Genomic DNA, 55,320 nt, shown 5'->3' with positions numbered 1-55,320 from the left:
TCAGCATTGCTGCGGTGAATACGTTCCCGGGCCTTGTACACACCGCCCGTCACGTCACGAAAGTCGGTAACACCCGAAGCCGGTGGCCCAACCCCTTGTGGGAGGGAGCTGTCGAAGGTGGGACTGGCGATTGGGACGAAGTCGTAACAAGGTAGCCGTACCGGAAGGTGCGGCTGGATCACCTCCTTTCTAAGGAGCACTTCTTACCAACCTCTGGTTGGTCAGAGGCCAGTACATTAGCGAACGTCTGATGCTGGTTGCTCATGGGTGGAACGTTGACTACTCGGCCGGTGTCTGGGCCGGAGGCTGCTAGTACTGCTCGTCAGAGCGTGGAACGCATGATCTCCGGACGGAAGCTGGTCGGGCACGCTGTTGGGTGTCTGAGGGTTCGGCCGTGAGGTCGCCTTCAGTGCCGGCCCCAGTGCACTCGAGCTGTTTGCTCGGGGTGATGGGTGGTTGGTCGTTGTTTGAGAACTGCACAGTGGACGCGAGCATCTGTGGCCAAGTTTTTAAGGGCGCACGGTGGATGCCTTGGCACCAGGAACCGATGAAGGACGTGGGAGGCCACGATAGGCCCCGGGGAGTCGTCAACCAGGCTTTGATCCGGGGGTGTCCGAATGGGGAAACCCGGCAGTCGTCATGGGCTGTCACCCTTGCCTGAACACATAGGGCAAGTGGAGGGAACGCGGGGAAGTGAAACATCTCAGTACCCGCAGGAAGAGAAAACAACCGTGATTCCGGGAGTAGTGGCGAGCGAAACCGGATGAGGCTAAACCGTATACGTGTGAGACCCGGCAGGGGTTGCGTGTACGGGGTTGTGGGATCTCTCTTTCATGGTCTGCCGGCCATGAGACGAGTCAGAAACCGTTGATGTAGGCGAAGGACATGCGAAAGGTCCGGCGTAGAGGGTAAGACCCCCGTAGTCGAAACGTCAGCGGCTCGTTTGAGAGACACCCAAGTAGCACGGGGCCCGAGAAATCCCGTGTGAATCTGGCGGGACCACCCGCTAAGCCTAAATATTCCCTGGTGACCGATAGCGGATAGTACCGTGAGGGAATGGTGAAAAGTACCCCGGGAGGGGAGTGAAATAGTACCTGAAACCGTGTGCCTACAAGCCGTGGGAGCGTCGGGACAAGGCTTGCCTTGTTCTCGTGACTGCGTGCCTTTTGAAGAATGAGCCTGCGAGTTTGCGGTGTGTTGCGAGGTTAACCCGGGTGGGGTAGCCGTAGCGAAAGCGAGTCCGAATAGGGCGTTTTAGTAGCACGCTCAAGACCCGAAGCGGAGTGATCTAGCCATGGGCAGGTTGAAGCGGAGGTAAGACTTCGTGGAGGACCGAACCCACCAGGGTTGAAAACCTGGGGGATGACCTGTGGTTAGGGGTGAAAGGCCAATCAAACTCCGTGATAGCTGGTTCTCCCCGAAATGCATTTAGGTGCAGCGTCGTGTGTTTCTTGCCGGAGGTAGAGCACTGGATAGGCGATGGGCCCTACCGGGTTACTGACCTTAGCCAAACTCCGAATGCCGGTAAGTGAGAGCGCGGCAGTGAGACTGTGGGGGATAAGCTCCATGGTCGAGAGGGAAACAGCCCAGAGCATCGACTAAGGCCCCTAAGCGTACGCTAAGTGGGAAAGGATGTGGAGTCGCAGAGACAACCAGGAGGTTGGCTTAGAAGCAGCCACCCTTGAAAGAGTGCGTAATAGCTCACTGGTCTAGTGATTCCGCGCCGACAATGTAGCGGGGCTCAAGCGTACCGCCGAAGTCGTGTCATTCATACAACAGCCCCAACGGGTGTATGGATGGGTAGGGGAGCGTCGTGTGCCGGGTGAAGCAGCACCGGAAGGTAGTTGTGGACGGTTCACGAGTGAGAATGCAGGCATGAGTAGCGATACAAACGTGAGAAACGTTTGCGCCGATTGACTAAGGGTTCCTGGGTCAAGCTGATCTGCCCAGGGTAAGTCGGGACCTAAGGCGAGGCCGACAGGCGTAGTCGATGGATAACCGGTTGATATTCCGGTACCCGCTGTGAAGCGTCAAACATCGAATCCAGTGATGCTAAGCCCGTGAAGCCGTCGGCTGAGTCTTCGGACGAGGTCGGAGTGGTGGAGCCGGTGACCCGAGCTGGTAGTAGGTGAGTGATGGGGTGACGCAGGAAGGTAGTCCATCCCGGGCGGTGGTTGTCCCGGGGTAAGGGTGTAGGACGTCAGGTAGGTAAATCCGCCTGGCAATAGTCTGAGACCTGATGCCGAGCCGATTGTGGTGAAGTGGATGATCCTATGCTGTCGAGAAAAGCCTCTAGCGAGTTTCATGGCGGCCCGTACCCTAAACCGACTCAGGTGGTCAGGTAGAGAATACCGAGGCGTTCGGGTGAACTATGGTTAAGGAACTCGGCAAAATGCCCCCGTAACTTCGGGAGAAGGGGGGCCATTCCTGGTGATGATCTTTTCGGTCTGAGCTGGGGGTGGCCGCAGAGACCAGCGAGAAGCGACTGTTTACTAAAAACACAGGTCCGTGCGAAGCCGTAAGGCGATGTATACGGACTGACGCCTGCCCGGTGCTGGAACGTTAAGGGGACCGGTTAGCTGGCTTTCGGGCCGGCGAAGCTGAGAACTTAAGCGCCAGTAAACGGCGGTGGTAACTATAACCATCCTAAGGTAGCGAAATTCCTTGTCGGGTAAGTTCCGACCTGCACGAATGGCGTAACGACTTCTCGACTGTCTCAACCATAGGCCCGGTGAAATTGCACTACGAGTAAAGATGCTCGTTTCGCGCAGCAGGACGGAAAGACCCCGGGACCTTTACTACAGTTTGATATTGGTGTTCGGTTCGGCTTGTGTAGGATAGCTGGGAGACTTTGAAGCTCGGACGCCAGTTCGGGTGGAGTCGTCGTTGAAATACCAGTCTGGTCGTGCTGGATGTCTAACCTGGGTCCGTGATCCGGATCAGGGACAGTGTCTGATGGGTAGTTTAACTGGGGCGGTTGCCTCCTAAAGGGTAACGGAGGCGCCCAAAGGTTCCCTCAGCCTGGTTGGCAATCAGGTGTTGAGTGTAAGTGCACAAGGGAGCTTGACTGTGAGACCGACGGGTCGAGCAGGGACGAAAGTCGGGACTAGTGATCCGGCGGTGGCTTGTGGAAGCGCCGTCGCTCAACGGATAAAAGGTACCCCGGGGATAACAGGCTGATCTTCCCCAAGAGTCCATATCGACGGGATGGTTTGGCACCTCGATGTCGGCTCGTCGCATCCTGGGGCTGGAGTCGGTCCCAAGGGTTGGGCTGTTCGCCCATTAAAGCGGTACGCGAGCTGGGTTTAGAACGTCGTGAGACAGTTCGGTCCCTATCCGCTGTGCGCGTAGGAGTCTTGAGAAGGGCTGTCCCTAGTACGAGAGGACCGGGACGGACGAACCTCTGGTGTGCCAGTTGTTCTGCCAAGGGCATGGCTGGTTGGCTACGTTCGGGAGGGATAACCGCTGAAAGCATCTAAGCGGGAAGCCTGCTTCGAGATGAGGACTCCCACCCACTTGATGGGGTAAGGCTCCCAGTAGACGACTGGGTTGATAGGCCGGATATGGAAGCACGGTAACGTGTGGAGTTGACCGGTACTAATAGGCCGAGGGCTTGTCCTCAGTTGCTCGCGTCCACTGTGTTGGTTCTGAAACCACGAACAACCCCATGTGCCACACATGGTGCGGTTGTCAGTTTCATAGTGTTTCGGTGGTCATAGCGTAGGGGAAACGCCCGGTTACATTCCGAACCCGGAAGCTAAGCCTTACAGCGCCGATGGTACTGCAGGGGGGACCCTGTGGGAGAGTAGGACGCCGCCGAACATTTTTTGTGGAAAACCCCGCACCGGGCCGGTGCGGGGTTTTCTGCGTTTAGGGTCGAGGCATGCGCTATGACCTCGTCATCTTCGACAACGACGGAGTGCTCGTCGACAGCGAACCGATTTCGAATCGCCTCCTCGCCGCCTATCTCACCGAGCTGGGCCACCCGACGTCGTACGACGACTCGATTCGCGACTACATGGGCTCCGCAATGCACCGCGTGCACGACCTGGTCGCGGAGCGGACCGGGCGGCGGCTGCCGGCGGACTTCGACGATGTGTTCCACGCCCGGGTCTTCGCCGCGTTCGAGCGGGAGCTGAAGGCGGTCGCCGGGGCCATGGACGTACTCGGGAAACTGGCCGCGGACGAGGTGCCGTACTGCGTGGCGTCGTCGGGGAGCCATGAGCGGATCCGGGTCGGACACCGGACGACAGGGCTCGACCGGTGGTTCGACGACGGGCGGATCTTCAGCTCGCAGGACGTGGGACGGGGCAAGCCAGCACCGGACCTGTTCCTGTACGCGGCCCGGCGGATGGGCGTGGCGCCGGAACGGTGCGTGGTCGTCGAGGACAGCCCGCTCGGCGTGCAGGCGGCGGTCGCCGCCGGCATGGACGTGTACGGGTTCACGGCCATGACCCCCGCCGAGCGACTCAACGGGGCCACACGACTCTTCGACGACATGCGTGAGTTGACCACACTCCTCGCCGGGAACTGAACACAATTCAGCTTTGACCGGATCTACCCACCGGTACCCCCGAGCCCTACGCTCGCCGCCATGACCGATGTGCTGCGGCGCGGCCGGGGCTCGCTGGCGTTCGGCTTCCTCGTGCAGGGCGTCACCTTCGCCCTGCTCGTGACGCGGATCCCGGCCGTCCAGGACCGGTACGGGGTGTCCGACGCGCTGCTGCCCGTGTTCCTCGCCGCCGTCCCCGTGCTGGCCGGCATCGGCAGCGTGACGACGGAGCGACTGGTGCGGCGGATCCCACCGAGCCGGGTGCTGCGCTGGTCGCAGCCGGTGGTGCTGCTGGCGCTGCTCGGCGTCGGCGCCGGGCGGCACATGGCCGTCCTCGCCGTGGCGCTGGCCGCGTTCGGGCTGGCCGTGGGAGCACTGGACGCGTCGATGAACATGCTCGGCGTGAGCCTGCAACGGGCGTACGGGCGCAGCATCATGCTTGGTTTCCATGCCGCGTACAGCCTGGGCGGGATCGTCGGGGCGTCGCTGGCCTGGGCGGGGGCGCGCTGGGAGCAGGCGCTGTGGGTGTCGTATCTGCCGGTGGTGCTGGTGCTGCTGCCGGCCGCGCTGATCGGGAGCCGCTGGTACGTCGACGGGGACGGGGCGACGGCGGTGGACGGCGGCAAGAGCACCGGCGCGGAAGGGGCCGGGCGGGCGGGTGAGAGGGGCGGTGCCGTCGGGTGGCTGCTGCCGCTGTGCCTGGTGATGACGGTGGCGTACATCGGGGACTCGACGGTGTCCAACTGGAGCGCGAAGTACCTCCAGGACGTGCTGGGCAGTTCGGAGCAGCTGGCGACCGTCCCCTACAACGTGTACATGGTCACCACGCTGGTGGGGCGGGCGGTCGGGGACGGCGCGGTGCGGCGGTTCGGGGCCGTGGCGGTGGTGCGGGCCGGGTCGGTGGTCGCGGCGGCGGGGTTCGCGGTGGTGGCCGGGGCGCCCGGCGCGTGGGTGGGGATGCTGGGGTTCACGCTGCTGGGCCTCGGGCTGTGCGTGCTGGTGCCGCAGACCTTCGCGGCGGCCGGACGACGGGCCCACGACAGCGGCCGGCCCGGCGCTGCGGAGGCGGCCGTGGCGCGGCTGAACGTCTTCAACTATGTGGGCTTCCTGGTCGGTTCGCCGTTGGTCGGGGCGCTCGGCGACGCCTGGAGCTACCGCGGGGCCATGCTCGTGCCCATGGTGTTGGTGCTGGTGACGCTCGTGTACGCCAGGTCGTTCGAGAGTGAACCGGACCGATACGGTGGCGTTCATGAGCGGCCGCGCACAGCTGATGTGGGACGAGGCAGTAACGGGCTATGACTTCGGCCGGGACCATCCCATGGACCCGGTCCGGCTCGCCCTGACCCGGAGTCTGGTCGGTGCCCTCGGGCTCGACCGCGAGGTGGAGGTGGTCGCCGCGAAGGCGGCCGGCGAGTCGACGCTGCGGCTCGTCCACCGGGAGGACTACATCGAGGCGGTGAAGGCCGCCTCGGCGGACCCGGCGGCCGCGGACCAGTCGTACGGCCTGGGGACGGTGGACGATCCGGCGTTCGCCGGGATGCACGAGGTGTCCGCGCTGATCGCCGGGCAGTCGGTGGGCGCGGCGGAGGCCGTGTGGCGGGGGGACGCGCTGCACGCCGTGAACTTCGCGGGCGGGCTGCACCACGCGATGCCGGGCGCCGCCTCCGGGTTCTGCGTGTACAACGACGCGTCGCTGGCCATCGCCCGGCTGCTGGAGCTCGGTGCCGAGCGGGTCGCGTACATCGACGTCGACGTGCACCACGGGGACGGGGTGCAGGCGGCGTTCTGGGAGGACCCGCGGGTGCTGACGATCTCGCTGCACGAGCATCCGCGCACCCTGTTCCCGCAGACCGGCTGGCCGGAGGAGACGGGCGCGCCCGGCGCGGAGGGCGGCGCGGTCAACGTGGCCCTGCCGGCCGGGACCGGGGACGCCGGATGGCTGCGGGCGTTCCACTCCGTCGTACCGGAGCTGATCGCGGACTTCCGGCCCCAGGTGCTGGTGACGCAGCACGGCGCCGACACCCACTTCGAGGACCCGCTGGCGCACCTGGCCGTGTCGCTGGACGCGCAGCGGGCGGTGCAGGTGGCCTGTCACGAACTGGCGCACGCGCACGCCGACGGGCGGTGGGTCGCGCTGGGCGGCGGGGGTTACGCGGTGGTGGAGGTCGTCCCGCGGTCCTGGACCCACCTCGTCGGCATCGCGGCCGAGCGGCCGGTGGAGCCCACGACGATGATCCCGGAGGGCTGGCGACAGGAGGTCTACGCCCGGACCCGGCAGCCGGCGCCGCGGCGGATGACCGACGGACGGTGGCCGGTGTCCTGGGCCGCCTGGGACGAGGGCTACGACCCGGCGGACCGGCTGGACCAGGCGATCCTCGCGACCCGGCGCGCGGTGTTCCCGCAGCGGGGACTGCTGCCGTAGCCGCGCGACGGGGCTGTCCGTACGGTCCACGGGAGCGGGTGGGCAGCCTGTACCGCTGACGGCTGACGGCTGACGGCTGACGGCTGACGGCTGACGGCTGACGGTGGACGGCTGGCGGGCGCGGGCGCGGGTGGGCCGTCTGTGTGCCTGTGGGGCCGGGTGCTGGTGGGGCCGCGTGTGCGGTTGTTACGCCGACTGTGCGGTAGTTCCCCGTTCCGGCGGTGGCCCGGCCCGTCGTCGCGTCACCATCGCTTCCGTGCTGACCACCGCCGCCCTCCGCGCGCATCTCCTGACCGCCCGGCTCGCCGGGGTCGTGGGCACCACCCGGGAGGAGAGCCTGCGCAGCTACCGGCTGTTCGCCGCCCGGGACCCCCGCGTCCTGATCGGGCTGGACCCCGAATGGGTATGGGGAGAGCGTAAGTTGATCGCTTTGATGGCGGACAGGTGCGGAGTTTCGGCCGACCCTGGGCATGTCTCCGGCCATGATGTGATCGACCCCGAGCGGACCCTGGCTGCGCTGGACGCCTGTGCGGAGCGGCTGGCGAGTGCCGCCCGGCGTCGGGTGCCGGTCCTCCTCGGCACCGGTCACCCGCACCGGCTGCTCGGTTTCTACGCCGCGCTGGCAGACGCCTTGTCGGCGGCGGGATGTGCCGTACTCACCCCGGCGCATGGTCGCTGTGTCGACATAACGACCCGGTTCGGTCTACGCACGTACAACCTCGACTACGTACGGGGGGTCGGCCTCGTCCGGGATGCCGGGCCGGAACGCTCCGGTGGTGAGCCCGGCGCACACACGCACTCCCCGCTGCCGGTTCGGGTCGCGCTCACCGCCGCGGCCGAGGCCGGCGGGCCGCTTCCCGGGCTGGTGATCGGAGACCACGGCTGGCTCTGCGGTGCAGGTCAGCTGGGGTTCGAGGCGGTCGGGCCGGCCGATGTGAACGACCCCGCCCCGTTTGTCGGCCAGGCCGAGGGCGCGGTGTCCGTCGTCGTTCCGCTTGACGACGGGGTGCGGGCCGGTGACTACCTGCCGCTGACCCGCTACGTACTCAATCGAGCGTGTCTGTCACGGTAGGCCGTTGATGGGTGCACCTCTTCCCCACTCGCATCACCCGCCCCTACATTGGGGAGTGAGCACGCAGCGACGAAGAGTCACCGGAAGGGGAAGCCGGTGGCCGTCGAGTGCGGAAGGTTCAGGTGTGTCATGGCTGCAGCTGGCGAGAGGCCTCTGAACGAGGTTCAGTTCCTTACCGTGGCGGAAGTCGCCTCGGTGATGCGAGTGTCGAAGATGACCGTGTACCGCCTGGTGCACAGCGGTCATCTGCCCGCGATCCGGGTGGGGCGGTCCTTCCGCGTCCCGGAGCAAGCGGTTCACGAGTACCTCCGCGAGAGCTATGTGGGGGTGGAAACCGCCTGACGGCGGCCCGGGGAGACCCGTACAGGGCACTCATGGGCCTCCCCGGGCACCTCGATTACGACCTCAGCGCTCGGGCGGGTAGGCTAGCCCCTCGTAGGTCGTGTGGGCCCATGGCGCCCAAACACCGAGTGATGAGAAGTGAGCGAGGGTAGTCGTGGGCTCTGTTATCAAGAAGCGGCGCAAGCGGATGGCCAAGAAGAAGCACCGCAAGCTGCTCAAGCGCACGCGCGTCCAGCGTCGCAACAAGAAGTAAGCGACAGCGCGAGAGCGTGTCCAGTGGCCCCCCACCGCATTCCGGTGGGGGGCCACTGCCGTGTTCGGGGTGTGCGGGCGGCGCGCGGGGTGACTCGCGTGGAGGGGCCACCGTCGGTCGGTGATGCGCGCCAACGCGGCACGGTCGTCACTTCCCGCAGCGGGTGGATGTCACAGAGCGACGGTGAACCGATAGGTTGGCCGTCGGGACGAGGGCGAGAAGGAAGGCGCTGATCTTGGGAAAGGTCGTGCTCGTGACCGGAGTGGCCCGTCAGCTGGGAGGCCGCTTCGTCCGGCGGATCCAGCGTGATCCCGAGGTGGACCGGGTGGTCGCCGTGGACGCGGTCCCGCCCGAGCACCACCTGGGCGGCGCGGACTTCGTCCAGGCGGACATCCGTCAGCCCACCATCGCCCGCGTGCTCGCCGAGTCCGGCGCCGACACCGTCGTCCACCTCGACGTCACCGGGACGCCGCTCGGCAGCGGCAGCCGGGCCGCGCTCAAGGAGACCAACGTCATCGGCACCATGCAGCTGCTGGGTGCCTGCCAGAAGTCCCCGAACATCAGACGGCTGGTCGTCAAGTCCAGTACGAACGTCTACGGTTCCGCGCCCCGTGACCCCGCGGTGTTCACCGAGACGACGCCGCCCAAGTCCCTGCCCAGCGGCGGCTTCGCGAAGGACACGGTGGAGGTAGAGGGCTATGTGCGCGGGTTCGCGCGGCGCCGCCCGGACGTCGCGGTGTGCGTGCTGCGGTTCGCCAACATCCTGGGCCCGGCGGCGGACAGCCCGCTCGCCTCGTACTTCGCGCTGCCGGTGCTGCCGACCGTGTTCGGCTACGACCCGCGGCTGCAGTTCGTGCACGAGGACGACGTGGTCGAGGTGCTGCGGATCGGCTCGCACGAGCCGCGGCGCGGCACGCTCAACAGCGGCACCTTCAACATCGCGGGCGACGGTGTGCTGCTGCTCTCCCAGTGCTCGCGGCGGCTCGGCCGGCCCACCGTGCCGCTGCTGCTTCCCGCGGTCACCTGGGCGGGGTCGGTGGTGCGTACGCTGGGGATGACGGACTTCTCGCCCGAGCAGATCCGGCTGCTCACTCACGGGCGGGTGGTGGCGACGGACCAGATGCGGGAGACGCTGGGTTTCACCCCGAAGTACACGACTGCCGAAACGTTTGCGGAGTTCGTGCGCAGTCGTGGTCCCGGGCTGCTTCCGCCGGAGACCCTCGAGAGGGCCGTCGACCGGCTCGCCGCGCTGCCCCTGCCGGGCAGCGGTCACCCGACGCACAGCGCCAACTGAGGAGCGCAGCAACGATGGCGGACGCCAAGGTCATTCCGTTCGACGACGACCACCGCTCCCGCGGCGGTGCCGCGCAGCGCCCGGCGCGCCGCCGGGGTGCGGGGGGCCGGCGGCAGGGCGGCGCGCAGCCCGCGGCGGTGGGGGACGTCCAGCCGCTGCCGGGTGTGGCGTCCGCGCGGGAGGACGAGCCGGTGACCGCCGCGGCGGAACAGCCGCGGGAACGGGCCGGTGACGGGCCCGGCGAGGGCTCCGGTGGCGGTGCCGGTTCCGGTGACGGCACGCTGGAGCGGCGGGTCGCGAGCGGTCTGGCGTTTCTGCGCCGCCGGCTCACCGGCGACTACGAGGTCGACGACTTCGGCTACGACGAGGAACTCACCGACCAGGTCCTGATGTCCCTGCTGCGGCCGGTGTACGAGAAGTACTTCCGGGTCGAGGTGAAGGGCATGGAGAACATCCCGTCGGAGGGCGGGGCGCTGATCGTCGCCAACCATTCGGGGACGGTGCCGGTGGACGGCCTGATGATGCAGGTGGCGGTCCACGACCATCATCCGGCCGGGCGTCATCTGCGGCTGCTCGCGGCGGACCTGGTGTTCATGCTGCCGGTCGTCAACGAGCTGGCCCGCAAGCTCGGGCACACCCTGGCCTGCGCGGAGGACGCCGAGCGTCTCCTCGGTCAGGGTGAGCTGGTCGGGGTGATGCCGGAGGGGTTCAAGGGCATCGGGAAGCCGTTCGGCGAGCGGTACAAGCTGCAGCGGTTCGGGCGGGGCGGGTTCGTGTCCACGGCGCTGCGGCAGCGGGCGCCGATCATTCCGTGTTCGATCGTCGGGGCCGAGGAGATCTACCCGATGATCGGCAACGCGAAGACGCTGGCGCGGCTGCTGGGCTTTCCGTACTTCCCGTTGACGCCGACGTTTCCGTGGCTGGGGCCGCTGGGGGCGGTTCCGCTGCCGACGAAGTGGACGATCCAGTTCGGTGAGCCGATCCCGACGGACGGCTATCCGCCGGAGGCGGCGGAGGACCCGATGCTGATGTTCAACCTGACCGACCAGGTCAGGGAGCAGATCCAGCACACGTTGTACAAGCTGCTGGTCCAGCGGCGGTCGGTGTTCTTCTAGCGACCAGCGACCAGCTACCAGCTACCAGCGCTGGTGACCGGCGACCAGCGCTGGTGACTGGTGACTGGCGGCCAGTGTCCGGCGAGGCTGTGGGCGCCCCTTTCGCCGAGGGGCGCCCACAGGTTCTTGTCGCTTTGCCGGTCCTCGCGTCCTACTCCTCTTCCTCGCCGTCGATGCCGAGACCCGGGAGCAGTCCGGGCAGGAGCGGCGGGAGGGTGACGTCGGGCGCGGGGGGCTGGGTGACGGCGCCGGAGGGTGGCGGCGAGGTGTGGGTGCCGTCCTCCTCAGGCGGGTTGAGCAGGCCGCCGGTGTTGCCGCCGAGCAGGCCGTCGTCCGCCTGGTCCGGGTCGGCGGAGCCGGACGGTCCGCTGCTGCTGGTGCTGCTCTCGCCGGAGTGGCCGGTGCCGGGGGACTGGGCGGGGTCGGTGGCGGACGGGTTTCCGGGCGCGGATTCGGCGCCGCTGCCGCCGGTGCCGTCGTCGCCGTCGCGGGCCGGGGGCTGGGGGAGCAGGGACTGCAGCGGGGCGACGTCTTCGTCTATGGCGTCGAACACCGACGAGACCTGCTCGCTCACGTCGCCGAGCTGCACGGGCAGGCTGTCGCGCAGGGAGCCCCAGGTCTGGCGGTGTGCGTGGGAGAAGGACGACAGCGCCTGGATGGGGCCGAGGGAGTCGGGGTCGCGCTCGTACGCCTGGCGCAGCAGGCGGTGGCCCTCGGAGGCGTCGTGCCGCATCCCGGACAGGGCGCGGCGGACCTCGTGGAGGGACTCGTGGTCGAGGGGGCCGCTGCGTCCGCGCTCCATCAGCCGGCGGGCTTCGTTGAGGCGGGTGGAGGCGTTGTCGAGGTAGACCCGGCCCCGCTCGTCGTTGCCGTCGGCGAGGCCGAGTTTGACGTCCTCGATGCCGCGCTTGAGGCCGTAGAGGGAGTCGCCGGGCAGTGCGTCGGTGCTGGCGGCGGCGACTCCGCCGAGGGCGCCGGCGGCGACTCCGACGGTGAGTCCGCCCGCGGTGAGCCCTTTGGCCAGCCGTGAGCGCGGCCGGAGTTTGCTCAGGCGGGTCGCGCGGTGCGCGCCGCGGGCCCGGCGCGAGCGCTGTTCGGGTACGGCCTGATCCATCGCCTCGCCCGCTGCGGTGCCCTCCTGGAGCATGGCCTCGAACGCGGCCACCAGTTGGGCCCGCTGGACGACCTTGACCTCGGGATCCAGTTCCGGCTTGGGCAGCGCGCCGAGGTCGGAGGCCAGCGAGAGCAGCTTGTCCCGCTCGGTCTCCGCGGCGGCCGGGGCCGGTGCCGTTCCTTCGGACTGCTCGGCCGCCGTGCCCCGGTCGGACTGTTCCTCCAGGGCCTGGGCGAAGGCGTTCGCCCGCCGGTGCGCCGATACGTTCGCGATCACTGGCGGCACCTCCTCTCGTCATGACGGTCGACTCCCCAGGGGGTCCTGAGGGTTCCCGTCCTGACCACAGCCACACGATCGAGTGATCGAAGTCGGTCAGGGGGTGACCACAGGGAGCCTGTATCCCGCACAACGACTGGCGCGGCACTTGGGTTACGGACGCCGTATGACCGAATGAGGAAGCCAACCGGGTTTCACGCACCGTGAGTTGGCTGTCGCGGAGCGTGCTGCGATCGGTTGGCGTCTTCGGTCGGGCCGGGCGTTACCGGCTCAGCGGGCGTCTTCGGGGAGGAGCCGGGCGAGGGTGCGGACGGCCCGGTACTGGAGGGTCTTGATGGCGCCCTCGTTCTTGCCCATCACGCGGGCCGTCTCGGCGACGGACAGGCCCTGGAGAAATCGGAGCGTGACGCACTCCTGCTGTTGGGGGTTGAGTCGTCGTACGGCATCGAGGAGGGCTGCGTTGGACAGGGACTCGAGAACGGAATCCTCGGGGGAGCGTTCGACCTCGTTGGCGTCGAGCATTTCCCCGGTGGTGACCTCCAGGCGGAAGCGGCTGGACTTGAAGTGGTCGGCGACGAGGTTGCGGGCGATGGTCACCAGCCAGGCGCCGAAGTCGCGGCCCTGCCAGGTGAAGGTGCCGATACGGCGCAGCGCCCGCAGGAAGGTCTCGCTGGTGAGGTCCTCGGCGGTCGCCTTGCTGCCGACGCGGTAGTAGATGTACCGGTACACGGTGTCGCTGTACTGGTCGTAGAGCCGTCCGAAGGCTTCGGCCTCGCCGGCCTGGGCGCGCTCGACGAGGTCCATCATCCGGGCGCTGTCGCTGTCGGCGGCGGGACGGCGGGCGGCGGTGGCGGCACCGGAGGGGCGCCCTCGTCTGGCGACCGCGGCGGTGCCGTCGGCGAGGGCGTAGCACGGGCCGGCAGGGGCGTGGCACGGGCCGGCGAGGGCGGTGGCGAATGCGGGGACGGTGTGCGCGGCGGGGACGATGCCGCACACCATGTCTCGGGCTGTCGCGACTGCCGCGCGCAGCGTAGCCAGGCCCGAGGCGTCAACCCCGACGTGTGGGTACACGGGACTCCCAGAGGCAGAGCTTCCATCACGTGCAGTGCGGGACCATTCACCCGTCGTAGCGATGGGTGGGTACCGGATTGCGTCTGAGGAGAATAACGCTTCGTACAGGCTCTGCTACACCGAGTTGCTCAAATCACCGGTTACGTCGCTTCTGTAACCGGTTGACGTGCGATCAAGTTGCGTTTGTTGACCGGGTGTTGATCGATAAGTTTCGTATCCGGGTTTGGTCCAGGCCGAGTTGTGGCCGTGTCCAGCCAACGGGACTGGACAGGGGGGTTGCGGGGTAAGGCAGTTGGATTGGGCGTGTTTGCGGGCGGGATGGACGGTTCGGTCCGTGTCGGTCAGCGTGCGGCCGTACGCGTGTGCGCGGCGCCCGTGTTGACCCGTTGACCGGCGCCGGAGCGGCGCCGGAGCGGCGCCGGAGCGGCGCCGAAGCGGGACCGGGGCAGAGCGGGAGCGGAGCCGGAGCGGGGCGGCCGGGCGGAGACGGAGCGGGGCGGCCGGGCGGGGACGGAGCGGCGCCGGGCGCAGCGCCCGTGCCCGGCGCTCGACGGTGTGTGCGCCCCGGCGCTCAGCGGCGTTTGCGGTGGAGGGCGATGGCGGCCGCCGTGCCGCCGGCGACCGCGCCGACGCCCGCCGCCGCGGGGATGCCGACCTTCGCCGCCTTGCGGCCGGTGCGGTAGTCGCGCAGCCGCCAGTCCATGCGGCGTGCGTGCTTGCGGAGCTTGGCGTCCGGGTTGATGGCGTAGGGGTGGCCCACCAGGGACAGCATCGGGATGTCGTTGTGCGAGTCGCTGTAGGCCGCGCAGCGGCCCAGGTCCAGCTCCTCCGCCAGGGCCAGCGCGCGGACCGCCTCCGCCTTCGCGGGGCCGTGCAGCGGCTCGCCCACCAGTTTGCCGGTGTACACGCCGTCGACCGACTCGGCGACCGTGCCCAGCGCTCCGGTCAGCCCCAGCCGGCGGGCGATCACCGTGGCGATCTCCACCGGCGCCGCCGTCACCAGCCACACCCGCTGGCCGGCGTCGAGGTGCGCCTGCGCCAGTGCCCGGGTCCCGGGCCAGATCCGCTCGGCCATGTACTCGTCGTAGATCTCCTCGCCGATGGACTGCAGCTCGGAGACGCGGTGGCCCTGGACGATGGAGAGGGCCGAGTCGCGGGCGTCCTGCATGTGCTCGGGGTCCTCGACGCCGGCCAGCCGGAACCACGCCTGCTGCCAGGCGAAGCGGGCGAGGTCGCGGGTGTCGAAGAACTTCCGCTTGTACAGGCCCCGCCCGAAGTGGAACAGGGCCGCGCCCTGCATCACGGTGTTGTCCAGGTCGAAGAACGCGGCGGCCCGTTCATCGCCCGGTACCGGGAATTCCGGTTCGCGTTCGGGAACGTCCCGGGTGGATTTGCGTGCTGCCTCCGCCGAGGCCTCGCCTGCCAACACGCTCCGCGCCGTGGCGGAACGCCTACGGGGAGTGAGCCATCCTAGAGCGGCCATGGCGTGAGCATAGCCATTCCGTCCGGCCGTTCCGGAGCCGAGAGGTTCGGGCGTCGTGAACTTCACGGGTCCACGCCGTTAAGGCGCGCGACAAGGCGCGCGACAATGGCCGACATGAGCCCTCTCTTCCGTCGCAGCGACCCGCCCGCCTCGCAGGACCGGCTCGTCACCCTGGTGCGCAAGCCCGGCTGCCATCTGTGCGACGACGCGCAGGTGGTGGTGGAGAAGGTGTGCGCGGAGCTCGGGGTCCGGTGGGAGCAGAAGGACATCACCGAGGACCGCGAGCTGTACGAGAAGTACTGGGAGCAGATCCCCGTGGTGCTGGTCGACGGGGCGCAGCACACCTTCTGGCGCGTGAACGAGGACCGCCTCCGCAGGGCCCTCACCGGGTGACTCCGGCCGACTGACCGGCCAGTCCAAAGCGGGCCGAAAGTCGCTTAGGATCGATGGTGGCTTGGTCTCGGGGGCGGGATTCACAGAGGAGAGTGTGCGGTTTTGCCCCCAGAAGACAAGGAACGGTGGCGCGCGTGCCACGGTTCCTCACAACTGCGCCAGGGCCGCGTGACCCCGGTCACGTTGGCCGGGCAAATCGGACACAATCTTTGTGCACGCGTTCACAAAGGCATAGCCTGCATTCGACGGGGCGGTCCGGGGACGTATGACCGCCTGAAGCCCCGCTCTACCCGCAGGAGCACCGTGGCAACTGGCCGAACTCACCGACCGGCGACCCGTAGCCGAGGGATTCCCGAGGCCACCGTCGCCCGTCTTCCGCTGTACCTCCGCGCTCTGACCGCGCTCTCGGAGCGCTCGGTGCCGACGGTCTCCTCGGAGGAGCTGGCGGCCGCCGCCGGGGTCAACTCCGCGAAGCTGCGCAAGGACTTCTCCTACTTGGGCTCCTACGGGACCAGGGGCGTCGGCTACGACGTCGAGTATCTCGTGTACCAGATCTCCCGCGAACTCGGCCTCACCCAGGACTGGCCGGTTGTGATCGTGGGAATCGGTAACCTCGGCGCCGCCCTCGCCAACTACGGCGGGTTCGCCTCCCGTGGGTTCCGGGTCGCCGCGCTGATCGACGCCGATCCGGCGATGGCCGGGAAGCCCGTCGCCGGGATCCCGGTGCAGCACACCGACGAGCTGGAGTCGATCATCCGGGACAACGGCGTGTCGATCGGTGTGATCGCGACGCCCGCCGGTGCCGCCCAGCAGGTCTGCGACCGGCTCGTGGCCGCCGGTGTCACGTCCATCCTGAACTTCGCGCCGACCGTGCTGTCCGTGCCGGACGGCGTCGACGTGCGCAAGGTCGACCTCTCCATCGAGCTGCAGATCCTCGCCTTCCACGAGCAGCGCAAGGCCGGCGAGGAGGCCACGGCCGGTGCCGCGGCCGTGCAGGCCGCCGCCCGTGAGGAGACCTCCACCGACCAGGGACCCGACGGGGACGTGCCCGCCGTGATGCCGGCATGAGTCTCCTCGTCGTCGGACTGAGCCACCGCAGCGCGCCGGTCAGCGTGCTGGAGCGGGCCTCGCTGAGCGCGGACGCGCAGGTCAAGCTGTTGCAGGACACTGTCGCCGCCGAGCCGGCCGACGAGGCCGCGGTCCTCGCCACCTGCAACCGCATCGAGCTGTACGCCGACGTGGACAAGTTCCACGCCGGTGTCGCCGAGCTGTCCACGCTGCTCGCCCAGCACAGCGGCGTCGGCCTGGAGGAGCTCACTCCTTATCTCTACGTGCACTACGAGGACCGGGCCGTCCACCACCTGTTCTCGGTGGCCTGCGGGCTGGACTCGATGGTCGTGGGCGAGGGCCAGATCCTCGGCCAGATCAAGGACTCCCTCGCCCGCGCCCAGGAACTGCACACCGCGGGCCGGCTGCTGAACGACCTGTTCCAGCAGGCGCTCAGGGTCGGCAAGCGCGCCCACTCCGAGACGGGCATCGACCGTGCCGGACAGTCCCTGGTCACCTTCGGCCTGGAGCAGCTGGCCCTCGGTACGCCCGTCGAGGCGTGGGCCAGGGACAAGAAGGCGCTGGTCATAGGCGCCGGATCGATGTCCTCGCTGGCCGCCGCGACACTGGCGCGATCCGGTGTCGCCGAGGTGGTGATCGCCAACCGCACGCAGGAGCGCGCCGAGCGTCTCGCGCAGATACTGAGCGACGGCGACGACACGGACGTGCTGGCCCGCGCGGTACCGATGGGCTCGGTGCCGTTCGAGCTGACACGTGCAGATGTCGTGGTGTCCTGCACCGGCGCGACGGGACTGGTCCTGACGGCCGACGCGATCGCCGCCGGTGTCGAGACGCGGATCGGGCAGCAGCCCGCCGAAGCGCTCGCCGCGCCCGCCCCGGCCACGGAGGCCGCCCCGGCCGCGGGGACCGCCTCGGCGGCGGCGCCCGAGGAGGGCTGCCCGCTGGACCTGTCCGCCGTGCAGCCCGGTTTCTCCGTGATGGGAGAGGCGGCCGTCGCCGGCATGGACGCGGCGACGCTGGAGCAGCACGCCGCGTGGGTCGCGGGCGCGACCACCGACCGCCGGGAGACCGTCCGGACCGGTCCCGAGGCCGACGCGGAACTGATCGGCGCGCTGGCCGCGACCGCGTCCGTGGTCGGCCGGATCCCCGAGCGGCGCCGCCCGGAGCCGGTGGCCGAGCCGCCGCGCCCCGAGCCGGTGCTCTTCCTGCTGGACCTGGCCATGCCGCGCGACATCGACGCGGCCGCGCACCGCCTGGCCGGTGTGCGCCTGGTCGACATCGAGTCGCTCGCGGAGGCGTCCGCGGACGCTCCGATGGCTGCCGATGTGGACCAGGTCAGGCGTATCGTCTCCGACGAGGTGGCCGCTTTCGGGGCGGCGCAGCGGGCGGCACGCATCACGCCGACCGTGGTCGCCCTGCGCACCATGGCGGCCGATGTGGTGGCCGGTGAGATCGCCCGCCTCGAGGGGCGGCTTCCCGGCCTGGACGACAAGCACCGCGCGGAGATCACGCAGACCGTGCGGCGGGTGGTCGACAAGCTGCTGCACGCGCCGACGGTACGGGTCAAGCAGCTCGCGGCCGAGCCCGGCGGCGCCGGGTACGCGGACGCGCTGCGCACCCTGTTCGACCTCGACCCCGAGACGGTGGCCTCCGTCTCCCGAGCCGAGGAAAGCACCGAGAAGAACGCAGAGAACCGAGGGCCGGCATGACTGAGAAGGCACTGAGGCTGGGGACCAGGCGCAGCAAGCTCGCCATGGCCCAGTCCGGGCAGGTGGCGGATGCCGTGAGCCAGGTGACCGGACGGCCCGTCGAGCTCGTCGAGATCACCACGTACGGCGACGTCTCGCGCGAGCATCTGGCTCAGATCGGCGGCACGGGTGTGTTCGTGGCCGCGCTGCGGGAGGCGCTGGCGCGCGGCGAGGTGGACTTCGCGGTGCACTCGCTGAAGGACCTGCCGACCGCGCAGCCCGACGAACTGGTCCTGGCGGCGGTCCCGGTGCGCGAGGACCCGCGCGACGTGATCGTGGCGCGGGACGCGCTGAAGCTGGCCGATCTGCCGCGCGGCGCGCGCATCGGTACGGGTTCGCCGCGCCGCATGGCGCAGCTGAACGCGTACGCGCGCGGCCACGGCCTGGACATCGAGACGGTCCCGATCCGGGGCAACGTCGACACTCGCATCGGGTACGTCACGAAGGGCGAACTGGATGCGGTGGTGCTCGCCGCCGCCGGGCTGAACCGGATCGGACGCAGCGACGAGGTGACCGACTTCCTGTCGGTCGACACGGTCCTGCCCGCCCCCGGCCAGGGGGCACTGGCGATCGAATGCGCCGCGGACAACGCTGCGCTGATCGCGGCGCTCGCCGAGCTCGACGACCCGTTCACGCGGGTCGCCGTGACGGCGGAGCGGTCACTGCTCGCCGCCCTGGAAGCCGGCTGCTCCGCCCCCGTGGGTGCGTTGGCCGACCTTCCCCCACTCTCGGCTCCGCTCGAGCGGGGGGACCCCCAGGCCGACAGGCAGATTGTCAAGGAAATGCGCCTGCGCGGCGTCGTCGGTACGACCGACGGCTCCACGATGGTGCAGCTGTCCACCACCGGTCCCGTGCCCGAGACGCACGAGGCGGCGATGGCACTCGGTCGCGAACTCGCCACCGAGATGCTCGCGCAGGGCGCGGCCGGTCTGATGGGGGAGCGAGCACAGTGAGCCCCACCACCCTTCCCGCCCCTCCGGAACACGGGCACGTCACCTTCCTCGGTGCCGGACCCGGGGATCCGGGACTGCTGACTCTGCGCGCCGTGGAGGCGCTGGCGAACGCGGACGTCCTCGTCGCCGAGCACGAGGTGCTCGACGTGGTGCGCACGCACGCGCGGCAGGGCGTCGCCGAGGTGCACACGGATGCCGATCCGTCGGCTCCGGGCACGGGCACGCCCCAGCTGACGGTCGTTGACGGCGCGTCAACAACCGCCCCTGTCCCCGCGGTGAGGGATGCCGCACATCTTGTCATGGAGGCCGCGCGGGGCGGCAGGCGGGTCGTGCGTGCGGTGTCCGGTGACCCCGGGCTCGACGCGTACGCCGCCGAGGAGATGCTGGCGTGCGCCTCGGCCGGTGTGCCGTTCGAGGTCGTTCCGGGTATCGCGACCGCTGTCGGTGTGCCCGCGTACGCCGGTGTGCCGCTGCGGGACGCGCAGGGCGCGGACGTGCGGTTCGTCGACGCCCGTACCGCATCCGACCGGTGCTGGACGGAGGTCGGTGCGTCGGACGGCACGGTGGTCGTCTCCACCACGCTGGACTCCGTGGCCGCGGCGGCGGGCGAACTGGTGTCCGCCGGTCGCAAGCCCGACACCCCCCTGACGGTGACCGTCGCCGGTACGACGACGCGGCAGCGCACCTGGCAGGCGACGCTCGGCACGATCGCGCAGACGCTGAAGCAGGCGAAGGTGCTGCCGTCCCCGGACGGCGGCCGGCCGGTGATAGCCGTGGTCGGTGAGCGCAGTGCCGCCGCGCAGCGCGACCGGCTGGCGTGGTTCGAGTCCAAGCCGCTGTTCGGCTGGAAGGTCCTCGTTCCGCGGACGAAGGAGCAGGCGGCGTCGCTCTCCGACCAGTTGCGGTCCTACGGTGCCGTGCCGCACGAGGTGCCGACGATCGCCGTGGAGCCGCCGCGCACGCCGCAGCAGATGGAGCGGGCGGTCAAGGGCCTGGTGACGGGCCGCTACGAGTGGATCGCGTTCACCTCGGTCAACGCGGTCAAGGCGGTCCGTGAGAAGTTCGAGGAGTACGGCCTCGACGCGCGTGCCTTCGCCGGCATCAAGGTCGCGGCGGTGGGCGAGCAGACCGCGAACGCGCTGATCGCCTTCGGTGTGAAGCCGGACCTGGTGCCGAGCGGTGAGCAGTCGGCCGCCGGTCTGCTGGAGGACTGGCCGCCGTACGACCCGGTCTTCGACCCGATCGACCGCGTCTTCCTGCCTCGCGCCGACATCGCCACGGAGACGCTGGTCGCCGGGCTGATCGAGCTGGGCTGGGAGGTCGACGACGTGACCGCCTACCGGACGGTGCGTGCGTCGCCGCCTCCGGCGGAGACCCGTGAGGCGATCAAGGGCGGTGGCTTCGACGCGGTGCTGTTCACGTCGTCGTCCACGGTGCGGAACCTGGTCGGCATCGCCGGCAAGCCGCACAACGTCACGGTGATCGCCTGCATCGGCCCGGCGACGGCGAAGACGGCCGAGGAGCACGGCCTGCGCGTCGACGTCATGGCTCCCGAGCCGTCGGTGCACAAGCTGGCGGAGGCGCTGGCCGACTTCGGTATGCGCCGACGGATGGCGGCGCTGGAGGCCGGCGACCCGGTGACGCGGCCGAGCGAGCGGCGGCCGGGCGCGCGGAGACGCCGGTCGACGACCTGAGCCGTCCGGCGGCAACGTGAGGTCGTAGGCGTGAGGTGGTGGCGGGGTGTGCCGTGCGGCGCGTCCCGCCATCACGCGTTGCGGTCCGAGGACGACGACCGCTCCAAACGGGTCGAGACGGAACGCTTCAAGGCGTACACGTACGAGGAGCTGACCGCCCGCGACAAGGCCAACCTCGACATCACCTGGCTGCGCGACCCGAGCCTCGACGACGCGGACAACCTGCCCGCGCCCGAGGTGCTGGCCGCCGAAATCGTCGAGGACCTCCAGGCCGCGCTGGAGGAGTTCGCCGCGATCGCGGAGACCTTGCAGCAGGCTCGGGGGGAGGGCTCGGCGGAGGAGGTGGAGGCCCCGGCCGCCGACTGACACGTACACGTGGCCCGCACCCGTACATCCGGGTGCGGGTCACGTGTATTTGCTGCGTCAGCGCTCGGACGCGTACGGCAGGAAGGTCGCCCATGTGGCGGGGGTGAGGGCGAGGCGGGGGCCGTTCGGGTTCTTGGAGTCGCGGACGAGGATGTGAGCGGGGGCGGTGGCCACCTCGACGCAGTCGGGACCGTCAGACGTGCTGTAGCTGCTCTTTATCCATTCCGGCTTGGTGTCGGTTTCAGGGGAATTGAGCGTCATGTTCTTGTCTCTCCCAGTGCTTTCTCGATCAGGGGCAACGAATCCTGCGGGCTGAGAGCCTGGGCGCGCAGAGCTCCATAGCGGATGTCGAGGGCCGTCGTTTCCTTGGGGTCAGTCGTCGCTCTGCTGCTGAGGGGCGATTCACTGAAAGCGACTGTGGTTCCGCCCTTGAGCTTGAGCAGCCGGAACGAACCGCCGGTCCCGGAGTTCACCTCGCGGTCCAGGGGGAGGACCTGAAGGTCCACGTTGCGCAACCGAGCTACTTCCAACAGCCGTTCGAGCTGCTGGCGCATCACCATTCTGCCTCCCATAGGCCTGCGAAGCGTCGACTCGCACTGCACAAAGCTGAAGACGCGCCGCCCAGTCATGAGATCAAGGATCTCCTGGCGTGCCAAGCGTGCCGTGACCTGCTGCTCAACCTCCTCCTCGGTGAGCACCGGTCGATGTGCGTTGAACACGGCCCGTGCGTAGTCCTCGGTCTGCAACAGCCCATGGACGACGGAGTTGTTGTACGCGCACAGCTCAACAGCCTCCGCCTCCAGGTTCTTCAAGTCCCGTACCTTCTTCGGGTACCGGACCTCCGCCACGTCCTTCTTCATCGCGGAGATCTTGCCGCCCGCGCCCAGGACCTCGTCCGCCGCGTCCAAGTACTCCGGCCGGGGAATCCGCCGCCCCCGCTCCACGCAGGAGACCAGCTCCTCCCCGTACCCGATGGCTGCCCCGAACTCCGCCTGCGTAAGGCCGGCCGCCTCCCGCCACAGCTTCAACTGCCGGGTGACCGTACGCATCACGGCCCCGGCCTCTTCGTCGTCCAGCCCCGCTTCCCACTCGCCCATGTTCGCCGCCTCCCGTCGCGCGCCCTTCCCCGGACCAACTCCGGCCACCCGCGCCCGGTCACCCCGGGCAGGGCGGGCAGAAACCGGGCAGCCGGCGTACAGCCGTCGGCCGTACGAGCTGCACGTATGCACAGTGTGCACACGTGCGAGCACACTGAGTGGCGAGAATCTGGAACTCCGCATCGTGGACAGAGAAGGGACCCCCATGACAACACTCGCCCCCGAGGCCCCCTGGGCGCTGCGCCTGGTCACCGACCGGCTGCCGGTCGGGCCGCCGGCTCGACCCCGTCACGCAGATCGCCCGCTACGCCGATGCCACCGGGCGGCCGGTCGAGATGGGCAAGCACGGGACGTCGAGGACGACCGGTACCGCCTCCGTGTCCGGAGGCGGTGACGGGAACGGCCCGCAGCCCCAGACACAGGACGACAGCACCACCGACTGCGAATCGGACTGACTGATGGCCTCCACCGTCCTGGTCGTCACCGCGCTGGAGGACGTCACCGCGGACCTGGTCGTCGCTGCGCTGAACGCGCGAGAGGTGCCCGTCGTCCGAGTCGACCCCGCCGACATCGGGCCCGCCCTGACGTTCGGCTTCCGTATCGACGCGGACCGTCCGGCGTGGAGTGGGCGGCTGCGTACGGCGAGCCGGGAGGTGGAGCCGGGGGAGGTGGCGGCGGTGTACTACCGCCGCCCCACTCCGTACGGCACCCGGTTCGCGCATCTGCCCCGGCAGCAGGCGGATTTCGCCGCCTCCGAGGCGCGGCACGGGCTCGGCGGCGTCCTGAACGCCCTGTCCGGCGCCCGGTACGTCAACCATCCGGCCGCGGTGGCCCGCGCGGAGTCCAAGCCCGCCCAGCTCCGCAGGCTCGCCCGACTCGGGCTGAGGATTCCTCCGACGCTGATCACCAACGACCGTAAGACGGCACGGGAGTTCGCCGCCGTCCACGGTCCCGTCGTCTGCAAGACGTTCCGCGGCCTGCCCGCCGCCGACGACGGACAGGCCGGAGCGATCTGGACCCAGCGGGTCGACCCGGAGACCTTCGACGACACACTCACCGTGACCGCCCACCTGTTCCAGGCCGAGATCCCCAAGACCGGTGACGTACGCGTCACCGTGGTCGGCCGTCGTGTCTTCGCCCGGCAGATCGCCGCACCGGACGGCGCGCTGGACTGGCGCCGGGGCGACTGGGGCGCCCTGCTCCACGCGCCCATCACCGTGCCGCCGCCCGTCAAGGCGGCGCTGCACTCCTACCTGGCCTCGTTCGGGCTGGTCTTCGGCTGCTTCGACTTCGCGCTCACCGGTGACGGGGACGACCCGCAACACTGGACGGCGATCGAGTGCAACCCGAACGGCCAGTGGGGCTGGCTTCCCGACGCCTACGACATCACCGAGGCGTTCGCCGATCTCCTCACCGTGGAAAGGAAGGGCCGTTCATGACGCTGCCCGTCGACCTGGAAACCGATGCCGCGCGGCTGCGCGCCCTCATGGCGGAGGACCTCGCCGTACGCGGGGTGTTGGACGATCCGGCCTGGCGGGCGGCGGTGGAGTCGGTGCCCCGGCACCGGTTCGTGCCCGGCTTCTATCTGCCCGCCGACGAGCGAAACGGGCAAGGGCTGACCGTGTGGCAGCCGGTCACCGCCGCGCTCGACCACGGGCGCTGGCTGGCCGCCGCGTACTCCGACACCACGCTCATCACACAGTTCGACGGCGACGAACCCGACTGGGAACACCCGGCCGAACGCCACGGAGGGGCCCCGACCTCGTCCTCGACCCTGCCGTCGCTCGTGGTGCGGATGTGGGCCGACGCCGACGTCCGGGAGGGGCACACGGTGCTGGAGATCGGCACGGGAACGGGGTACTCGACCGCGCTCGCCTGCGAACGCCTCGGATCGGCCGGTGTGACGAGCATCGAGGTGGACCCGCACCGGCTGGAGCGGGCGGCGAGCGCGCTGCACGGCTGCGGTTACGCACCCACCCTCGCGGTCGCGGACGGGCTGTACGGGTGCTGGCCCGAGGCCCCGTTCGACCGGATCGTCGCCGCCTGCTCCTTCCGCGCCGTGCCCCAGACCCTGGTCGCCCAGACCCGGCCGGGCGGCAAGATCCTGCTGACGCTCTCCGGTTGGCTCTACGGGTACGCCCGCGTCCTGCTCACCGTCGCCGGGGACGGCACCGCCGAGGGGCGGCTGCTGGGCGGCACGGTCTCCTTCATGCCGGCGCGTACGCACGCGGCGCCGGCCTTCGGCAACCCCGCCCACTGGGCGGCGGAGCTGCCGGGGAAGGCACGGGTCGCCCGGCACGGTCCCGAGCGGATCACCGCCGCGACCGAGGAAGCCTTCCGCCTGCGCTTCCTCGTGCAGAGCGCCGTGCCCGACGCGCAACTGACCGCCGTCGGCGACGTCGTGCACCTGGTCGACGTGGTCACCGGGTCGGCCGCCATGCTGGCCCCGGACGGCGACGGCGGCTGGTGGGTGCGGGAGGGCGGGCAGGTGCGGCTGTGGGAGAACGTCGAGCGCCTCATCGACGTCTACGACGCGGCCGGACGGCCAGGACCGGAGACCTTCACCCTGTGCGTCCACGACGGCGGACAGCATCTGCGGCAACCGCAGGTGCCCTGCCTGCCGCTGCCGGCGCCCTGAGAGGACGAGACCCTGTGCCGCCTGACGCACCCGGGCAGCCCGGACGGGACCGGACACGCCACGGACACCCGGCGGTCGCACGACTCACCCGTCTTCACAGCGGAAACGCGACCCAACACGCTGGGTGACGTGAACCACGAAATCACTGTGCCGCGCAGTCCGCTCCACCAGTTCGCCGTGCCGCTGTCCGCCACCCGCCGGGGTGCCCGGCTGGCCCGGTTGCTCGCCGCCGAGCAACTGCGTGCGTGGCGGCTGCCGTTGGACCCGGCGCGGCTGATCGTCGCCGAACTGGCCGCGAACGCGGTGCTGCACGGCCGCGTACCGGGCCGGGACTTCCGGCTGGCCCTCATGGTCACCGCGCCCGGTGTGCTGCGGATCGAGGTGACCGATGCCAGGGGCGAGAGCGTGCCCGTGGCCGGGTGTGCGGCGCCGGAGCCCGGGGAGTCGGGCTACGGGCTGCTGCTGGTCGAGGAGTTGGCCGACCGTTGGGGTGTGGTGCGGGGCCCGGTGCCGTGCAAGACGGTGTGGGCGGAGGTGGCAATCCGGTGCGGGCTTCGGTGATGACGGTGCGGGTCAGCCGCCCTGGCCGGCGCTGCCGATCGGGCCGACCTTCACCGGGGTGCCGGAGCCGTCCGTGACGGGCAGCGTGGCGGCGCCCGGCCAGTCGAGGGAGACCGACTTCGTCTCGTCCGGCGGGGTCACCACCAGGCCCGTGATGCGGACGCCGGAGCCGCCCGAGTCGTTGACCGGGTACGTGATGCCGAAGGCGACCGACTCGCCGTCCTTCAGGACCGTTGAGGTCGCCTGCTGGCCGGTGCGCTTCGCGGACAGCGACCCCGCGCTGGTCTTCAGGTCGACACCCGCGTAACCCGAGATCGAGCAGTCCCGGCCGCCGCCGTTCGTGAACGTCACCGCGACGGTGCCGTCCGGGTCGCCGTCGATGGTGTTGTCCGTGGCCGTGACCTCCAGCTCGTCGGTGCGGCACTTGCCGACCTTGCCGTTGTTGTCGGAGCCGGTTCCGGTGGCCGTGCCCTGCTCTTCGCCCGAGCCCTTACCGGCGTTGGTCTCCGCGGCGCCCTGGCCCGAGTCGCTCGCACCCTCGCTGGTGGAGGGAGTGGTGGACGCGGCGGACGAGCTGCTCGGGCCCGCGGTGTCCTCGTCGTTCTGGCAGGCGGTGAGCGAGAGGCCCGCGACGACGGCCAGGGCGGCGATGGTGAGCTTGTTGATGCGCATGGTGTCTTCCTCCGTATGGGGCGGGGTGCCGGCCCGTCGGTACGAGCAAGCGCTTCCGAGCATCAAGAGCCGCCCGGCCCATCCGCCGTTTCGCCCAACAACCCGCTGCTACAGCCCTGTTACACAGTGCGCGGCACGGCCGTCGGCCAGTGGCACCGGAGCCGGGAGAACCGGGACACGGCGGCCCGGACGCCGGTGCCGCAGGCGGTAAAAGACCTAATAACTCCGGGGGAAAACCAAACCAACCAACCAAACCTCGCGTTCGTCACCTGGCCGGGTGAAAGTGGTGATCGGCAATCACCTCGCCCAGCACCGCGAGTTGTCGCTGACGACGATCGGGCTGGCGACGCACATCCTGTCGGTGCCCGAGGGCACGCCCGTCGACATCCGCAGCCTCGCCGAGCGCTTTCCCGAGGGGCGGGACCGGATCGCGTCCGCGCTGCGGGAGCTGGAGGACCGCATGCGCAGCCTGACCCCCCACCCGCCGGCCCCGGCGGCCCCGTTCCTCTAGAGGCCCCGGCCCGTCTCGCGGGCCGTCGCTGTGCGGAGGTCGTTCGGCGGGTGGCCGGTGAGGCGGTGGACGGTGTCGGTGGTGCGGTTCTCGGCGCCTTCGGCGATGGCGTGGTCCATGTCGGCCAGCAGCGCGGCGAACTGCGGCGGGATGCCCGCCGACTCGGTGAGGCGGTGGCGGACCTCCGCCACGGTCAGGCGGTGGTGGGTGACGGGGCGGCCGGTGACCTCGGTGAGGATCGTGGCGACGTCGTCGTGGGTGAGGGCCTCGGGGCCGGTCAGAACGAGGTCGGTGTTCGGGGCGTCGGTGTCGGTCAGGGCGTGCAGGGCCACGGCGGCGATGTCGTCGGCGTCGACGTAGGCGACGCGGCCGTCGCCGGTGGCCGTCGCGAACGTGCCGGTCGCGCGGATCGTCGTGGCGTGGAGGTGCGCGCCGGTGAAGTTCTGCATGAACCAGGAGGGGCGCAGCACCGCCCACTCGTCGAAGAGGGACGGGAGCACCTGGTGCACCTGGCCGACCGCCGGGCCGCCCGCCGGGACGGCGGAGGAGCTGAGGAGCACCGCACGGCGTACGCCCAGCGCCCGCGCGCGTTCCAGGAAGGGCAGCATGACCGCCGCCGGGTCCGGGTCGCCGACGGGCGGGACCAGGTGGACGCGGTCGGTGCCGGTGAGCGCGGCGTCGTGGGTGGCGGGGTCGTACCAGTCGAAGCGGACCGGCTGCGCGCCGGGAAGCGCGGCGCCGCGGCGGCCGGCCGCGCGGACGCGGTGGCCGGCGGCGACGAGGCGCGCGGCGGTACGGCTGCCGGTGGTGCCGGTGGCGCCGGTGACGAGGACGGTACCGGCGGAGGTCATCGAGTGCTCCCGGTGAAGTCGACGCCGGGCTCCAGCACGGCGAGGGGGTTCCAGTAGTCGCGGTAGCCGGTGATGAGGCCGTCCCGGAAGGTCACGACGGCGATGTACGTCATGTCGTACGGGGCGCCGGTGGCGACGACGCGGCCCACGCCGCGCATCTCGACGACCAGCGTGTCCGGGTCGGTGGTGCGGTGGATGCGCAGGTCGGGGATGTCGTGGAGGTCGATGTGGTCGGGGTAGTCGCGCATGTACGCGGCGACCGCCTCCTTGCCCTCCAGGCGCCGGGGCCAGCCCTCGGGTGCGAAGGGGAACTCCATGACGCCGTCCTCGGCCCACAGGTCGACCCAGGCGGGGACGTCCTTGGCCAGCAGCAGGCGCAGGCCCCGGCGGTAGACCGCCTCCGGTGACGAAGGGGCGGACGAGGGGGCGGACGAGGGAGTGGGGGCGTGGGGGTGTTCGGGCATGAGAGGGCTCCGTCCCGTAGGATGCGGACCGGCGGTCCGCTTTCAAGGACGAAGATACGGACCGGCGGTCCGTTTTGCAATGCGGGAAGGTGGCGGGAGTGCGGGAAGGCGGCGGCAGGTGACGGTGGAGCGGAAGGTGACCGTGGAGACGGAAGCGGGCGGCGGCGCGCACGCGCGCAAGCCCCGCAAGGACGCGGCGCGCAACCGGGCGGCGCTGCTCGCCGCGGCGGACGACCTCTTCGCCCGCTGCGCGAGCCCCGAGGACGTCACCATGTCCGACGTCGCGGCGGCGGCCGGTGTCGGCAAGGGCACGCTGTTCCGCGCGTTCGGCGACCGCACGGCACTGATCCGCGCGCTGTACGCGGCACGGCTCGAACCGCTGGAGCGCGCGGTGGCCGAAGGGCCGCCGCCGCTCGGCCCCGGCACGCCGCCGCTGGAACGGGTGCCCGCGCTGCTCGACGCCGTCCTCTGCTTCAAGTTCGACCACCGCCACCTTGCGCTGGCGCTGGAGGGAACGGGCGGCGACAGCCCCTACCGGGCGGAGCACTACGAGCGGTGGCACGCCCTGCTGCGCTCCGCCCTGGCCGACCTCCTCGACCCGCCCGACGCCGACTTCACCGCACACGCCCTGCTCGCCGCCGTACGCGCCGACCTGGTCGAGTACGTCGCGGGAACGCACGGAACCGGACGGGAGGAACTGCGCGCCCGGCTCGGCGAGTTCGTGCGGCGGGTGCTGGGGACGACCGGCGGGACGTGAGGCGTACGGGGGTCCGCCGTGTGCCGGTGTGCACGCGGGGTACGCCGCCGCGCCCGGGGTGCGGACGGGCGCACCGGCCGGCCGCGTGAATCGGCCCGCCGGTTGAGGAGCTGACGACCCGTCAAGGCTCTTGGTGTACGGGGCTTTTCGGCCCACGACCGAGAGACGAGGAGTCACTCGTGCCTGACCTGATCACGGCGCTGCCCATCGGCGCGGTGGGCATGTCCCACCACGTCACCGGGACGTACTTCATGTGCAACGACTGGCATGACGGCGTCAACAACCACGTGCAGACCTGGGCCGAGTTCCCGTTCCGGAAGAACACCACCGGCCACATGTGGTACCTCGTGGAGAACGGGGACGGGACCGCACGGATCGAGTCGTACGCCAACCGCCGCTGCCTGACCGTCGGCGCCAAGCACTCCGACATCGTCACCCTTCAGGAACGCACCGACAGCCTCCACCAGAACTGGCGGCTGGTCCGCCAGGACGTCAGCTCCGACAGCTACGTCATCGTCTCCGTCGTGCACCCGCGCTTCGCGCTCGCCATCGCCGACCACCACCAGCTCAACGACAAACTGCTGGGCCTGACCCGCCTGTGGGGCGGCGGCGTGCACCTGGCCCAGGTGTGGCGGGTGTTCCCCGCCAGTGAGTTCTGACCCCTGCCCGTCACGGTCCCGCCGCCCCGGCGACGCGCTCCGCAGGCGTCAGCCGAGGCGGCGGACCGGGGAGCCGTCGAGCCAGGCCGTGATGTCCTCGACGGCCTGCGTGTAGTACGTGCGGTAGTTGGCCCGGGACACGTAACCGAGGTGCGGCGTGGCCAGCAGACGGGGCGCGGTGCGCATCGGATGGTCGGCCGGCAGCGGCTCGGTGTCGAAGACGTCGACACCGGCGCCCGCGATCCGGCCCTCCCGCAGCGCCGCCAGCAGCGCCTCCTGGTCGACCAGCGCCGCGCGGGAGGTGTTCACCAGGTACGCGGTCGGCTTCAGCAGGGCCAGTTCGGCGGCGCCCAGCAGGCCCCGGGTGCTCTCGCCCAGCACCAGGTGCAGCGACACGAAGTCGCTGGTGCGCAGCAACTCCTCCTTGGAGGACGCCAGTTCCACGCCCACCTCGTCCGTGCGCTCCCTGGTGAGGTGCGGGCTCCACGCCGTGACCTCCATGCCGAACGCGAGCCCCACCGCCGCGACCCGGCTGCCGATCCTGCCCAGGCCGATCAGGCCGAGGCGGCTGCCGTGCAGGTCCGCGCCGACCGTCGACTGCCACGGGCCGCCCGTGCGCAGCGCGTGGTGCTCGGTGACGAGGCCGCGGGCCAGTCCCAGCAGCAGCGCCCAGGTCAGCTCCACCGGCGGCACGGCGGAACTCTGCGTGCCGCAGACGGTGACGCCGTTGCGTCCGGCCGCCGCGTAGTCGATGACCGAGTTGCGCATGCCGGAGGCGACGAGCAGCTTCAGCCGGGGCAGCCGGTCGAGCAGCGACGCCGGGAACGGCACGCGTTCCCGCAGCGTCACCGCGATGTCGAAGTCCGCGAGCGCGGTGGCCAGTTCGTCCTCGGTGGCGAAGTGCCCGGTGAAGGAGGTGACCTCCACCCGGTCCCGGACGGGGCTCCAGTCGGCGATCGTGGTGGCGATGTCCTGGAAGTCGTCGAGCACGGCACAGCGCAGCCGCATGGTGTTCCTCTCCGTGGAAAAGGCGGACGGACAGGCCCTACCCGAGGTCCGGGGCGTTCAGGTCGGCGAGGAGGGTGTCCAGGGTCCGCCGGCTGGTGCCCCAGTCGATGAGCTGGCCGGGGATCTCCGCCTTCGCGCGCACCGACGTCGTGCCCGGGGCGGCACGGGTGACGCACACCTCCAGCACCCCGCCGAAGGTCCTCGCGTCGGAGGGGATGTCCGCGGTCAGGGTGCAGCCGTCCTCGTGCTGCGCCACCGCGCGCACCTCCTGCGCGCGCAGCGCCAGCGAGCACAGGACGGCGGCGAGGACCCGGCCCACGGGCACCGGCAGTTCGGCCTCGCGGGTCCTGCCGGTCCGCAGCCGCAGCGCGAGCCCGAGGCGCCGGCCGCGCTCGGCCCCGCCGAGCATCGGCGCGCCCACCAGCGGCGTCAGCGAGGCGGCCCGGGACAGGAACTCCTGCGCGCTCATCGGCCGGCGGGCCCGGGCGGCGTTGCGCCGGACCGCCTCGTGGACGGCGGGCGTGGCCAGCAGCACGTCGTAGCGGTGCTCGTGGGCCCAGCCGCCGTCCGTGGCGGTCCCGCCGGTGCCGTGCTCCATCGTGCGTCCCCCTCGTCCTCGCGCCGCCGACACGGACGCGGAGCCGTAGTCAAACACGCCGCACGGCCCGCGGGCATCACACGGTGTGGCCGAAGCGCAGCAGGTTCGCCGGGTCGTAGGTCCGCTTGGCGCGGCGCAGCCGCTCGAGCACCTGAGGGGTCCAGGCCCGCGCGCGGTCCGCGGCGTCGCCCGGAGTGCCGTGGATGTTGACCATGGTGCGGCCCGTGCCGTACGGGGCCATCGCGGAGTGCAGGGCGGTCGTGGCGCGTTCGACCGCCTCGGCGTCGGGCGGGGCGGGGATGACGGCGACGGCCTCCAGCAGGTGGCCCGCGTCACGGGCGCAGATCGCGTCCTCCGTCCGCGCGGGACGGGACAGCGCGCCGCCCATGTGCCGGATCTGCGCGGCCAGCAGAGGACAGTCGGGGACGGCGGGACCCACCTGGTCCAGGAAGGCGCGCACCGCCTCCGGCGTCAGCTCGCGCAGCAGCGAGCACGACTCACGGGCCGGCAGCGGATCCTGCGGTTCCATGTGGATGCCGTCCACCTCCGTGTACGGCATCTCCCGCACCAGGTCGACGGCCACCGGCGCGGCGGCCCGGAGCGGTTCCAGCAGCTTCTCGCCGTCGGCCGGGTCACCGGTCCAGGTGACCGCGACGCGCGCCCAGAAGCCGCCGCGCAGTTCCGCGGGCAGCTGCGGGATGGGCGGCAGCCGCAGGACGGCGAACGCGCTGTTCATCTGCTCGGGGACGGTCCTCGTCCAGTCCACCCAGGTGTTCAGCACGGTCTCGGCGTGCTCGCCGGCGTAGTGGAGGCCGCCGCCGAGCACCGTGCTCAGCGGGAGCAGTTCGATGACCATGGACGTCACCACGGCGACGTTGCCCTTGCCGCCGCGCAGCGCCCAGAACAGCTCCGGTTCGTGGTCGGGATCCGTCTCCCGGAGCGGCTCCCCGGGCGTGACGGCCTGGAAGGAGCGGACCAGGTCGGCGGCGTAGCCGTAGGTCCGGCCGAGCACCGGCAGGCCGCCGCCCACCGTGTAGCCGACCGCGCCCGCGTCCGTGGACGTGCCGTTGAGCGGGGCCAGCCCGTGCGACGCGGACGCGGCCAGCACGTCCCGCCACTTCGCGCCCGCGGCCACCGTCGCCGTGCGCCGCCGCGGGTCCACCCGTACGTCGGTCATCCGGGCCGTGCTGATCAGCAGGCCGTGCGGGATGGGGAAGTTGGCGCCGTGGCCGGTGGCCTGGACGGCGACCGGCGTGCCCGTGGCCGACGCCCAGCGCAGCGCGGTCACGACGTCGTCGGCGCCGGTCGCGGCCACGACCACGTCGGGCGTGTGCAGGGCGGCCAGGTTGAAACCGGTGACCTCCTCGGCGTAGCCCTCGTCGCCGGGGCGCAGGACCGGGCCGCGGACCTCCGAGAGGGCGAACAGGTCGGGAGTGTGGTGCGTGGTGGTCATGGCGTCCTCCGCGACGCGCGTACGGAGCGGAGGGACGGCGGCGGACTGCTGGTCGGGCGTCGGCGTGTGGCGGGAGGCGAGCGGTCGTCGGGGTCCGTCCTCGTACGGGGCCGGCCGTGCCGGTCCCTCCCCCCAGCATGGGCCCCCGGCCGGAGGCCCGCACGCGGGGTCCGCCCGCCGACTCCGCGTCGGCAAAGGCACGCGTGGGGCGGGCGTAGCGTAGGTGCCATGACGACGTACGGATCCTTCCCCGGCACGCGACCGCGGCGTCTGCGCACCACCCCCGCGATGCGTCGGATGGTCGCCGAGACCCGGCTCCACCCCGCCGACCTCATCCTGCCCGCCTTCGTCCGCGAGGGCGTGAGCGAACCGGTGCCCATCGCGTCGATGCCGGGCGTCGTGCAGCACACGCGCGACAGCCTGAAGAAGGCGGCGGCGGAGGCCGTCGCGGCCGGGGTCTCCGGGATCATGGTGTTCGGTGTGCCCGAGGAGTCCAAGAAGGACGCCCTCGGCACGCCCGGGACCGACCCGGACGGCATCCTCCAGGTCGCCCTGCGCGACGTGCGGGCCGAGGTCGGCGACGACCTGCTCGTCATGTCCGACCTGTGCCTCGACGAGACGACGGACCACGGGCACTGCGGGGTGCTGGACGAGCAGGGGCGGGTCGACAACGACGCCACGCTCGAACGGTACGCCGAGATGGCGCAGGTACAGGCCGACGCCGGCGCCCATGTGGTCGGCCCCAGCGGGATGATGGACGGGCAGATCGGCGTCGTCCGCGACGCCCTCGACCAGATCGGCCGGGAGGACGTCGCCATCCTCGCCTACACCGCCAAGTACGCCTCGGCCTTCTACGGGCCGTTCCGGGAGGCCGTCGCCTCCTCGCTGCGGGGCGACCGCAAGACGTACCAGCAGGACCCGGCGAACGTCCGCGAGTCGCTGCGCGAGCTGGCGCTCGACCTGGAGGAGGGCGCCGACATGGTGATGGTCAAGCCGGCCGGCCCCTACCTCGACATCCTGGCCCGGGTCGCGGACGCGGTGGACGTGCCGGTGGCGGCGTACCAGATCTCCGGTGAGTACTCGATGATCGAGGCCGCCGCCGAGAAGGGCTGGATCGACCGGGACCGGGCGATCCTGGAGACGCTGACCGGCATCAAGCGGGCCGGCGCGCGGAACGTCCTCACCTACTGGGCCACCGAGGTGGCCCAGAAGCTCGGACGGTAGACCGCTCACCGGGACGGGTGTCCGTCCCGGTGCGACAGACGCGTCGCCCCGGCGGGGCGGCGCGTCGTCCGTTCAGTGGGACAGGGCCTCGTCCATCGACTGCTGCCAGTACGTCACGGCCATGCTGCTGTCGTAGTAGACGCCCTTCGCCGGCAGGGACGGGGTCGCGGACGGGCCGCCGCTGCTGTTCGGGGTACGGCCCTGGAAGCCGACGGTCAGCTTGTGGCCCGTGGTGCCGCCTTCGCCGCTGCCGTCGGCGGAGGCCAGCAGCGCACCCGCGTAGGCCGACTCGCCCGGGGCGATACCGACCACCGACTGCGGCTTCGAGGCCTCGATCGGCTGCGGCACCCACTGCATCTCGTCGAAGCGGAGCACCGGGTAGTAGGTCAGGTCGCAGGGCTTGGAGCCGGTGTTCTTGACGGTGATCAGCATGTGGTTGAGGGGACGGCTGACGGGCTGCACGGTGACGGTGGTGTTGGAGCCGTTGCAGGCGACGCGGGTCTCGGCGTCGCCGGAGCCCGAAGTGGTGCCGGATCCGGCCGACTTGTCGCCGCCCTCGCCGTTGCCCGTGTTGCTGCCGGTGCCCTTGCTTCCGCCGGCCTGGGAGTGGCCCTCGGAGGCGGAGTCGTCCTGTGCGGCGTCCGAGCCGGTGCTGTCCTTCGGGGAGTCCGAGGACGTGTCCGCGGGGGTCGTCGCCGAGGCGGTGGACCCGGACGCGCCCTCGTCCTTCGTGCCCGTGCCGTCCTGGCAGGCCGTCAGGGAGAGCGTGGCGAGGGTGATACCGGCGGCGGCGAGCAGGCGGATACGGGAAGCGCGCATGGTGAATTCCTTGTCCTGGAAGAGTGTTTCGCGCCGCCGCTCGACCGGAACCCCGGGAGCGGCGTGCTTGGATGACCAGAGCTTGCGGCGTGAGTCGTCCCGGCCGCCACACTCGACCGGCGATCCGGGACGCTGGAACGCTCACGCCGCTCTGACCTGGGGAAACAACCGTTCCCTGGAACGGTGGAATGGGACACGGGGGTGGGAGGAACAGTGTCGGGAGACACGTCCGCGGGGGAGTTCGCCGCGCTGCTGCGGGACTTGAAGGAGCGCTCCGGGCTGAGTTACGGGGTGCTCGCCAAACGGCTGCACATGAGTACGTCGACCCTGCACCGGTACTGCAACGGGGACGCGGTGCCGACGGACTACGCGCCGGTGGAACGACTGGCCCGGCTGTGCAAGGCACGCCCTGCGGAACTGGTCGAACTGCACCGGCGGTGGGTCCTGGCGGACGCGACGCGAGGACGCAAGCCGACGGCGGCGGGGGCGGCGGAAGCGGCGGCTACGGGGACGCCGGAGGCGGCGGGCGCGGCGCGTACGGGAGCGGAGACGGACGCCGGGGAAACGGCGGAGGCGGCGGGGACTGCCGCCGCCTCGGCGGCCACCGCTGCCGCGCCGACCACCGGCACCGCGCCGACCGGCGATGCCGCGTCGGCCGGCGATGCCGCACGAACAGTCGGTGCAGCAGGAGCAGCCGGTACAGCGGGAGCAGCCGGTGCAGCCGGATCAGCCGGTGGAGCGGGACCAGCCGGTGCAGCGGCAGCAGCCGGTGGAGCGGGACCAGCCGGTGGAGCAGGATCAACCGGTGGAGCGGGATCAGCCGGTGGAGCGGGAGCCGTTGGTGCCGTGGGGCCAGCCGTCGCTCCGGAGACCGCTGGTGTCGCGGAGACCGCTGACGCCCGCGAGGCCGCCGGAGTCCCGGAGGCCGTCGGAGTCCCGGTGACCGCCGAAGTCCCCGAGATCCCGAGGTCCGACGATCCCGCACCGCGCCCGCGCTCCCGCCGCCGTACCCGTACCGCCGTACTCGCCGGGATCGCGGTGGCCGCCGTGCTCGGCGGGGTCGCGCTGGCCGTGAGCCTGCCGGACGGCGGGGCGGAGGGCGGCGGCCGGAGCGGGCCGGCCGGAGCCGCGAGCGTCGACGGCGGGCGGACCGCGCCCTCGCCGTCCCTCACCGCCACGCCCTCCGCTTCGGCGTCGGCGTCCGCGTCCGGATCCCCGTCCCCGTCCGGCTCCGCACCGGCCGGGAGCGGGGACAAGGACCGGGGCGCGGCGCCCGCACCCCGCGCCTCCTCCCCGGGCGCCCCGGCCGGCGCGGGCGGTGTGCCGCTCACCGTGGGCGTCGAGGCGTACGACTGGCCGGACCCCTGCTCGCAGCGGTACCTGGTCAACCGGCCGCCGAGCCAGGTGTCCCCGCCGCCGACGGAGCAGGACGCGCCGGGCTGGGTCGGCGCGCTCGACGCGGTGTCGTCCGGCGAGCAGTCGGTGCGGCTCACCGTGCAGGGCACCGGCGCGGACACGGTGGTCGTGGACGCGCTCACCGTGCGGATCGCCGGCAAGCGGTCGCCGCTCGCCTGGAACGACTTCGCCATGGGCTATCCCGGCGTCGGCTGCGGCGGCGACGTCCCGAAGCGCGCCTTCAGCGTCGCCCTGGACGCCGCCCGGCCGGCCGTCACGCCGGAGTCCGGCCAACAGGACTTCCCGTTCAAGGTGAGCCAGTCCGACCCCGAGGTCTACTACATCACCGCCGACGCCTCCGCCTACGACGTCAGCTGGTACCTGGAGCTGAAGTGGTCCAGCGGCTCCCGCAGCGGCACGCTCACCGTCGACAACAACGGCCGCCCCTTCCACACCAGCGGCAACAACGGCCGCCCGGCGTACGAGTTCCCGCTGGGCGGCGAGAAGTGGGTTCCGGAGGGCACGACGGAGGTCGAGTAGCGCACGCGGCGACGGGCGGCTGTCCGCATCACGGAAAGGTAGTTGTAGGCGGCATGTAGATGCCTAGGCTTCCGGCATGACCGTGACCCAGCTTCCGCCCGACGCCACCGCTCCCGCCGCCACGCCGCCGCTCGCCGCGCGCATCCGGTCGATCGGCGGCTCGCCCGTACGGGACATCCTCGCCGTCACCGCCCGCCCCGAGGTGATCAACTTCGCGGGCGGGCTGCCGGCCCCGGAGCTGTTCGACGCCGCCGGCATAGCGGCGGCGTACCGGGCCGTCCTCGCCGAGACGCCCGCGCAGGCACTGCAGTACTCCACCACCGAGGGCGAACCCGCGCTGCGGGCCGCGCTCGCCGCCCGCACCTGCGCACACGGCCTGGCCACCGCCCCGGACGACCTGCTGATCACCACCGGCTCCCAGCAGGCACTGTCCCTGCTGGCCACCGCCCTCCTCGAACCCGGCGACACGGTCCTGGTGGAAAGCCCCTGCTACCTGGCGGCACTCCAGGTGTTCGGCATGGCCGGCGCACGCGTCGTCGCCGTTCCCGGTGACGAGCACGGCCTCGACCCGGCCGCGCTGGAGGACCTCGTGGTGCGTGAGCGGCCCACGTTCCTCTACACCGTGCCCACCTTCCAGAACCCCACCGGCCGCACCCTGCCCGCCGCCCGCCGCGCCGCCGTCGCCGAGGTCGCCGCCCGGCGCGGACTGTGGATCGTCGAGGACGACCCGTACGGCGAACTGCGCTTCGAGGGCGAGCGGCAGCCGTGGATCGCCGCCCTGCCCGGCGCCGAGGACCGCACCGTGCTCCTCGGCAGCTTCTCCAAGGTGATGGCGCCCGGACTGCGCCTCGGCTGGCTGCGGGCGCCCGCGGAACTGCGCCGCGCCTGCGTCGTCGCCAAGCAGGCCGCCGACCTGCACACCCCCACCGTCAACCAGCTCGCCGCCGCCCGCTACCTGGCCGACAGCGACCTCGACGCCCACATCCGCCGCGTCGCGGGCGTCTACGCCGCACACCGCGACGCGATGCTCGCCGGCCTGCCCGCCGCCCTGCCCGAGGGATCGACGTGGACCCGCCCCGAGGGCGGCATGTTCCTGTGGGCCCGCCTGCCGGACGGATACGACACCACGGCCCTGCTCCCCGAAGTGGTCCGGCACGACGTCGCCTACGTCCCCGGCGCCCCCTTCCACCCCGGCGAGCCGGACCGGGCCACGCTGCGGCTGTGCTTCGTGACCCAGACCCCGGACGAGATCGCGGAAGGACTGCGCAGGCTGGCCGCGGGCCTGCGGGCCTGACGTCGCGGAGGACCTAGGACCAAGGAACGACGCCGGTTCCGGCTGCGGGGGCGGGCGGGGCGCAGGGCAGTGTTCGTACGGTGAAGGCATGCCCGAGACGGAACGGACGACGACCTTCGACCCCGACGCCTATCTGAAACGGATCGGATGGGACGGCGAGCGCCGGGCCGACCCGGCGACGCTGCGGGGCCTGCACACGGCCCACGCCCGCACCATCCCGTTCGAGAACCTGGACCCCGTGCGGGGCGTGGTCCCCTCCCTCGCGCCGGACGACATCACCGCGAAGCTGGTCCACAGCCGCCGCGGCGGCTACTGCTACGAGCACAACACGCTGTTCGCGGGCGTCCTCGAAACGCTGGGCTTCCGGGTGACGCGGCTGGCCGCGCGGGTCGTCGTCGGCGCCGACCGCTTCGAGAGCCGCCCGCGCACGCACATGACGCTGCTCGTCGAGGTCCCCGGCGACCCGCGGCCCCACCTCGCGGACGTGGGCTACGGCACGATCCGCGCCCTGCTGGAACCGGTGCCGCTGGTCACCGGCGCGGAGTTCCACGCCGAAGGCCGCCGGCACCGGCTGGTGCACGCGCCCGACGCCGGGCCGCTGGAGACGTGGGTGCTGGAGGCGCACGGCCCGGACGGGGCGGACGGAGCGGACGGCTGGGAGGCGCAGTACGCCTTCACCCTGGAGCCCTACGCGCAGTCGGACTTCGAGGTCGCCAACTGGTACGTCGGCGCCCACCCCCGCTCCCCGTTCAGGCGCCGCCCCTACCTGCAGAACCTCACACCGGACCGGCACCTCCTCCTCGACGGCCACCGCCTCACCGAGACCCACACCGACGGAACGGTCACCACACGGGAGCTGACCGACGAGCGGGACGCACGGCGCCTGGTCGAGGAGCGGTTCGAGATCGACGTACCGGACGGCGTGCTGCTCCTGGGCTGACGATCCGGCCGGCCGCACACACGGGTCCGCCGCACACACGGGTCCGCCGCACACACGGGTCCGCCGCACACACGGGCGCGGCCCGTCCTCCCGTCGGGGGAGAGGACGGCCCGCCCCCGCACGTGCCTGCCGCTGCCGCGCGGCTCAGAGCCGCTCGGGCGTCCGGATGCCCAGCAGCGCCATGCCCCGGTGCAGCGTGGCGGCCGTGACGTCGCACAGGAACAGGCGGTTCTCCACCTGCACCGGCGAATCGGCCTTCAGCACCGGGCACTTGTCGTAGAACGACGTGTACAGCGAAGCCAGCTGGTACAGGTACGCCGCCAGCTTGTGCGGGGCGAACTCGCGGGCCGCCTCCGCGACCGTCTCCGCGAAACCGTCCAGGTGCAGGCCCAACGCCCGCTCCGCCTCGGCCAGTTCCAGCTCCGGGTGCGCGACCGGACGCACACCCTCGGGCGCCTTGCGCAGGATCGAGCGGATACGGGCGTAGGCGTACTGGAGGTAGACGGACGTGTCGCCGTTCAGCGAGACCATCTGGTCCAGGTCGAACTTGTAGTCCCGGTTCGCCGACGTCGACAGGTCCGCGTACTTCACCGCGCCGATGCCCACCTGGGCGCCCCGCTCGGCGATCTCCTCCTCGGACAGGTCCTGCGCCTTCTCCCGGACCACGGCCGACGCACGGTCGATCGCCTCGTCCAGCAGGTCCACCAGCCGGACGGTCTCGCCCGCACGCGTCTTGAACGGCTTGCCGTCCTTGCCGAGGACCGTGCCGAACGCCAACTGCACCGCGTGCACGTCGTCGTTGAGCCAGCCCGCCCGGCGCGCGGTCTCGAAGACCATCTTGAAGTGCAGCGCCTGCCGGGCGTCCACCACGTACAGCAGCGTGTTCGCCTTGAGGTTGAAGACGCGGTCCCGGATCGCGGAGAGGTCGGTCGCCGCGTAGCCGTAACCGCCGTCCGACTTCTGCACGATCAGCGGGACCGGCTTGCCGTCCGGGCCCTTGACGTCCTCGAAGAACACGCACAGCGCGCCCTCCGAGCGCACCGCGACGCCCGACTCCTCCAGCAGCCGGCAGGTCTCCGCGAGCATGTCGTTGTAGCCGGACTCGCCGACGATGTCCGCGTCGCGGATCTCCATGTCCAGCTTCTCGAACACGGAGAAGAAGTAGATCTTCGACTCGTCGACGAACTTCTGCCACATGGCGAGCGTCGCCGGGTCCCCGGCCTGGAGGTCGACCACCCGGCGCCGGGCGCGCGTCTTGAACTCCTCGTCGGAGTCGAACAGCTTGCGCGCGGCCTTGTAGAGGCGGTCGAGGTTCGACATCGCCTCCTCACCGGTCACCTCGCCGGCCTTGTGGTCCAGCTCGTGCGGGTGCTCGTCCAGGTACTGGATGAGCATGCCGAACTGGGTGCCCCAGTCGCCGATGTGGTGCCGGCGCACCACGTTCTCGCCGGTGAACTCCAGCAGCTGCACCACCGAGTCACCGATCACCGCGGACCGCAGATGACCGACGTGCATCTCCTTCGCCACGTTCGGCTGCGCGTAGTCGATCACCGTGGTGCCGGGGTTCGCGGCCTGCGGCACACCGAGGCGGCCCGTGTCGTCCGCGTACCGCGCGGCGAGGTTCCCGGTGATCGCCGCGTCCGCGATCGTGATGTTGAGGAAGCCCGGCCCGGACACCTCGACGTCCTTGATCAGATCGCCGGTGGTGATCCGCGCGACGACCTCGCCGGCCAGCTCCCGCGGGTTCGCCTTCGCCTTCTTCGCCAGCGCGAGGATGCCGTTGGCCTGGAAGTCCGCCCGGTCGCTTCGTCGCAGCAGCGGGTCCGCGCCGGCGGCCTCGGGCCGGGTGGCCGAGAGGGCGGACGCGAGATGCTGCTGGACGGAGTCGGTGAGGGACGTGACCGAGGCCATGGAGGCTGCCGTTCTGCTCGGGTTCGTGGACTACTACCGAAGCCGAGTATCCCACGCGGTGAAAAGCGGTTTTCGCGGATGCGGGCCGGACTGGGAGAATGGAGCGGTCAGCCGTGCGACCGTACCGGCTGTTCGAGCAGAAAGAAGGACGTGCCGATCGTGGCTCAGAGCACCGAGACCACCGACTGGGTCTCCCGTTTCGCGGATGAGGTCATCGAGGAGTCGGAGCGTCGGGCCCCGGGCAAACCGGTCGTCGTCGCGTCCGGACTGTCACCGTCCGGCCCGATCCACCTGGGCAACCTCCGCGAGGTCATGACCCCGCACCTCGTCGCCGACGAGATCCGCCGCCGCGGCCACCAGGTCCGGCACCTGATCTCCTGGGACGACTACGACCGGTACCGCAAGGTCCCGGCCGGTGTCGCCGGCGTCGACGAGACGTGGTCCGAGCACATCGGCAAGCCCCTCACCTCCGTCCCGGCCCCCGCCGGCTCGCCGCACCCGAACTGGGCCGAGCACTTCAAGGCCGCGATGATCGAGTCGCTGGCCGAGCTCGGCGTGGAGTTCGACGGGATCAGCCAGACCGAGCAGTACACCTCCGGTGTCTACCGCGAGCAGATCCTGCACGCCATGAAGCACCGCGGCGACATCGACGCCGTCCTCGCCCAGTACCGCACCAAGAAGGCACCGGCGAAGAAGCAGCAGCAGAAGCCGGTCGACGAGGCCGAGCTGGAGGCAGCCGAGGGCTCAGGCGCCGCCGCCGAGGACGACGGCAGCTCCGGCGCCGCCGGATACTTCCCGTACAAGCCGTACTGCGGCAACTGCGAGAAGGACTTCACCACCGTCACCTCCTACGACGACGGCTCCACCGAACTGACCTACGCCTGCTCGGCGTGCGGCTTCCCCGAGACCGTCCGGCTGAACGAGTTCAACCGCGGCAAGCTGGTCTGGAAGGTCGACTGGCCCATGCGGTGGGCCTACGAGGGCGTGATCTTCGAGCCGAGCGGCGTCGACCACTCGTCGCCGGGATCGTCGTTCCAGGTCGGCGGGCAGATCGTCGGCATCTTCGGCGGCAAGCAGCCCATCGGCCCCATGTACGCCTTCGTCGGCATCAGCGGCATGGCCAAGATGTCCTCGTCCAAGGGCGGCGTGCCCACGCCCGCCGACGCGCTGAAGATCATGGAACCTCAGCTGCTGCGCTGGCTCTACGCCCGCCGCCGCCCCAACCAGTCCTTCAAGATCGCCTTCGACCAGGAGATCCAGCGCCTCTACGACGAGTGGGACCGCCTCGACGCCAAGGTCGCCGACGGCTCCGCACTGCCCGCCGACGCCGCCGCGCACTCCCGCGCGGTGCGCACCGCGAGCGGGGACCTGCCGAAGACGCCCAGGCCGCTGCCGTACCGCACGCTCGCCTCCGTGGCCGACATCACCGCCGGCCACGAGGACCAGGCGCTGCGCATCCTCAGCGACCTCGACCCGGCCAACCCGCTCGCCGGGCTCGACGAGGCCCGCCCGCGCTACGACAAGGCCGAGGCGTGGATCAACACCCACGTCCCCGCCGACCAGCGCACCATCGTCCGCGCCGAGCCCGACGCCGAGCTGCTGAAGTCGCTCGACGAGCAGGCGCAGCAGTCCCTGCGGCTGCTGCTCGACGGCCTCGCCGACAACTGGTCCCTCGACGGGCTCACCCACCTCGTCTACGGCGTGCCCAAGGTCCAGGCCGGCTACTCCGCCGACGCCACCGCCAAGGAACTGCCGCCGGAGATCAAGACCGCCCAGCGGTCCTTCTTCGCGCTGCTGTACCACCTGCTGGTCGGCCGCGACACCGGCCCGCGCCTGCCCACACTGCTCCTCGCGGTGGGCCAGGACCGGGTGCGGTCCCTGCTCGGCGCGTAGGCGCACACCACGCAAGGAGGGGCGCCCGGTGACCGCACCGGGCGCCCCTCCTTGCGTGACGAACGAGCCGTGCCCGCGCGTCGACTAGGCGATGTGGTCCTCCTCCAGCTCCGCCGTGTGGCGCTTCTGGAAACGTTCCACCAGGTCCTTCAGGGCACCCGAGCTCAACGTCGTGCCGTAGGTCGCCTGGATGTTGTCGCCGAGGACCCGCGGCGTGGGATAGCTGCCGTCTATCGACTGACGGAACACCTGGTAGAACGATTCCTCGTCCGGATCGGAGGCCGCCGTGCCACCGCCCTCACCCAGCTCACGGGTGCGGCCGCCCGGGACCACCGGAATGGGGAAACTGCCCGTCTCCTCCGGAGCGGGCTCCTGCACCGGAGGTTCCTCCTGGTACTGGTCCTGGTACTGCTCGGCCTGCTGCTGCTCCGCGTACCAGCGGGCGTACTCCTCGTCCGGGTCGTACGTCGGGTCGTAGCCGCCGTGGTACTCCACCGTGTGCGGATCACGGGCGTGCAGCCAGGGATTCTGCTCCGGCGAGGGCTCCTGCACGAACCCGGCACCCTGGTTGCCCTCCAGCTCCAGACGCTGCTCGCCGGCAGGCGCCGCCGCACCCACCCGCCCCGCATGCGAGGCCCGGTCGCCCGCGGCCACCTCCGGAGGCGGCGGGATCAGCGCCGGCTCTATGCCCGCCGCGGCCAGCCCCGCCGGAGCCGTCTCGGCGAGCGGAACGCCGTACTTGGCCAGGCGCAGCGGCATCAGCGCCTCCACCGGTGCCTTGCGGCGCCAGGCGCGGCCGAAGCGGGAGCGCAGCCGGGCCTGGTAGACCAGGCGCTCCTGCTCCAGCTTGATCACCTGCTCGTAGGAGCGCAGCTCCCACAGCTTCATCCGGCGCCACAGCAGGAAGGTGGGCACCGGCGACAGCATCCAGCGGGTGAGGCGGACCCCTTCCATGTGCTTGTCGGCGGTGATGTCGGCGATCCGGCCGATCGCGTGCCGGGCCGCCTCCACCGACACCACGAACAGCACCGGGATCACGCCGTGCATGCCCACGCCCAGCGGGTCGGGCCACGCCGCCGCGCCGTTGAACGCGATCGTCGCCGCCGTCAGCAGCCACGCCGTCTGCCGCAGCAGCGGGAACGGGATACGGATCCAGGTCAGCAGGAGATCGAGGGCGAGCAGGACGCAGATGCCGGCGTCGATGCCGATCGGGAAGACGTAACTGAAGTCCCCGAAGCCCTTCTTCAGGGCGAGTTCACGGACGGCCGCGTAGGAACCCGCGAAGCCGATCCCGGCGATGATGACGGCACCGGTGACGACCACGCCGATGAGAACCCGGTGCATCCGTGTCAGCTGCAGTGGCCCGGCCACCCGTACTCCCCTCCCAGTGCGTGTTGTTGCGCACCACAGGGTGGCACATGTGTGCGGAGAACGGGTGGCCGGTTCTGGTTCTGCGGAGCGATGCCCCCGGATCAGTGGTTCTGCGGCGTGATGCCCCGGATCAGCTCTTCTCGGCGGCCGACTCGGAGGCCGATTCCGAGGCGGACTTCGAGGCGGAAGCCGAGGCGGACTTCGACGCGGAGGCCGAGGCGGACTTCGACGCGGACGCGGACGGCGAACCGCTCGCCGTGGCCGAGCCGTTGGCCTTCGCCACCGAGGCCACCGCCTCCTTCGCGGCCTTCCGCAGGTCCTTCATCAGGTCGTCGGCGTCCGGCGTCTCGTCACCGGCGAGACCGGCACCGTTGTAGTCGAGGGTCACGACCACGTTCTCGACGCGCACCACGACCGTCTGCTGCTTGAAGGTGCCTTCCTTCTTCTTCAGGTCGTAGCGCACCGCCGTCGCCTCGTCACCGGTGTCGGTCACCGGCTCCGTCTCGGTGCCCTTCGCGCCCTCGGCCGCCTGCGCGTCCCGGACCTGCTTGTCGTAGTACTTCCCGGCCAGCTCGTCGCCCGGGCCGCGGGTCGTGTCCGAGTCGAAGCGCAGCAGCGACACGTTCAGCCAACGGAACTGGGAGCCGTCCACCCCGTTGTTCTCCAGGCTGCTCCAGGAGCAGCTGGCACGGCTGGAGATGTCGTCGGAGCTGCCCTCCTTGCCCTTCTTCGCCTTCGGCGCCAGGTCGTCCAGGGTCTTCTCGGACAGCACCTCGCACGCCTCGGGCAGCTTCTTGTACGCCGCCGCCCGCACGGTCGGGGAGGGGCTCGCGGACTGCGACGCGGAGGCGTCGGCCTTCTTGTCCGCACCCTCGTCGGAGCCGGAGTCCGAGGAGCAGCCGGCGGCGATCAGCATCACGGGGACGGCGGACGCGCAGACAAGGGCGCGGGTGAGGCGCTTCGCTCGCCGGTCGCGCGGGTCTCGCGGGTCTCGCTGTGCTCGTCGCTGCATGGTTCCTTCACTCATGACGCTCGTGTTCCCTGTGGTCGGAACGGGGTCCGAGGGGTCACGGTACGCGGTGCGTCACCCGTGTGGACGTCCTTCGCGTGCTCCGCGCAGGGCGTGAAGGGGCCGTGAACGGCGCTCAGTCGCTCAGCGAATCGGCCAGCTCGGACGCCAGTTTCCGGGCCCTGTCCTGCATTTCCTTGCTGTCCGGGACCACGCCGACGGTCATCGGCTGCTCCGCGTACTCGATGGTCACGATCACGTTGGACGTGCGGAACGCCACAGTCACCGTGCGCTGCTTGGCGGTCGAACCGGAGCTGCTCAGCTCGTCGTCGATGAACGCCTCGTCGCCGAGGTCGTCCAGGACGCGGGGCTGGAGGTCGGACGGGGCGGCGGAGGGCGAGGCCGTCCCGTCCGAGGCGGACGCCGACCCCGAAGGCGACCCCGACGCGGACGCCGACGGCGAGCCGGACGGCGACGAACTCGCCTCCGCGGAGGCGTCGGTGTCCGGAGAGCCGGACTCCGTCACCTTCGGCTCGGGCAGTTGTGCCGCCGTCCGCTTCTCCGCGAAGAGCTGCTCGGCCTGCGCGTCGTCGCTGACGGCGTTGTCGTAGGAGACGATCCGCTCGAGGTCGATCAGCAGGTGGTCGGTGGCCTCGGACGACTCCACCTTCCACCGGCAGCCCACCGTGCGGTCGGTGTCGTAGGTGAGCGTCGCCTCGCCCGCGTACGCCTTCTGGCGCCGCGTCTCGTCCGCCAACTCGTCGATGCCGGGCAGGAGTTCGCGCAGCGTGCGGTCCTCGACCACGCCGCAGGGCTCGGGCAGCGTGGCGTACCTGCCGGGCTGGGCCGCCTGGGTCGCCGTACCGGCGCTGCCCGGGTTGGAGTCGTCCGCCCGGCCGGCGTCGTCCGGACTGCCGGTGCAGCCGGCCAGTACGGCCGCCAGGAGCACGGCGACGCCGGGTACGTACGCCTTCCGCTGCACGGTCGGACTCCTCTCGACGGTGGGTGCGGGCCGGTGCCCGCCGGTCGTTCCAGTGTCCCCGCTGGTTAATCGCTTGCCGCAGGGGGGCGCCTCCCGCAGACAATGTGTATCGCACGCACTGCCGTGGACGCCGGTCCGTCATCCCATTTCGTCGACCTTGGCGCCGGTTTTGCGTTTCAGGGCTTCTGCTGTCTTTCCGGGGGAATGAGGACGTTATGTCGTACGTGGAGCTGCCGGGCGCGAAGGTGCCGATCCGGATGTGGACGGACCCGGCGACCGTGGAGGAGGGCGCGCTCCAGCAGCTGCGGAACGTCGCCACCCTGCCGTGGATCAAGGGCCTGGCGGTGATGCCGGACGTGCACTACGGCAAGGGCGCGACGGTCGGCTCGGTCATCGCGATGCGCGGCGCGGTGTGCCCGGCGGCGGTGGGCGTCGACATCGGCTGCGGCATGTCGGCGGTGCGGACGTCACTGACGGCGAACGACCTCCCCGGTGACCTGTCCCGGCTGCGGTCGAAGATCGAGCAGGTGATCCCGGTCGGCCGGGGCATGCACGACGACCCCGTCGACCCGGGTCGGCTGCACGCCTTCCCGACGGGCGGCTGGGACGACTTCTGGTCGCGGTTCGGCGGCGTGGCGGACGCGGTGAAGTTCCGTGAGGAGCGCGCCACGAAGCAGATGGGAACGCTGGGCGGCGGAAATCACTTCGTGGAGGTTTGCGTCGATACGGAGGGATCCGTCTGGCTGATGCTGCACTCCGGTTCCCGCAACATCGGCAAGGAACTCGCCGAGCACCACATCGGCGTCGCCCAGAAGCTCCCGCACAACCAGGGCCTGGTCGACCGCGACCTCGCCGTCTTCGTCGCGGACACCCCGCAGATGGCGGCGTACCGCAACGACCTGTTCTGGGCGCAGGAGTACGCCAAGTACAACCGCTCGATCATGATGGCGCTCCTGAAGGACGTGGTCCGCAAGGAGTTCAAGAAGGCGAAGCCGGTCTTCGAGCCCGAGATCAGCGCCCACCACAACTACGTGGCCGAGGAGCGCTACGACGGCATGGACCTGCTGGTGACCCGCAAGGGCGCGATCCGCGCGGGCTCCGGCGAGTACGGGATCATCCCCGGGTCCATGGGCACGGGCTCGTACATCGTCAAGGGCCTCGGGAACGCCGCGTCGTTCAACTCGGCGTCGCACGGCGCGGGTCGGCGGATGAGCCGCAACGCGGCGAAGCGCCGCTTCTCCACGAAGGACCTGCAGGAGCAGACGCGGGGCGTGGAGTGCCGCAAGGACTCCGGTGTCGTGGACGAGATCCCGGCCGCCTACAAGCCGATCGAGCAGGTGATCGACCAGCAGCGGGACCTCGTCGAGGTCGTCGCCAAGCTGAAGCAGGTCGTCTGCGTCAAGGGCTGACGCGCGGACCGCGGAACCCGGCGGGCCCCTTCCGGGGGGCCCGCTATTTCGCGTGCGTCACCGCGTAGATCATGACGAACGCGACGATGTGGATGCCGAAGAGGAAGTAGGCGAGGTAGTACCAGACGTACCGTTCGCGTTTCTTCTCCAGGGCCAGGCGGTGCTTCTCGCCGTCCGTCATCAGGACTCCCGGTGCACCTTCGTGTTGGACGCCTGGGCGCGCGGGCGGACGACCAGCAGGTCGATGTTGACGTGCGAGGGGCGGGTCACCGCCCAGGTGATGGTGTCGGCGACGTCGTCCGCGGTGAGGGGTTCGGCGACGCCCTGGTACACCTTGGCGGCCTTCTCCTCGTCGCCGCCGAAGCGGGTGAGGGCGAACTCCTCCGTCCTGACCATGCCGGGCGCGATCTCGATGACGCGCACCGGGCGGCCGACGATCTCCAGCCGCAGGGTCTCGGCGAGGACGTGCTCGGCGTGCTTGGCGGCGACGTAGCCCGCGCCGCCCTCGTAGGTGGCGTGGCCGGCGGTGGAGGAGACGACCACGACCGTGCCGTCGCCGCTCGCGTCGAGCTTGGGCAGCAGGGCCTGGGTGACGTTGAGGGTGCCGAGGACGTTCGTCTCGTACATGGTGCGCCACTGCTCCGGGTCGCCGGTGGCGACCGGGTCGGCGCCGAGCGCGCCGCCGGCGTTGTTGACGAGCACGCCGACGGTCCTGAAGGCGGTGGCGAACTCGTCGACGGCGGCCCGGTCGGTCACGTCGAGCGGGTAGGCGGTGGCCGAGTGGCCGGCCGCGGTGAGCTGCTCGGCCAGCGCCTCGATGCGGTCCTTGCGGCGGGCGGTGAGGACGACGCGGTACCCGGCCTCGGCCAGCCGGCGGGCCGTGGCGGCGCCGATGCCGCTGCTCGCACCCGTGACGACGGCGATACGGGCGGCGGCGGACGGTGCGGCGGTGGCCATGGGCTGCTCCTCGGGCGGCGGGACGGGCGGGCGGTGCGAAGCGCTCCGTCGCGTCAGCATAGGCGGGCCCGGCCGGGAGCGGCGGTGGCGGGCGTCAGCCGTTGCGCGGGGCCCACATGATCACGGCCATGCCGGCGAGGCAGACCAGCGCGCCGGTGATGTCCCACCGGTCCGGGCGGTAGCCGTCGGCGACGACGCCCCACAGGATCGAACCGGCGACGAAGATGCCGCCGTAGGCGGCGAGGACGCGGCCGAAGTGGGCGTCCGGCTGGAAGGTGGCGACGAAGCCGTAGGCGCCGAGGGCGAGGACGCCGCCGGCCATCCACATCCAGCCGCGGTGTTCGCGCAGGCCCTGCCAGACCAGCCAGGCGCCGCCGATCTCCAGCAGCGCGGCGAGGACGAACAGGGCGGCGGAGCGGAGGATCAGCATGCCCGCAGCTTCGCACGCGTCTTGGGGCCGCCCGTGCGTCACCTGATGGACGGCGCCTGCCGGCGGGCCGGTCCGGGGAGGGATGGACCGGTGGCGGACGGACGAGGAGGAGGTGCGCCCATGACGGCGAGCACGCGGGAGGCGCTGCTGGCGGAGCTGGCCGTGGTGTCCCGCCGGTACATGGCCTCGTACGCGCTGTTCAACCAGGCCCTCGCCGACCGGCTGGGTCTGCATCCGACCGATCTGCAGTGCCTGAACCTGCTGACGCTGGAGGGCGGGCCGGTCACGACCGGGCGGATCGCCGAGCTGACGGGTCTGACGACCGGTTCGGCGACCCGGCTGGTGGACCGGCTGGAGCGGGCGGGCCATGTGGTGCGGGAGCGCGACCCGGACGACCGGCGCCTGGTGCTGGTGGCGACGGTGCCGGAGAGGGCCGCCGAGTTCACCCGGGTGTGGGACCGCGTCGGCGGCGGCTGGGTCGCGCTCTTCGACGACCTGGACGACTCCCAACACGCGCTGTTCATCGACCACATGAGACAGACCATGGAGTACGGCGCGGAGCAGGCGGCCCGGCTGCGGTCGGGCGCCGTACGGCCGTACTGACGGCCGGGTTCCGGCCCTGGGGTCTGTCGTTTGGATCAGGTCGGCTGGGAGACGCAGCGCTTCTCAGCCCACCCGAGCGGGGCGTGGTGCGTGCAGCTGCAAGGCGGAGGAGGGCGGCGACGCGGAGCGTCGACAACCGACGACAACGCAGCAGATGTGCGTGCCACGCCCCGCGAAACCGACATGATCCAAACGACAGACCCTAGGGTGCGGGGTCCGGTCGGCGGGTGAAGGTGAAGGTGATGCCCGCCTGCCCGGCGAGTTCGCCTCCGGAGCCCAGCAGGGACACCGTGCCCTTGGCGCTGACCTCGGCGCTGAACGACACCTCGTCGAGCTGGAACTCCCCGGCCCGCTGCGGCAGCGAGGCCAGCACGCCGTGCATCGTGGTGACGAAGTCGTGCAGGCGGGAGCGGAGTTCCTCGGCGGGGATCTCCGCGCGGGCGGTCCGCCATTCCTCCGCGCGGCGGAAGGAGAGCCGGTCGGTGCGGCCGCCCTGGCCGGTGTCCTCCAGGCCGAGGACGGAGACCGTGCCGGCGGCCTCCGGGACCGGCTGCGGTTCGGGGGCGTCAGGAGTGGTCTGCGCGGGCAGGGACATGGGGCTGCTCCTCGGTGGTCGGCTGGATGTGCAGGTCGGGGTCGGCGTAGGCGGCGTAGGCCAGGCCGAGCGGGTTGCCCAGGCTGTGCAGCAGGTGCTGCCGGCTCTCCAGCAGGGCCCGGCCGAGCGGGAGGCGCCGGACGAGGAAACGCTCGTACAGGGCCTCGGAGAAGGCGGCGGCGACGTCGTCCGGGATCTCGGTCTCGGTGCCGATGAACCCGCGGTTGCCGTTCATGAGGAAGAGGTACGGGAAGGACGGCGCGTCCTGGGCGCGCATCCGGCCGGACCCGCAGGCGTTCATCACGACCAGGGGCAGGTCGAAGTCGCGTTCGTCGTGGGTGACGCCGAGCGTGACGAGGTCGGCTCCGAGCGTGCGCAGCGTGGTGCGGGAGTGGCGTCCGGCGCCGCTGAGTTCGATCTCCGCGGCGAGCGGGTCGTCGGAGCGGGTGTAGCAGTGGCAGGCGAAGTGCTGGAGCTGGTCGGGCAGTTCGCGGCGACCGCCGTCGAGGAGGAGACGCGGGTCGAAGATCTGCTCGGCGAGTCCCGGTCCGGTGTCGGCCGCGTGGGGGTAGGGGCCCTCCAGGTCGACGTGGGCGCTCGCGGGGCCGGTGAACCAGGCGAGTTCCGCCATGGCTCCGTCGAGGTGCTCGTAGTACAGGTAGCGGGCGGGCAGCCGGCCCTGCGGTCCGGTGCGCAGGGTGGTGCCGCCGCGGACGGGTGCCGGGAGCATGGCGCGCCGTACGACGCAGGAGAACCCGACGAGGGTCCGGCACGCGGTGACGAAGCCGTCGCGGTTCTCGACGGCGGGTGCCGGGGCGATGCCGAGGAACGGGAGGAACTCCAGGGGGAGGAAGCTGTCCTGAGGGCCGACGCATTCGACGAGCGGCGGGGGCAGCGCGGGGTTGGCGGCCCACGGCAGGGCGGCCCGCCAGAAGTCCTGGAGGCCCTTCAGCACGCGCTGCTGGGCGCCGAACAGGATGAACAGCAGGGTGCGGCCGAGGCCGTGCAGGCTTTGGAAGGCCGGGTCCAGGTCCTTGTCCTCCACCGCGAGCGAACGCAGGTCGTCCTTGAGGCGGGTCAGTCCCGCGTCCAGTTCCTGCCGGGCCCTGTGCAGTGCGTCGCCGCCGACGAGGGTGACGCGCAGCGGCGGCACGCCCTGGCGGCGGGCGGTGAACTCCAGGGTGGCGGCGTCGCGGGTCGTGACGACGCGTACGACGACGTCGGGTGGTTGTGCTCGGTTCATGCGTGGTCCGTGTCTCCGCCCGGTCCGGACGCCTGCGGCGCGGCCACGGTCCCTGTGCCGGTCTCCGCCTCGGCCTCGATCTTCAGGGCGGCGACCTGGATGAGGCGGCCCGCCTGGTACAGCTGGAACCACACCTCGTGGATCCCGGGACGGGCGGGAACGTCGAAGAGGAAGACCGACCGGTCGCTCCGGGTGACGCTCAGGGTCTTGCGGTGAGGTACCGGCGTGAGCGTGGAGCTGTCCACCACGGCGTCGAAGGCCGCGGTGGCGGCGTCCCGGCCGCCCTCGATGCGCACCGGCTCGAACAGGAAGAGGTTCTGGCGTTCGTCGTCGTTGAGGAGGGAGGCCGCGTCGGCGGCCCGTGCCTTGCGCACGACGTGGAGCAGCAGGTGCACCGGGCGGCCCGCGACGGCCTTGATCGTGCCGTTCTCGACCCGCAGCGGCGGCTGGTCGTCCGGCAGCGGCCGGTTCAGTTCGATCGCGAGGTAGCCGGTGAAGTTCGTCAGCGGCGGACCGGTCACCGTGGCCTCGACGGAGGCGCGGACGACCTCGCCGAGTTCCTCGCGGAGGCTGCGCTGCACCTGCGCGAGGTCGCTGCTGAGCCGGGCGCGGACCGGCTCGGCGGCGTTGCGCGCCACGTCCCGGGCGAGCCGGGCCAGGGTCTGCTCGTCGAGGGTGACCGGTGCCGCGCCCGCCATGTTCTCCATGAGGCGGGACACGGCCTGCTCGTCGAGGGTGACCGGTGTGGCGGCGGCGCTTCCGGCCGGTGCTCCGGGGGCGGTGCGTGCCTCGCGTACGGCGGAGCGGATCTCGGCGCGCACGGCGGAGCCGATCTCCTCCCGTACGGCGGAGCGGACCTCCTCGCCGACGGCCGAGCGGAGCGCCTGCACCTCCGCGCGCAGGCCCTTCACGGCCTCGGCGGCAGCCGTCCCGTCCCACTCCTGGCGCAGCCGCGCCGGGCGCCGGTCGGAGGAGTCGCTGCTGAGGGGCCCGGCCAGCAGGATCATGCCCCGGGTGTCCTTCGGCAGCACCAGTCCCATGCGGCGCGCCAGGTCGTAGCGCAGGACGTCGACCGCGTCGCCCTTGGCCCGGCACGCGTCGAGGAGCAGCCGCCGCCCCTGCGCCACCGCGACCGCGGCCAGCAGCAGCGGCCCGAGTGACGCTCCGGTGCCGAGCAGCACGCCGGGGGTGCCGCCGGCCGCCGCGTCGTCCGCCCCCAGCGCGGCCACGGGCAGCCAGACGGCCGCCGTGCACAGGGCGCTCGCGGCGGTGACCCGGCAGGCCAGCACGGCACGCTCGGTGCGCCGCACCCGGCGCCTGACGGTGTCGGAGGCGAGCTCGGCCACCCGGGGCCACATCTCGTCGATGGCCAGGCCGGTGTTCCCCATGGTGTGCCGGTGGACCTCCGTGACGGCCGCGGACCGCAGGGGGTGGGCGAGGCCGCGTCCGGCGGCGGCGAGCACGCGCAGGACGACGGCGAGCGGTCCGGTCCGGCCCCTGGGCCCGTAGGGGAAGTCCCCGGAGTGCATGAAGCGGTTCCGGGCGCGTAGGTACGCGTGGTCGTCGCGGTGGCGGCCGTACCGGTCGTCGCGGTGGCGGCCGTACCGGTCGTCGGCGCCGTAGCGGTGGTCCGGGGTGCCGGGGGATCCGTACCGCTCGTACGGGTCGGGGGTGTGCCGTTCCGCTTCCTCGCGCACGGTGGACAGGACGTGCTGCACCCAGGGCCGCGACGGCGTGGTGTCCAGCCAGGAAAGTGCGGCGGCCTGGACGGCGAGCAGGACGGCGGCCGCGGCGGCGACGGCGCTCGCGCCGAGCAGCACGAGGGGCGCGGAGTCCCAGCCGCTCCAGTCCCGGCCCGCCCAGACCAGGCTCCCCAGCGGTACGGCGAGTCCCACGAGCTGCGCTCCCGGCGGAGCCGCCCCGTCCCACTGGCGGCCGCGCAGCCGCCGCCCGACCAGGAACACCACCGCGGCGACGAGCGCCGCCAACCCTGCCAGGCCGCGCAGCACCTGTCGCCCCGACAGCCACGGCAGGTCGTGCGGCACCGGCAGCAGGACGATGCCGTCCAAGCGGGCGATCGCACCGGCGGCCACGCCGAGGACGCCCAGCGCGGCGGCGAAGCCGAACACCTGGAAGCCGTCGAACTCGGCCATGGCGCCGCGCCCGTCGAGCATCCAGAACCCAGCGGCCACCACGACCACCAGCGCTCCCATGAGCCACGCGAGCCACAGCGGGCCCTGCACGGCGCTGCGCACGGTGAGCCAGCCGCCGCAGACCACGGCGACGCCGAAGGCGGCCCGGGTGCGGCCGCTGTCCGACGGCGTGTGTCCGTTGCCGTAGGTGTGGCTGATGCGGGTGGCGCGCCAGGTGGCGGCGGTGCTCAGGGCGACGGTCAGGCCGGCGGCCGTCCAGGCCGCGCCGTCGGCCTGACCGCGGGCGAAGCGGACGGTGAGCAGCAGCAGCTGCGCGAACAGGGCGGAGGCGAGCAGTCCGGTGACGCGCAGGCGCCGGGCGCGGGAGGCGGGCGGAGCGGTGCGGGCGAGCAGCAGTTCGGCGCAGCCCGCGGTCACCACGGCGAGCACCAGCCAGCCGGCCAGCCCGGCCAGGCCGGAGGCGGTGTCGTGCGCGGGCATGGTCACGGCGTGCGCGGCCCCGGCGGCCGGCGCGCACGCGCCGAGCACGGCGTACACGGCGGCCGCGGCGGCTCCGCCGCTCCTGTTCCGGCTCCGGTCCGGTCCCATCGCCCCTCCGTGCTCCTCCCCGGCGACTGCCAGTATCGCCACCCACCGTGTCCGTGGCAGCACTTCCGGCGAAGTCCACCCCGCTCGACGGCGGTGGTGCGGACGCCGTGCGGAGCGGCAGAGCCGGGCGGGCCGGCGTACCGCGGAATAGCGGGGCCGGTCCGACGGTTCACGGGTATAGTTGAAGCGTCAACAACTTGGAGGGTGAGCGGCCATGCAGTTCGGGATCTTCAGCGTCGGGGATGTCACGCCCGACCCGACCACGGGGCGTACGCCGACCGAGCGCGAGCGGATCAAGGCCATGGTCGCCATCGCGCTCAAGGCCGAGGAGGTGGGCCTGGACGTCTTCGCGACCGGTGAGCACCACAACCCGCCGTTCGTGCCGTCCTCGCCGACCACCATGCTCGGCTACATCGCGGCCCGCACCGAGCGGCTGATCCTCTCCACCTCCACCACCCTGATCACCACCAACGACCCGGTGAAGATCGCCGAGGACTTCGCGATGCTCCAGCACCTGGCCGACGGCCGGGTGGACCTGATGATGGGCCGCGGCAACACCGGACCGGTCTACCCCTGGTTCGGCCAGGACATCCGCCAGGGCATCAACCTCGCCATCGAGAACTACGCCCTGCTGCACCGGCTGTGGCGCGAGGACGTGGTGAACTGGGAAGGAAAGTTCCGCACTCCGTTGCAGGGCTTCACCGCCACGCCCCGCCCGCTGGACGGCGTCCCGCCGTTCGTCTGGCACGGCTCCATCCGCTCCCCGGAGATCGCCGAGCAGGCCGCGTACTACGGCGACGGCTTCTTCCACAACAACATCTTCTGGCCGGCCGACCACACCAAGCGCATGATCGAGCTGTACCGGGCCCGCTACGCCCACTACGGCCACGGCACGCCCGAGCAGGCGATCGTCGGCCTCGGCGGGCAGGTGTTCATGCGGAAGAACAGCCAGGACGCGGTGCGCGAGTTCCGGCCGTACTTCGACGTCGCGCCGGTCTACGGGCACGGGCCCTCGCTGGAGGAGTTCACCGAGCAGACCCCGCTGACCGTGGGCTCGCCCCAGCAGGTCATCGACAAGACGCTGTCGTTCCGCGAGTACGCCGGTGACTACCAGCGCCAGCTGTTCCTGATGGACCACGCCGGACTGCCGCTGAAGACCGTGCTGGAGCAGCTCGACCTGCTCGGCGAGGAAGTCGTGCCGGTGCTGCGCAAGGAGTTCGCCAAGGACCGCCCGGCCGACGTGCCGGACGCCCCCACCCACAGCTCGCTGCTGGCCACCGCCAAGCGGGCGGAGAAGGAAGGAGCGCGGGCATGAGGCTCGTCGTCGTGTCCGCCGGACTGAGCGTGCCGTCGTCGACCCGGCTGCTCGGTGACCGTCTGGCCGCTGCCGCTGCCGCTGCCGCTGCCGCTGCCGCCGCCCCGGCCGCGACCGCCCCGGAGCCCGCTCCCGCCGACGTCCGGGTGATCGAACTGCGCGAT

51 protein-coding genes, 3 rRNA genes and 2 pseudogenes (2 of these 56 cut by a window edge) are annotated in these 55,320 nt (G+C 71.2%); 34 read left to right on the top strand and 22 right to left on the bottom strand.

The annotated features are described in order from the left end of the window. The 11 genes from FGW31_RS14995 to FGW31_RS14945 form a co-directional block, all read left to right on the top strand. Positions 1–189, top strand: a 16S ribosomal RNA gene (locus FGW31_RS14995) (it extends 1,337 nt beyond the left edge of the window). Between the two features lie 310 nt (positions 190–499). Beyond that, positions 500–3,621 (top strand): 23S ribosomal RNA (locus tag FGW31_RS14990). Between the two features lie 84 nt (positions 3,622–3,705). Beyond that, a 5S ribosomal RNA gene (gene rrf, locus FGW31_RS14985) occupies positions 3,706–3,822 on the top strand. The 16S, 23S and 5S rRNA genes sit together here, the layout of an rRNA operon. Before the next feature lie 61 nt (positions 3,823–3,883). Beyond that, positions 3,884–4,534 (top strand): HAD family hydrolase, encoded by a 651-nt coding sequence (locus FGW31_RS14980; RefSeq protein WP_142193904.1) that lies wholly within the window; start codon positions 3,884–3,886, stop codon positions 4,532–4,534. A gap of 60 nt (positions 4,535–4,594) precedes the next feature. Beyond that, complete coding sequence (locus FGW31_RS14975) at positions 4,595–5,851, top strand: MFS transporter (protein ID WP_142193903.1); 1,257 nt, start codon at positions 4,595–4,597, stop codon at positions 5,849–5,851. After that, positions 5,802–6,974, top strand: coding sequence for an acetoin utilization protein AcuC (locus tag FGW31_RS14970; RefSeq protein WP_142193902.1), 1,173 nt, complete (start codon positions 5,802–5,804; stop codon positions 6,972–6,974). The genes FGW31_RS14975 and FGW31_RS14970 overlap by 50 nt, the downstream gene beginning before the upstream one ends. A 256-nt stretch (positions 6,975–7,230) precedes the next feature. Beyond that, the gene (locus tag FGW31_RS14965; RefSeq protein ID WP_142193901.1) at positions 7,231–8,046 is read left to right on the top strand and encodes a phosphatase; all 816 of its coding nucleotides are present in this window, start codon (positions 7,231–7,233) and stop codon (positions 8,044–8,046) included. Between the two features lie 129 nt (positions 8,047–8,175). Beyond that, on the top strand, positions 8,176–8,388 hold the full coding sequence (locus FGW31_RS14960; RefSeq protein ID WP_004984898.1) for a helix-turn-helix domain-containing protein: 213 nt from the start codon (positions 8,176–8,178) through the stop codon (positions 8,386–8,388). 154 nt (positions 8,389–8,542) lie between these two features. Then, entirely contained in the window at positions 8,543–8,641 is a 99-nt protein-coding gene (locus tag FGW31_RS14955; protein ID WP_003948845.1) for a 30S ribosomal protein bS22, read from the top strand. Positions 8,642–8,876: 235 nt separating this feature from the next. After that, the gene (locus tag FGW31_RS14950) at positions 8,877–9,935 is read left to right on the top strand and encodes an NAD-dependent epimerase/dehydratase family protein (protein WP_142193900.1); all 1,059 of its coding nucleotides are present in this window, start codon (positions 8,877–8,879) and stop codon (positions 9,933–9,935) included. Between the two features lie 14 nt (positions 9,936–9,949). Further along, complete coding sequence (locus tag FGW31_RS14945; RefSeq protein ID WP_142193899.1) at positions 9,950–11,050, top strand: lysophospholipid acyltransferase family protein; 1,101 nt, start codon at positions 9,950–9,952, stop codon at positions 11,048–11,050. 151 nt (positions 11,051–11,201) lie between these two features. Here FGW31_RS14945 and FGW31_RS14940 read toward each other — a convergent pair whose 3' ends face one another. From FGW31_RS14940 to FGW31_RS14930, 3 genes are all read right to left on the bottom strand, one after another. After that, the gene (locus FGW31_RS14940) at positions 11,202–12,440 is read right to left on the bottom strand and encodes a DUF5667 domain-containing protein (RefSeq protein ID WP_142193898.1); all 1,239 of its coding nucleotides are present in this window, start codon (positions 12,438–12,440) and stop codon (positions 11,202–11,204) included. Positions 12,441–12,710: 270 nt separating this feature from the next. Next, positions 12,711–13,511: an ECF subfamily RNA polymerase sigma factor, BldN family gene (locus FGW31_RS14935; RefSeq protein ID WP_142193897.1), complete on the bottom strand. Its 801-nt coding sequence runs from the start codon at positions 13,509–13,511 to the stop codon at positions 12,711–12,713. Between the two features lie 571 nt (positions 13,512–14,082). Continuing rightward, a complete protein-coding gene (locus tag FGW31_RS14930) occupies positions 14,083–14,994 on the bottom strand; it encodes an HAD family hydrolase (RefSeq protein ID WP_142193896.1) in 912 nt (303 codons plus the stop codon). Positions 14,995–15,099: 105 nt separating this feature from the next. Between FGW31_RS14930 and FGW31_RS14925 the strand changes: the two genes are divergently transcribed. The 6 genes from FGW31_RS14925 to FGW31_RS14900 all read left to right on the top strand — a co-directional run bounded on the left by FGW31_RS14925 (position 15,100) and on the right by FGW31_RS14900 (position 21,216). After that, positions 15,100–15,387, top strand: a complete 288-nt coding sequence (locus FGW31_RS14925) for a glutaredoxin family protein (protein WP_142193895.1) — start codon at positions 15,100–15,102, stop codon at positions 15,385–15,387. 303 nt (positions 15,388–15,690) lie between these two features. Then, a complete protein-coding gene (locus FGW31_RS14920; RefSeq protein ID WP_142193894.1) occupies positions 15,691–16,455 on the top strand; it encodes a redox-sensing transcriptional repressor Rex in 765 nt (254 codons plus the stop codon). Beyond that, positions 16,452–18,164, top strand: coding sequence for a glutamyl-tRNA reductase (locus FGW31_RS14915; RefSeq protein WP_142193893.1), 1,713 nt, complete (start codon positions 16,452–16,454; stop codon positions 18,162–18,164). Before FGW31_RS14920 ends, FGW31_RS14915 begins: the two co-directional genes overlap by 4 nt. Beyond that, entirely contained in the window at positions 18,161–19,156 is a 996-nt protein-coding gene (hemC, locus tag FGW31_RS14910) for a hydroxymethylbilane synthase (RefSeq protein ID WP_142193892.1), read from the top strand. The genes FGW31_RS14915 and hemC overlap by 4 nt, the downstream gene beginning before the upstream one ends. Then, entirely contained in the window at positions 19,153–20,850 is a 1,698-nt protein-coding gene (locus tag FGW31_RS14905) for a bifunctional uroporphyrinogen-III C-methyltransferase/uroporphyrinogen-III synthase (RefSeq protein WP_142193891.1), read from the top strand. The genes hemC and FGW31_RS14905 overlap by 4 nt, the downstream gene beginning before the upstream one ends. A 78-nt stretch (positions 20,851–20,928) precedes the next feature. Beyond that, a complete protein-coding gene (locus tag FGW31_RS14900; RefSeq protein WP_142193890.1) occupies positions 20,929–21,216 on the top strand; it encodes a methyltransferase in 288 nt (95 codons plus the stop codon). A gap of 57 nt (positions 21,217–21,273) precedes the next feature. Here FGW31_RS14900 and FGW31_RS14895 read toward each other — a convergent pair whose 3' ends face one another. Both FGW31_RS14895 and FGW31_RS14890 read right to left on the bottom strand, forming a co-directional pair. Next, a complete protein-coding gene (locus FGW31_RS14895) occupies positions 21,274–21,477 on the bottom strand; it encodes a DUF397 domain-containing protein (protein WP_142193889.1) in 204 nt (67 codons plus the stop codon). Further along, positions 21,474–22,313, bottom strand: coding sequence for a helix-turn-helix domain-containing protein (locus FGW31_RS14890; protein WP_142193888.1), 840 nt, complete (start codon positions 22,311–22,313; stop codon positions 21,474–21,476). The genes FGW31_RS14895 and FGW31_RS14890 overlap by 4 nt, the downstream gene beginning before the upstream one ends. 335 nt (positions 22,314–22,648) lie before the next feature. Between FGW31_RS14890 and FGW31_RS36230 the strand changes: the two genes are divergently transcribed. The 4 genes from FGW31_RS36230 to FGW31_RS14870 all read left to right on the top strand — a co-directional run bounded on the left by FGW31_RS36230 (position 22,649) and on the right by FGW31_RS14870 (position 25,512). After that, positions 22,649–22,768: a putative ATP-grasp-modified RiPP gene (locus FGW31_RS36230; RefSeq protein WP_373303473.1), complete on the top strand. Its 120-nt coding sequence runs from the start codon at positions 22,649–22,651 to the stop codon at positions 22,766–22,768. Positions 22,769–22,771: 3 nt separating this feature from the next. Beyond that, positions 22,772–23,752, top strand: coding sequence for an ATP-grasp ribosomal peptide maturase (gene tgmB / locus FGW31_RS14880; protein WP_142193887.1), 981 nt, complete (start codon positions 22,772–22,774; stop codon positions 23,750–23,752). Further along, positions 23,749–24,951, top strand: a complete 1,203-nt coding sequence (gene tgmC / locus FGW31_RS14875) for an ATP-grasp peptide maturase system methyltransferase (protein ID WP_142193886.1) — start codon at positions 23,749–23,751, stop codon at positions 24,949–24,951. The genes tgmB and tgmC overlap by 4 nt, the downstream gene beginning before the upstream one ends. 129 nt (positions 24,952–25,080) lie before the next feature. Continuing rightward, a complete protein-coding gene (locus tag FGW31_RS14870) occupies positions 25,081–25,512 on the top strand; it encodes an ATP-binding protein (protein WP_142193885.1) in 432 nt (143 codons plus the stop codon). Positions 25,513–25,524: 12 nt separating this feature from the next. Here FGW31_RS14870 and FGW31_RS14865 read toward each other — a convergent pair whose 3' ends face one another. Further along, entirely contained in the window at positions 25,525–26,184 is a 660-nt protein-coding gene (locus FGW31_RS14865) for a DUF4232 domain-containing protein (protein ID WP_142193884.1), read from the bottom strand. Positions 26,185–26,461: 277 nt separating this feature from the next. Between FGW31_RS14865 and FGW31_RS14860 the strand changes: the two are divergent. After that, a pseudogene (locus FGW31_RS14860) lies at positions 26,462–26,638 on the top strand (helix-turn-helix domain-containing protein); the annotation flags it as partial. 53 nt (positions 26,639–26,691) lie between these two features. On the opposite strand, the gene FGW31_RS14855 reads toward FGW31_RS14860, so the two are convergent. Beyond that, positions 26,692–27,546: an NmrA family NAD(P)-binding protein gene (locus FGW31_RS14855; RefSeq protein ID WP_142193883.1), complete on the bottom strand. Its 855-nt coding sequence runs from the start codon at positions 27,544–27,546 to the stop codon at positions 26,692–26,694. Then, positions 27,543–28,010 carry a nuclear transport factor 2 family protein gene (locus FGW31_RS14850; RefSeq protein WP_142193882.1) on the bottom strand — a complete coding sequence of 156 codons (468 nt, stop codon included), beginning with the start codon at positions 28,008–28,010 and terminating at the stop codon, positions 27,543–27,545. The genes FGW31_RS14855 and FGW31_RS14850 overlap by 4 nt, the downstream gene beginning before the upstream one ends. 136 nt (positions 28,011–28,146) lie before the next feature. Between FGW31_RS14850 and FGW31_RS14845 the strand changes: the two genes are divergently transcribed. After that, entirely contained in the window at positions 28,147–28,767 is a 621-nt protein-coding gene (locus FGW31_RS14845; protein WP_233452488.1) for a TetR/AcrR family transcriptional regulator, read from the top strand. 179 nt (positions 28,768–28,946) lie between these two features. After that, positions 28,947–29,426, top strand: a complete 480-nt coding sequence (locus FGW31_RS14840; RefSeq protein ID WP_142193880.1) for an RICIN domain-containing protein — start codon at positions 28,947–28,949, stop codon at positions 29,424–29,426. A 48-nt stretch (positions 29,427–29,474) separates the two neighbouring features. Here FGW31_RS14840 and FGW31_RS14835 read toward each other — a convergent pair whose 3' ends face one another. The 3 genes from FGW31_RS14835 to FGW31_RS14825 all read right to left on the bottom strand — a co-directional run bounded on the left by FGW31_RS14835 (position 29,475) and on the right by FGW31_RS14825 (position 32,485). Next, the gene (locus FGW31_RS14835; RefSeq protein ID WP_142193879.1) at positions 29,475–30,434 is read right to left on the bottom strand and encodes a D-2-hydroxyacid dehydrogenase family protein; all 960 of its coding nucleotides are present in this window, start codon (positions 30,432–30,434) and stop codon (positions 29,475–29,477) included. A 37-nt stretch (positions 30,435–30,471) separates the two neighbouring features. Next, positions 30,472–31,032, bottom strand: coding sequence for a hypothetical protein (locus FGW31_RS14830; protein WP_142193878.1), 561 nt, complete (start codon positions 31,030–31,032; stop codon positions 30,472–30,474). Between the two features lie 76 nt (positions 31,033–31,108). Next, entirely contained in the window at positions 31,109–32,485 is a 1,377-nt protein-coding gene (locus FGW31_RS14825) for an FAD-binding oxidoreductase (RefSeq protein ID WP_142193877.1), read from the bottom strand. Between the two features lie 228 nt (positions 32,486–32,713). On the opposite strand from FGW31_RS14825, the gene hemB reads away from it, so the two are divergent. Continuing rightward, positions 32,714–33,709 carry a porphobilinogen synthase gene (gene hemB / locus FGW31_RS14820; protein ID WP_142193876.1) on the top strand — a complete coding sequence of 332 codons (996 nt, stop codon included), beginning with the start codon at positions 32,714–32,716 and terminating at the stop codon, positions 33,707–33,709. Between the two features lie 72 nt (positions 33,710–33,781). Here hemB and FGW31_RS14815 read toward each other — a convergent pair whose 3' ends face one another. Beyond that, positions 33,782–34,528 (bottom strand): DUF4232 domain-containing protein, encoded by a 747-nt coding sequence (locus FGW31_RS14815; RefSeq protein WP_142193875.1) that lies wholly within the window; start codon positions 34,526–34,528, stop codon positions 33,782–33,784. 213 nt (positions 34,529–34,741) lie between these two features. Between FGW31_RS14815 and FGW31_RS36225 the strand changes: the two are divergent. The 4 genes and pseudogenes from FGW31_RS36225 to FGW31_RS14800 all read left to right on the top strand — a co-directional run. Continuing rightward, positions 34,742–35,006: pseudogene (locus tag FGW31_RS36225) on the top strand (helix-turn-helix domain-containing protein); the annotation flags it as partial. A 368-nt stretch (positions 35,007–35,374) separates the two neighbouring features. Next, positions 35,375–36,463 (top strand): transcriptional regulator, encoded by a 1,089-nt coding sequence (locus tag FGW31_RS36085; protein WP_308432322.1) that lies wholly within the window; start codon positions 35,375–35,377, stop codon positions 36,461–36,463. Positions 36,464–36,539: 76 nt separating this feature from the next. Continuing rightward, positions 36,540–37,757 (top strand): aminotransferase-like domain-containing protein, encoded by a 1,218-nt coding sequence (locus FGW31_RS14805; RefSeq protein ID WP_142193874.1) that lies wholly within the window; start codon positions 36,540–36,542, stop codon positions 37,755–37,757. Positions 37,758–37,845: 88 nt separating this feature from the next. Then, the gene (locus FGW31_RS14800) at positions 37,846–38,697 is read left to right on the top strand and encodes an arylamine N-acetyltransferase family protein (protein ID WP_142193873.1); all 852 of its coding nucleotides are present in this window, start codon (positions 37,846–37,848) and stop codon (positions 38,695–38,697) included. A 144-nt stretch (positions 38,698–38,841) separates the two neighbouring features. Here the strand turns inward: FGW31_RS14800 and argS are convergent, their stop codons facing one another. Further along, the gene (gene argS / locus FGW31_RS14795) at positions 38,842–40,608 is read right to left on the bottom strand and encodes an arginine--tRNA ligase (protein WP_142193872.1); all 1,767 of its coding nucleotides are present in this window, start codon (positions 40,606–40,608) and stop codon (positions 38,842–38,844) included. 150 nt (positions 40,609–40,758) lie between these two features. Between argS and lysS the strand changes: the two genes are divergently transcribed. Further along, on the top strand, positions 40,759–42,501 hold the full coding sequence (lysS, locus tag FGW31_RS14790; protein WP_142193871.1) for a lysine--tRNA ligase: 1,743 nt from the start codon (positions 40,759–40,761) through the stop codon (positions 42,499–42,501). 84 nt (positions 42,502–42,585) lie between these two features. On the opposite strand, the gene FGW31_RS14785 is transcribed toward lysS, so the two are convergent. The 3 genes from FGW31_RS14785 to FGW31_RS14775 form a co-directional block, all read right to left on the bottom strand. Continuing rightward, complete coding sequence (locus FGW31_RS14785; protein ID WP_220511382.1) at positions 42,586–43,845, bottom strand: DUF2637 domain-containing protein; 1,260 nt, start codon at positions 43,843–43,845, stop codon at positions 42,586–42,588. A gap of 157 nt (positions 43,846–44,002) precedes the next feature. Then, entirely contained in the window at positions 44,003–44,899 is an 897-nt protein-coding gene (locus FGW31_RS14780) for a DUF3558 family protein (protein WP_142193869.1), read from the bottom strand. A gap of 118 nt (positions 44,900–45,017) precedes the next feature. After that, positions 45,018–45,863: a DUF3558 domain-containing protein gene (locus FGW31_RS14775; protein ID WP_142193868.1), complete on the bottom strand. Its 846-nt coding sequence runs from the start codon at positions 45,861–45,863 to the stop codon at positions 45,018–45,020. 215 nt (positions 45,864–46,078) lie between these two features. Between FGW31_RS14775 and FGW31_RS14770 the strand changes: the two genes are divergently transcribed. After that, entirely contained in the window at positions 46,079–47,272 is a 1,194-nt protein-coding gene (locus tag FGW31_RS14770) for an RtcB family protein (RefSeq protein WP_142193867.1), read from the top strand. Between the two features lie 43 nt (positions 47,273–47,315). On the opposite strand, the gene FGW31_RS35015 is transcribed toward FGW31_RS14770, so the two are convergent. The 3 genes from FGW31_RS35015 to FGW31_RS14760 form a co-directional block, all read right to left on the bottom strand. Then, positions 47,316–47,453: a hypothetical protein gene (locus FGW31_RS35015; protein ID WP_167530065.1), complete on the bottom strand. Its 138-nt coding sequence runs from the start codon at positions 47,451–47,453 to the stop codon at positions 47,316–47,318. Next, positions 47,453–48,229: an SDR family NAD(P)-dependent oxidoreductase gene (locus FGW31_RS14765; protein WP_142193866.1), complete on the bottom strand. Its 777-nt coding sequence runs from the start codon at positions 48,227–48,229 to the stop codon at positions 47,453–47,455. Before FGW31_RS14765 ends, FGW31_RS35015 begins: the two co-directional genes overlap by 1 nt. A 94-nt stretch (positions 48,230–48,323) precedes the next feature. Beyond that, a complete protein-coding gene (locus FGW31_RS14760) occupies positions 48,324–48,659 on the bottom strand; it encodes a YnfA family protein (RefSeq protein WP_142193865.1) in 336 nt (111 codons plus the stop codon). Between the two features lie 120 nt (positions 48,660–48,779). On the opposite strand from FGW31_RS14760, the gene FGW31_RS14755 reads away from it, so the two are divergent. After that, positions 48,780–49,262, top strand: a complete 483-nt coding sequence (locus tag FGW31_RS14755) for a MarR family winged helix-turn-helix transcriptional regulator (protein ID WP_142193864.1) — start codon at positions 48,780–48,782, stop codon at positions 49,260–49,262. Positions 49,263–49,464: 202 nt separating this feature from the next. On the opposite strand, the gene FGW31_RS14745 is transcribed toward FGW31_RS14755, so the two are convergent. Genes FGW31_RS14745 through FGW31_RS14735 form a run of 3 tightly spaced genes read right to left on the bottom strand, consistent with a single transcriptional unit; the run spans position 49,465 to position 53,883 of the window. Next, positions 49,465–49,857 carry a Pepco domain-containing protein gene (locus FGW31_RS14745; RefSeq protein ID WP_142193863.1) on the bottom strand — a complete coding sequence of 131 codons (393 nt, stop codon included), beginning with the start codon at positions 49,855–49,857 and terminating at the stop codon, positions 49,465–49,467. Continuing rightward, positions 49,829–51,100: a CHAT domain-containing protein gene (locus FGW31_RS14740; RefSeq protein WP_142193862.1), complete on the bottom strand. Its 1,272-nt coding sequence runs from the start codon at positions 51,098–51,100 to the stop codon at positions 49,829–49,831. Before FGW31_RS14740 ends, FGW31_RS14745 begins: the two co-directional genes overlap by 29 nt. Continuing rightward, positions 51,097–53,883: a hypothetical protein gene (locus FGW31_RS14735; RefSeq protein ID WP_142193861.1), complete on the bottom strand. Its 2,787-nt coding sequence runs from the start codon at positions 53,881–53,883 to the stop codon at positions 51,097–51,099. The genes FGW31_RS14740 and FGW31_RS14735 overlap by 4 nt, the downstream gene beginning before the upstream one ends. Positions 53,884–54,055: 172 nt before the next feature. On the opposite strand from FGW31_RS14735, the gene FGW31_RS14730 reads away from it, so the two are divergent. Both FGW31_RS14730 and FGW31_RS14725 read left to right on the top strand, forming a co-directional pair. Beyond that, a complete protein-coding gene (locus FGW31_RS14730; RefSeq protein ID WP_142193860.1) occupies positions 54,056–55,156 on the top strand; it encodes an LLM class flavin-dependent oxidoreductase in 1,101 nt (366 codons plus the stop codon). Then, positions 55,153–55,320: the 5' portion of an FMN reductase gene (locus FGW31_RS14725; protein ID WP_142193859.1), read on the top strand. 483 nt of this gene lie beyond the right edge of the window; the window shows 168 of its 651 coding nt (coding positions 1–168); the start codon lies at positions 55,153–55,155; its stop codon lies off the right edge, out of view. Before FGW31_RS14730 ends, FGW31_RS14725 begins: the two co-directional genes overlap by 4 nt.

This window comes from Streptomyces calvus (genome assembly GCF_006782915.1).
GTDB classification, from domain to species: domain Bacteria; phylum Actinomycetota; class Actinomycetes; order Streptomycetales; family Streptomycetaceae; genus Streptomyces; species Streptomyces calvus.
This window is presented reverse-complemented; position numbering and strand designations above follow the sequence as displayed.

What these genes read in the sequence shown, in the direction of transcription:
- FGW31_RS14980 (WP_142193904.1), top strand. Translation starts at nt 3,884, where the DNA reads ATGCGCTATGACCTCGTCATCTTCGACAACGACGGAGTGCTCGTCGAC.
- FGW31_RS14975 (WP_142193903.1), top strand. Translation starts at nt 4,595, where the DNA reads ATGACCGATGTGCTGCGGCGCGGCCGGGGCTCGCTGGCGTTCGGCTTC.
- FGW31_RS14970 (WP_142193902.1), top strand. Translation starts at nt 5,802, where the DNA reads ATGAGCGGCCGCGCACAGCTGATGTGGGACGAGGCAGTAACGGGCTAT.
- FGW31_RS14960 (WP_004984898.1), top strand. Translation starts at nt 8,176, where the DNA reads ATGGCTGCAGCTGGCGAGAGGCCTCTGAACGAGGTTCAGTTCCTTACC.
- FGW31_RS14945 (WP_142193899.1), top strand. Translation starts at nt 9,950, where the DNA reads ATGGCGGACGCCAAGGTCATTCCGTTCGACGACGACCACCGCTCCCGC.
- FGW31_RS14930 (WP_142193896.1), bottom strand. Translation starts at nt 14,994, where the DNA reads ATGGCCGCTCTAGGATGGCTCACTCCCCGTAGGCGTTCCGCCACGGCG.
- FGW31_RS14925 (WP_142193895.1), top strand. Translation starts at nt 15,100, where the DNA reads ATGGCCGACATGAGCCCTCTCTTCCGTCGCAGCGACCCGCCCGCCTCG.
- FGW31_RS14915 (WP_142193893.1), top strand. Translation starts at nt 16,452, where the DNA reads ATGAGTCTCCTCGTCGTCGGACTGAGCCACCGCAGCGCGCCGGTCAGC.
- hemC (WP_142193892.1), top strand. Translation starts at nt 18,161, where the DNA reads ATGACTGAGAAGGCACTGAGGCTGGGGACCAGGCGCAGCAAGCTCGCC.
- FGW31_RS14895 (WP_142193889.1), bottom strand. Translation starts at nt 21,477, where the DNA reads ATGACGCTCAATTCCCCTGAAACCGACACCAAGCCGGAATGGATAAAG.
- FGW31_RS14890 (WP_142193888.1), bottom strand. Translation starts at nt 22,313, where the DNA reads ATGGGCGAGTGGGAAGCGGGGCTGGACGACGAAGAGGCCGGGGCCGTG.
- FGW31_RS36230 (WP_373303473.1), top strand. Translation starts at nt 22,649, where the DNA reads ATGGGCAAGCACGGGACGTCGAGGACGACCGGTACCGCCTCCGTGTCC.
- tgmB (WP_142193887.1), top strand. Translation starts at nt 22,772, where the DNA reads ATGGCCTCCACCGTCCTGGTCGTCACCGCGCTGGAGGACGTCACCGCG.
- tgmC (WP_142193886.1), top strand. Translation starts at nt 23,749, where the DNA reads ATGACGCTGCCCGTCGACCTGGAAACCGATGCCGCGCGGCTGCGCGCC.
- FGW31_RS14865 (WP_142193884.1), bottom strand. Translation starts at nt 26,184, where the DNA reads ATGCGCATCAACAAGCTCACCATCGCCGCCCTGGCCGTCGTCGCGGGC.
- FGW31_RS14855 (WP_142193883.1), bottom strand. Translation starts at nt 27,546, where the DNA reads ATGACCTCCGCCGGTACCGTCCTCGTCACCGGCGCCACCGGCACCACC.
- FGW31_RS14850 (WP_142193882.1), bottom strand. Translation starts at nt 28,010, where the DNA reads ATGCCCGAACACCCCCACGCCCCCACTCCCTCGTCCGCCCCCTCGTCC.
- FGW31_RS14835 (WP_142193879.1), bottom strand. Translation starts at nt 30,434, where the DNA reads ATGCGGCTGCGCTGTGCCGTGCTCGACGACTTCCAGGACATCGCCACC.
- FGW31_RS14830 (WP_142193878.1), bottom strand. Translation starts at nt 31,032, where the DNA reads ATGGAGCACGGCACCGGCGGGACCGCCACGGACGGCGGCTGGGCCCAC.
- FGW31_RS14825 (WP_142193877.1), bottom strand. Translation starts at nt 32,485, where the DNA reads ATGACCACCACGCACCACACTCCCGACCTGTTCGCCCTCTCGGAGGTC.
- hemB (WP_142193876.1), top strand. Translation starts at nt 32,714, where the DNA reads ATGACGACGTACGGATCCTTCCCCGGCACGCGACCGCGGCGTCTGCGC.
- FGW31_RS14815 (WP_142193875.1), bottom strand. Translation starts at nt 34,528, where the DNA reads ATGCGCGCTTCCCGTATCCGCCTGCTCGCCGCCGCCGGTATCACCCTC.
- FGW31_RS14805 (WP_142193874.1), top strand. Translation starts at nt 36,540, where the DNA reads ATGACCGTGACCCAGCTTCCGCCCGACGCCACCGCTCCCGCCGCCACG.
- FGW31_RS14800 (WP_142193873.1), top strand. Translation starts at nt 37,846, where the DNA reads ATGCCCGAGACGGAACGGACGACGACCTTCGACCCCGACGCCTATCTG.
- argS (WP_142193872.1), bottom strand. Translation starts at nt 40,608, where the DNA reads ATGGCCTCGGTCACGTCCCTCACCGACTCCGTCCAGCAGCATCTCGCG.
- FGW31_RS14785 (WP_220511382.1), bottom strand. Translation starts at nt 43,845, where the DNA reads ATGCACCGGGTTCTCATCGGCGTGGTCGTCACCGGTGCCGTCATCATC.
- FGW31_RS14780 (WP_142193869.1), bottom strand. Translation starts at nt 44,899, where the DNA reads ATGAGTGAAGGAACCATGCAGCGACGAGCACAGCGAGACCCGCGAGAC.
- FGW31_RS14770 (WP_142193867.1), top strand. Translation starts at nt 46,079, where the DNA reads ATGTCGTACGTGGAGCTGCCGGGCGCGAAGGTGCCGATCCGGATGTGG.
- FGW31_RS35015 (WP_167530065.1), bottom strand. Translation starts at nt 47,453, where the DNA reads ATGACGGACGGCGAGAAGCACCGCCTGGCCCTGGAGAAGAAACGCGAA.
- FGW31_RS14765 (WP_142193866.1), bottom strand. Translation starts at nt 48,229, where the DNA reads ATGGCCACCGCCGCACCGTCCGCCGCCGCCCGTATCGCCGTCGTCACG.
- FGW31_RS14760 (WP_142193865.1), bottom strand. Translation starts at nt 48,659, where the DNA reads ATGCTGATCCTCCGCTCCGCCGCCCTGTTCGTCCTCGCCGCGCTGCTG.
- FGW31_RS14755 (WP_142193864.1), top strand. Translation starts at nt 48,780, where the DNA reads ATGACGGCGAGCACGCGGGAGGCGCTGCTGGCGGAGCTGGCCGTGGTG.
- FGW31_RS14745 (WP_142193863.1), bottom strand. Translation starts at nt 49,857, where the DNA reads ATGTCCCTGCCCGCGCAGACCACTCCTGACGCCCCCGAACCGCAGCCG.
- FGW31_RS14740 (WP_142193862.1), bottom strand. Translation starts at nt 51,100, where the DNA reads ATGAACCGAGCACAACCACCCGACGTCGTCGTACGCGTCGTCACGACC.
- FGW31_RS14730 (WP_142193860.1), top strand. Translation starts at nt 54,056, where the DNA reads ATGCAGTTCGGGATCTTCAGCGTCGGGGATGTCACGCCCGACCCGACC.